This is a genomic window from Paenibacillus sp. FSL F4-0097 (genome assembly GCF_038593125.1).
GTDB lineage: Bacteria > Bacillota > Bacilli > Paenibacillales > Paenibacillaceae > Paenibacillus_AQ > Paenibacillus_AQ odorifer.
In genome coordinates, this window is the sequence record NZ_CP151965.1 from 807398 (window position 1) to 865068 (window position 57671).

Annotated in this window: 48 protein-coding genes and 1 pseudogene (2 of these 49 running past the window's edge); 38 read left to right on the forward strand and 11 right to left on the reverse strand. The window is 42.5% G+C overall.

Annotated elements, in window-relative coordinates; genetic code table 11:
* The 5 genes from MHH86_RS03545 to MHH86_RS03565 form a co-directional block, all read left to right on the forward strand.
* Nucleotides 1-386: the 3' portion of a helix-turn-helix domain-containing protein gene (locus MHH86_RS03545; protein ID WP_340888491.1), read on the forward strand. The gene continues 727 nt to the left of window position 1, outside the view; 386 of the gene's 1113 nt are visible here — the last part of the coding sequence; its start codon lies beyond the left edge, outside the window; it ends in the stop codon at nt 384-386.
* 112 nt (nt 387-498) lie between these two features.
* Nucleotides 499-1515, forward strand: coding sequence for an ABC transporter substrate-binding protein (locus MHH86_RS03550; protein ID WP_340888493.1), 1017 nt, complete (start codon nt 499-501; stop codon nt 1513-1515).
* Nucleotides 1512-2333: an alpha/beta hydrolase-fold protein gene (locus MHH86_RS03555; protein ID WP_340888495.1), complete on the forward strand. Its 822-nt coding sequence runs from the start codon at nt 1512-1514 to the stop codon at nt 2331-2333. The genes MHH86_RS03550 and MHH86_RS03555 overlap by 4 nt, the downstream gene beginning before the upstream one ends.
* A gap of 65 nt (nt 2334-2398) precedes the next feature.
* On the forward strand, nt 2399-3439 hold the full coding sequence (locus MHH86_RS03560; protein WP_340888498.1) for an iron ABC transporter permease: 1041 nt from the start codon (nt 2399-2401) through the stop codon (nt 3437-3439).
* The gene (locus tag MHH86_RS03565) at nt 3439-4425 is read left to right on the forward strand and encodes an iron ABC transporter permease (protein ID WP_162164281.1); all 987 of its coding nucleotides are present in this window, start codon (nt 3439-3441) and stop codon (nt 4423-4425) included. Before MHH86_RS03560 ends, MHH86_RS03565 begins: the two co-directional genes overlap by 1 nt.
* Nucleotides 4426-4501: 76 nt before the next feature.
* On the opposite strand, the gene MHH86_RS03570 is transcribed toward MHH86_RS03565, so the two are convergent.
* Nucleotides 4502-5041: a helix-turn-helix transcriptional regulator gene (locus MHH86_RS03570; protein ID WP_076104116.1), complete on the reverse strand. Its 540-nt coding sequence runs from the start codon at nt 5039-5041 to the stop codon at nt 4502-4504.
* A 46-nt stretch (nt 5042-5087) separates the two neighbouring features.
* Nucleotides 5088-6275 (reverse strand): ABC transporter permease, encoded by a 1188-nt coding sequence (locus MHH86_RS03575; protein ID WP_340888502.1) that lies wholly within the window; start codon nt 6273-6275, stop codon nt 5088-5090.
* A 169-nt stretch (nt 6276-6444) separates the two neighbouring features.
* On the opposite strand from MHH86_RS03575, the gene MHH86_RS03580 reads away from it, so the two are divergent.
* A complete protein-coding gene (locus tag MHH86_RS03580; RefSeq protein ID WP_342479642.1) occupies nt 6445-7566 on the forward strand; it encodes an FAD-binding oxidoreductase in 1122 nt (373 codons plus the stop codon).
* Between the two features lie 158 nt (nt 7567-7724).
* The gene (locus MHH86_RS03585) at nt 7725-8891 is read left to right on the forward strand and encodes a DUF4317 domain-containing protein (protein WP_076104113.1); all 1167 of its coding nucleotides are present in this window, start codon (nt 7725-7727) and stop codon (nt 8889-8891) included.
* Nucleotides 8892-8964: 73 nt separating this feature from the next.
* Here the strand turns inward: MHH86_RS03585 and MHH86_RS03590 are convergent, their stop codons facing one another.
* A complete protein-coding gene (locus MHH86_RS03590) occupies nt 8965-9498 on the reverse strand; it encodes an NAD(P)H-dependent oxidoreductase (protein ID WP_076098717.1) in 534 nt (177 codons plus the stop codon).
* 185 nt (nt 9499-9683) lie between these two features.
* Here MHH86_RS03590 and MHH86_RS03595 point away from each other — a divergent pair.
* The 5 genes and pseudogenes from MHH86_RS03595 to MHH86_RS03615 all read left to right on the forward strand — a co-directional run.
* Nucleotides 9684-9932: pseudogene (locus tag MHH86_RS03595) on the forward strand (winged helix-turn-helix transcriptional regulator); the annotation flags it as partial.
* Nucleotides 9914-10483, forward strand: coding sequence for a hypothetical protein (locus MHH86_RS03600; RefSeq protein WP_036684825.1), 570 nt, complete (start codon nt 9914-9916; stop codon nt 10481-10483). The pseudogene MHH86_RS03595 and the gene MHH86_RS03600, both read left to right, overlap by 19 nt.
* Nucleotides 10484-10505: 22 nt before the next feature.
* Nucleotides 10506-10712 (forward strand): hypothetical protein, encoded by a 207-nt coding sequence (locus MHH86_RS03605; protein ID WP_036684827.1) that lies wholly within the window; start codon nt 10506-10508, stop codon nt 10710-10712.
* Between the two features lie 325 nt (nt 10713-11037).
* Nucleotides 11038-12201, forward strand: a complete 1164-nt coding sequence (locus MHH86_RS03610; RefSeq protein WP_051491357.1) for an Abi family protein — start codon at nt 11038-11040, stop codon at nt 12199-12201.
* Between the two features lie 662 nt (nt 12202-12863).
* Nucleotides 12864-13622 (forward strand): hypothetical protein, encoded by a 759-nt coding sequence (locus MHH86_RS03615; protein WP_051491358.1) that lies wholly within the window; start codon nt 12864-12866, stop codon nt 13620-13622.
* A 22-nt stretch (nt 13623-13644) separates the two neighbouring features.
* On the opposite strand, the gene MHH86_RS03620 is transcribed toward MHH86_RS03615, so the two are convergent.
* Nucleotides 13645-14586: an AraC family transcriptional regulator gene (locus MHH86_RS03620; protein WP_036684829.1), complete on the reverse strand. Its 942-nt coding sequence runs from the start codon at nt 14584-14586 to the stop codon at nt 13645-13647.
* Nucleotides 14587-15010: 424 nt separating this feature from the next.
* On the opposite strand from MHH86_RS03620, the gene MHH86_RS03625 reads away from it, so the two are divergent.
* Both MHH86_RS03625 and gnpA read left to right on the forward strand, forming a co-directional pair.
* The gene (locus tag MHH86_RS03625; protein WP_036684830.1) at nt 15011-16030 is read left to right on the forward strand and encodes a glycoside hydrolase family 88 protein; all 1020 of its coding nucleotides are present in this window, start codon (nt 15011-15013) and stop codon (nt 16028-16030) included.
* Between the two features lie 12 nt (nt 16031-16042).
* A complete protein-coding gene (gene gnpA / locus MHH86_RS03630) occupies nt 16043-18205 on the forward strand; it encodes a 1,3-beta-galactosyl-N-acetylhexosamine phosphorylase (RefSeq protein WP_036684832.1) in 2163 nt (720 codons plus the stop codon).
* Between the two features lie 83 nt (nt 18206-18288).
* Here gnpA and MHH86_RS03635 read toward each other — a convergent pair whose 3' ends face one another.
* Nucleotides 18289-19812, reverse strand: a complete 1524-nt coding sequence (locus MHH86_RS03635; RefSeq protein ID WP_036684833.1) for a flavocytochrome c — start codon at nt 19810-19812, stop codon at nt 18289-18291.
* Between the two features lie 484 nt (nt 19813-20296).
* On the opposite strand from MHH86_RS03635, the gene MHH86_RS03640 reads away from it, so the two are divergent.
* From MHH86_RS03640 to MHH86_RS03665, 6 genes are all read left to right on the forward strand, one after another.
* Nucleotides 20297-21184, forward strand: coding sequence for a hypothetical protein (locus MHH86_RS03640; protein WP_256719488.1), 888 nt, complete (start codon nt 20297-20299; stop codon nt 21182-21184).
* Between the two features lie 144 nt (nt 21185-21328).
* Complete coding sequence (locus MHH86_RS03645; RefSeq protein WP_081390303.1) at nt 21329-22105, forward strand: aminoglycoside phosphotransferase family protein; 777 nt, start codon at nt 21329-21331, stop codon at nt 22103-22105.
* A gap of 293 nt (nt 22106-22398) precedes the next feature.
* Entirely contained in the window at nt 22399-23955 is a 1557-nt protein-coding gene (locus MHH86_RS03650) for a glycosyltransferase family 39 protein (RefSeq protein WP_076146239.1), read from the forward strand.
* 31 nt (nt 23956-23986) lie between these two features.
* Entirely contained in the window at nt 23987-24235 is a 249-nt protein-coding gene (locus tag MHH86_RS03655; RefSeq protein ID WP_036684840.1) for a hypothetical protein, read from the forward strand.
* 96 nt (nt 24236-24331) lie between these two features.
* Nucleotides 24332-25084, forward strand: coding sequence for a peroxide stress protein YaaA (gene yaaA / locus MHH86_RS03660; RefSeq protein WP_036684841.1), 753 nt, complete (start codon nt 24332-24334; stop codon nt 25082-25084).
* A gap of 174 nt (nt 25085-25258) precedes the next feature.
* Nucleotides 25259-28624, forward strand: coding sequence for a hypothetical protein (locus tag MHH86_RS03665; protein ID WP_076146242.1), 3366 nt, complete (start codon nt 25259-25261; stop codon nt 28622-28624).
* A gap of 82 nt (nt 28625-28706) precedes the next feature.
* Here MHH86_RS03665 and MHH86_RS03670 read toward each other — a convergent pair whose 3' ends face one another.
* Both MHH86_RS03670 and MHH86_RS03675 read right to left on the reverse strand, forming a co-directional pair.
* A complete protein-coding gene (locus MHH86_RS03670) occupies nt 28707-30482 on the reverse strand; it encodes an ABC transporter ATP-binding protein (protein WP_076142576.1) in 1776 nt (591 codons plus the stop codon).
* Entirely contained in the window at nt 30469-32280 is a 1812-nt protein-coding gene (locus tag MHH86_RS03675) for an ABC transporter ATP-binding protein (protein ID WP_256717556.1), read from the reverse strand. The genes MHH86_RS03670 and MHH86_RS03675 overlap by 14 nt, the downstream gene beginning before the upstream one ends.
* 238 nt (nt 32281-32518) lie before the next feature.
* On the opposite strand from MHH86_RS03675, the gene MHH86_RS03680 reads away from it, so the two are divergent.
* The 3 genes from MHH86_RS03680 (at nt 32519) to MHH86_RS03690 (ending at nt 36814) form a co-directional block, all read left to right on the forward strand.
* Nucleotides 32519-33220, forward strand: a complete 702-nt coding sequence (locus MHH86_RS03680) for an ABC transporter ATP-binding protein (protein WP_036684849.1) — start codon at nt 32519-32521, stop codon at nt 33218-33220.
* A gap of 13 nt (nt 33221-33233) precedes the next feature.
* Entirely contained in the window at nt 33234-35879 is a 2646-nt protein-coding gene (locus tag MHH86_RS03685) for an ABC transporter permease (protein ID WP_076146245.1), read from the forward strand.
* Nucleotides 35880-36580: 701 nt separating this feature from the next.
* On the forward strand, nt 36581-36814 hold the full coding sequence (locus MHH86_RS03690; protein WP_342479643.1) for a hypothetical protein: 234 nt from the start codon (nt 36581-36583) through the stop codon (nt 36812-36814).
* Nucleotides 36815-37004: 190 nt separating this feature from the next.
* On the opposite strand, the gene MHH86_RS03695 is transcribed toward MHH86_RS03690, so the two are convergent.
* Together MHH86_RS03695 and MHH86_RS03700 are read right to left on the reverse strand one after the other, a co-directional pair.
* Nucleotides 37005-37451, reverse strand: a complete 447-nt coding sequence (locus tag MHH86_RS03695; RefSeq protein ID WP_076098704.1) for a GNAT family N-acetyltransferase — start codon at nt 37449-37451, stop codon at nt 37005-37007.
* Between the two features lie 21 nt (nt 37452-37472).
* Nucleotides 37473-38462 carry a DUF4003 family protein gene (locus MHH86_RS03700; RefSeq protein ID WP_076146248.1) on the reverse strand — a complete coding sequence of 330 codons (990 nt, stop codon included), beginning with the start codon at nt 38460-38462 and terminating at the stop codon, nt 37473-37475.
* A 223-nt stretch (nt 38463-38685) separates the two neighbouring features.
* Between MHH86_RS03700 and MHH86_RS03705 the strand changes: the two genes are divergently transcribed.
* Nucleotides 38686-39528: an aldo/keto reductase gene (locus MHH86_RS03705; RefSeq protein ID WP_076146250.1), complete on the forward strand. Its 843-nt coding sequence runs from the start codon at nt 38686-38688 to the stop codon at nt 39526-39528.
* A 96-nt stretch (nt 39529-39624) separates the two neighbouring features.
* Here the strand turns inward: MHH86_RS03705 and MHH86_RS03710 are convergent, their stop codons facing one another.
* Complete coding sequence (locus MHH86_RS03710; protein ID WP_076098702.1) at nt 39625-40248, reverse strand: NAD(P)H-dependent oxidoreductase; 624 nt, start codon at nt 40246-40248, stop codon at nt 39625-39627.
* A gap of 168 nt (nt 40249-40416) precedes the next feature.
* Here MHH86_RS03710 and MHH86_RS03715 point away from each other — a divergent pair, with 168 nt between their 5' ends.
* Complete coding sequence (locus tag MHH86_RS03715) at nt 40417-41091, forward strand: MarR family transcriptional regulator (RefSeq protein ID WP_081382381.1); 675 nt, start codon at nt 40417-40419, stop codon at nt 41089-41091.
* Between the two features lie 2 nt (nt 41092-41093).
* Here MHH86_RS03715 and MHH86_RS03720 read toward each other — a convergent pair whose 3' ends face one another.
* A complete protein-coding gene (locus MHH86_RS03720; RefSeq protein WP_076146252.1) occupies nt 41094-42032 on the reverse strand; it encodes a YafY family protein in 939 nt (312 codons plus the stop codon).
* A 96-nt stretch (nt 42033-42128) separates the two neighbouring features.
* On the opposite strand from MHH86_RS03720, the gene MHH86_RS03725 reads away from it, so the two are divergent.
* From MHH86_RS03725 to MHH86_RS03785, 13 genes are all read left to right on the forward strand, one after another.
* Nucleotides 42129-42578: a VOC family protein gene (locus MHH86_RS03725; protein ID WP_038568752.1), complete on the forward strand. Its 450-nt coding sequence runs from the start codon at nt 42129-42131 to the stop codon at nt 42576-42578.
* A 193-nt stretch (nt 42579-42771) separates the two neighbouring features.
* Nucleotides 42772-43353, forward strand: coding sequence for a TetR/AcrR family transcriptional regulator (locus tag MHH86_RS03730; RefSeq protein WP_076146254.1), 582 nt, complete (start codon nt 42772-42774; stop codon nt 43351-43353).
* A 37-nt stretch (nt 43354-43390) separates the two neighbouring features.
* Entirely contained in the window at nt 43391-44701 is a 1311-nt protein-coding gene (locus MHH86_RS03735) for a cytosine permease (RefSeq protein WP_076146256.1), read from the forward strand.
* 4 nt (nt 44702-44705) lie between these two features.
* Entirely contained in the window at nt 44706-45818 is a 1113-nt protein-coding gene (locus MHH86_RS03740) for a DUF917 domain-containing protein (RefSeq protein WP_038568756.1), read from the forward strand.
* Nucleotides 45818-47398 carry a hydantoinase/oxoprolinase family protein gene (locus MHH86_RS03745; RefSeq protein WP_076105335.1) on the forward strand — a complete coding sequence of 527 codons (1581 nt, stop codon included), beginning with the start codon at nt 45818-45820 and terminating at the stop codon, nt 47396-47398. The genes MHH86_RS03740 and MHH86_RS03745 overlap by 1 nt, the downstream gene beginning before the upstream one ends.
* A gap of 143 nt (nt 47399-47541) precedes the next feature.
* Nucleotides 47542-48393, forward strand: a complete 852-nt coding sequence (locus MHH86_RS03750) for a transporter (RefSeq protein ID WP_256719489.1) — start codon at nt 47542-47544, stop codon at nt 48391-48393.
* Nucleotides 48394-48447: 54 nt separating this feature from the next.
* The gene (locus tag MHH86_RS03755) at nt 48448-50145 is read left to right on the forward strand and encodes a hypothetical protein (protein WP_076146258.1); all 1698 of its coding nucleotides are present in this window, start codon (nt 48448-48450) and stop codon (nt 50143-50145) included.
* A gap of 112 nt (nt 50146-50257) precedes the next feature.
* Nucleotides 50258-52138, forward strand: coding sequence for a PAS domain S-box protein (locus MHH86_RS03760; protein WP_076098697.1), 1881 nt, complete (start codon nt 50258-50260; stop codon nt 52136-52138).
* A gap of 233 nt (nt 52139-52371) precedes the next feature.
* A complete protein-coding gene (locus MHH86_RS03765; protein ID WP_036684865.1) occupies nt 52372-52716 on the forward strand; it encodes a YojF family protein in 345 nt (114 codons plus the stop codon).
* A 23-nt stretch (nt 52717-52739) separates the two neighbouring features.
* Nucleotides 52740-53393, forward strand: a complete 654-nt coding sequence (gene bshB2, locus MHH86_RS03770; protein WP_076146280.1) for a bacillithiol biosynthesis deacetylase BshB2 — start codon at nt 52740-52742, stop codon at nt 53391-53393.
* A gap of 203 nt (nt 53394-53596) precedes the next feature.
* Nucleotides 53597-55504 (forward strand): flagellin, encoded by a 1908-nt coding sequence (locus MHH86_RS03775; RefSeq protein WP_076146260.1) that lies wholly within the window; start codon nt 53597-53599, stop codon nt 55502-55504.
* A gap of 165 nt (nt 55505-55669) precedes the next feature.
* A complete protein-coding gene (locus tag MHH86_RS03780; protein ID WP_076105340.1) occupies nt 55670-57043 on the forward strand; it encodes a hypothetical protein in 1374 nt (457 codons plus the stop codon).
* An 80-nt stretch (nt 57044-57123) separates the two neighbouring features.
* On the forward strand, nt 57124-57671 hold the 5' portion of the coding sequence (locus tag MHH86_RS03785; protein WP_038574107.1) for a SprT family zinc-dependent metalloprotease. The gene runs 109 nt beyond the window's last position; the window shows 548 of its 657 coding nt (coding positions 1-548); the start codon lies at nt 57124-57126; its stop codon lies beyond the right edge, outside the window.

Genomic DNA, 57671 nt, shown 5'->3' on the forward strand with positions numbered 1-57671 from the left:
TAGGGTGGATCACAAATCCACCTAAAATTCTAGTTATACGTATCTATCAGCAACAAGTTTTTGCTTATTGTAATACAGGCATTCAGCATCTTTTGTTTCAGGATTTGGGAGCGGAATCTGGTTATGAGCAGCCTGTTCTATATAATGCCGAGATTACTTTTGATGAGTTAAGTGAATTGAAGGTAGATAAGCTGTTTACGATTATATGCCCCGATGATGAATCACGCGCAACATGGCATCATCTGCAGAGAGACGCTGGGTTTAGACAGTTAGAGGCTATTAAACAGCAACAAATCTATGTCATTCACTCCGATCCTTGGTTTGAATACTCTCCTGTGGCTTTAAAACGAATGCTAGAGGAAGTTGCAGTAATGATGATACCTTGAAAATGTACATGTCTAATCATAAGATGTTACATGGTCAATGCTTCCTATCTCTTATACACTCAATACTGAGAATGATTATTATTGAGAATATAGGAAAGAGGGAAGCTCTATCATGAAGGGGTTTAATACAAAAACAATAAGTTATGTTGTAATGGTTGGTTTATTATCCATTCTACTAACAGCTTGCGGCGGCAATAATACAGCTAATCAGCAAGCAACAGATACTCCAGTAACAACCAGTGAAGCGAGCGCAACTGCAACGGATGAACCAACTGTACAAGAAACGGAAGCAGCGGCTAGAGAGGCGTTTGTAGTAACTGACCAAGTAGGCAATACAGTAAACATTCCTGGCACTGTGCAAAAGGTGTACGCACCAGGTTTAGAGGATTACTTAGTTACCCTTGGTGTAACCCCAGTAGCCCAATGGTCCACGGGTGAAAGACCGCAGCAGTATCTACAAGATACGTTAAGTGGTGTAAAAGAAATCAGCTTCGCTAATGGTGTTCCCTCTCCAGAATCTGTAGTAGATTTGGAGCCGGAATTAATTATATTCCCCACTGCTTTTTATGCACAAAATGGTGTTTATGAAAACTACTCGCAAATTGCTCCAACTTACGTGTTTAAGAATGCACTCGGCAATGTAGTGGAAGCCACAAAAACGATTGCGAAATTGCTAGGTTTAGAGGATAAAGCAACAGAAGCTATTGCTGCTTACAATACAAAGCTGGAAGCAACTAAAGCACAGTTAGCCAGCGTTTCTGCCGGTAAAAAAGCAATTTATATTAATGCGAATGCCCGTGCAATCTTTTTAGTGGGTAACTTCCATTACGGGGGTTATGTGCTGAGTGAGCTAGGCTTTGCTCAAAGTGCTCTTGTAGAAGGTGAAATGTCCGCTGATATTTCGCTGGAGATGCTGTCTGATTTAGACGCGGATTATATTTTCATTAACGATAATGATGGTCTGGGAGATGCCTTCCTGGCAGACATTAAAGCTAGTCCTTTATGGAAGGCGCTGCCGGCAGTTCAAGCAGGTAAAGTGTTCGAGGTGGATGGCGATCACTGGAGATCCAGTGGATTAATTGCTTATCAAAAGACGATGGACGATATTGTAGCGTTCCTGCTGCCATGATTATCAAACCGTACGTAAAACCAAACTATGAAACGATGCTGATCACGAGTAAAGCTAATCATAAGGACTATGAAATTTTTATTGCCAAACCTTTGGATGAGCCTGCAAAAGATGGCTACGGTGTCATTTATGTTCTTGACGGCAATGGACTTTTTGAAACCGCTGCTGAAATTACCCGATTGCTAACACGTAAGCCTAAAGGCTATCCACCTGCGATGGTTGTTGGCATTGGTTATCCTGGAGGTGAGGCATTTGATACCGTGCGTCGAACCTATGATTTAACCATGCCAGCCGAGCTCGCGAATTTACCGAAACGTCCCAACGGGGAGCTTTGGCCTGAATTTGGCGGGGCAGATGAGCTGCTAGCCTTTTTTGAAAAAGAGTTAATGCCAGCCATTGCCCAGCGGTTCGTTATCAATAAGCAGAAGCAAGCATTGTTTGGTCATTCCTTTGGCGGATTATTTGTGCTGCATGCTTTGTTTACACAACCCACCTTGTTCTCACATTATATTGCAAGCAGTGCTTCCATCTGGTGGAATGATTACGCACTTTTAAAGGAGTATGAGAGTTTTAAAGCTGATTTACACAGCAATACGCTAAGTCAGTTACCTAAAACGCTTATGATTGCCGGTGGAGAAGAGCTGGATTATATGGTCAAGGATAGCTTGGATTTATGTAACAGTATGATGGCCTTACACCTTCCAAGCTTTGAAGTAAGCTGGGCATTGCTTGAGCAAGAGGAGCATGTAAGTGTAATCTCGGGTGCGATTAGTCGGGCCGTCAAATTTTTGCTTACCACATCCTCTGACTTAAGTTAGAAATCATATCGTTTGCATCTGAGCTGGCCCTTGGCTGGCTCTTTTTGTAAAGTGAAGGGAAAGGGTTGGAAACATTGGCCGCAAATGTTCAGAAATCATCACTAGCAGGAGAAAAAAAGTTCTCCTTTTTAATATTGCTAATCTTCATGCTCCTCCTATTAATAGGCGTATTAGTGCTTGCTATGGCCCTTGGCGCAAAAAAAATACCCTTCGCAGATGTATTCATGTCGATCATCGCTTTTGATGATAAGGCTTCTACTCATCAGGTGATCCAATCCATTCGTTTACCCCGGGTACTTGCCGCTATGGCAACGGGCGCTGGATTTGCAGTAAGTGGAGCGATTATTCAAGGGATTAGTCGCAATCCTTTAGCCGATTCGGGGATTCTTGGGTTAAATGCTGGGGCAGGGGTCACATTAGTTATTGCTATGGTTTTCCTGCCGACGCTTACATTTACAGGTACACTTTGGCTCTGTATTCTAGGTGCGGGATTGGGAGCGGGTTTAGTTTTTAGTGTTGGTTTATTAAGTAAACGAGGCATGACGCCTATTCGGCTTGTATTGGCGGGTGCTGCCATCTCTGCAATGCTAACTGCCCTAAGTGAAGGAATAAGTATCTTTTTTTCAGTGGCACAGCAGGTGGCTTTTTGGTATGGAGGAGGTTTAAGTGGCATTAGTATGGCTCATTTACAGCAAATGTTGCCGTGGATGCTTCTTGCGCTATTACTTGCCATCGTAATTTCAAAGTCGATTACTATACTATCTGTAGGGGATGAGACAGCGGAAGGGTTAGGCGTTAATATTAAGCTTATCAAAAATCTCTCGCTTTTATCCGCATTTATGTTGGCTGGGATTTCATGTGCTTTAGCTGGATCTGTAAGCTTTGTGGGCTTAATTGCTCCGCATTTGGTACGTTACATAGTGGGTGTGGATTATCGTTATATTATTCCATTATCCGCGATTCTGGGAGCCACCCTTGTTGTGCTTGCTGATTTAGTGGCACGTATCGTAAATGCCCCTTATGAAATCCCTGTAGGTGCTGTAATTGCGGTTATTGGTGTTCCGTTCTTTCTATATTTGGCACGTAAAGAAAGGCGGGAACTATAGTGAAGCTAAGATGGAAATTTATAATTATAGCAATCATTTTACTGCTAGGCTTTATATATAGTGTATCTACTGGTCAAAGCAGCTTAAGCTTACAAGAGTTATGGCAAACCGTATTGGGAAATGGAACACCGAGGCAGGAGCTTGTACTTTTTCAGTTCCGTATTCCACGTATGATCTTGGGTTTTCTAGTGGGTGGCGCGTTGGCAATAGCAGGAATGCTGCTGCAAGCCATAAGCCGAAATGCTTTAGCAGACCCGGGCATATTGGGGATAAATGCTGGTGCTGGATTATCCATGATGTTATTTTTGCTGTTACAAAATAGCTCAACCGGCTTACATACTTATGTTCAGCCACTGTACGCTTTATTGGGTGGATTTATCGTTGTCGCTCTATTATTTATGCTTTCCTATGATCGCAATCAAGGCATTATTCCCATTCGATTAATTTATACAGGTATTGCTGTTGCGGCTGCGATTAGTGCATTTATGATTGTGTTAACCTTCGTACTAGATCCTTCGCAATATCAGATGATTAAGGTGTGGCTGGCAGGGAACATAGGGAATAGTAATTGGAGTCACGTGTATGCTATGCTGCCTTGGTTACTTCTTATTGTGCCTTTATTAATTCGGAATCATCTTATATTGGATGTACTAAGGCTTAACGATCCTGTAGTCATTAGTTTAGGGGTATCTCTAAATAAATATCGTGTTTGGTTTTTAGTGTGTAGTGTCTTATTGGCGGCACCAGCGGTTGCTGTTAGTGGGAGTATTGGATTTGTAGGACTAGTAGTTCCACATTTAGTTAGACGACTCTTTCGTGGCCATAAAATAATGATTCCCGCATGTTTATTAATCGGTGGCGGATTAGTTGTTATTGCAGATGCGCTTGGTAAAATGGTGGTAGCCAATACTGAAATACCAGCAGGAGTGATCGTGGCTTTAATCGGTGCTCCATACTTTTTATATTTATTGATTAAAAGTGAATAATTGAAAAAAACTTTGCGATTGGTGCTGGATATAAAAAAGAATGCCTTGATTATGCTATAATCCAAGGCATTCTTTTTTATATAGTTTTCGTTTTCAGCTTTTCTAAAAGATCTTTCCACCAGTAAATAGATTGCTCTAGTTGAGAAGCGTAGTAGCTTTCCATGAAATCTACGACGTCACGGGTGGAGCTATCTACATCTATTTGCTGGTAAATTTGATTTAATTGATCTTTTTTTATAAGTGACTGTTCAATTTTCTTCTCGATAATCGGGATCACTTTATCAGTCTCTACAAAACGAAGATTCACAAGAGCAACAATCATATCTGAAATAGATTCTGCATCTTCTATTACCTTATAAATTTTGAGCGGGAGCTGCCTGCGCCCTTTATCGGTAATGGAAAACACCTGTTTGTCTGGGCGATGTTCTTCTTTGATAATCTCTACCTGTTCAACTAAGCCCTGTTTCGTAAGGGATTCAAAATGATAATATAGTTTGCTTTCAGATAGATTTAGCAATGTATCAAATGGAATAGGGGTGGATAGTTCTTTTTTTAATTTATAAGGATAATTATTTTCATCCATTAACTTACTTAAGATATAAATTTGAATTGACATCACAGAACCCACTCCTAATTGTTGGCTAAACTCTATCTTACCAAACCTAGGCGGTTATTTCAGCTGTATTTTTAACTTCAACGGGCAGTATAGTTTCTTTAGTCACAGGTACAGATTTATGAACAAACCGGACGATAACAATGTTAATCATCATAGCCCCGGCAAATACGCCTGCTAATCCCCATAAGAAGGGTGCTGGACTAATAGAACCAAACATTTGTGCCAAATAAGCTTGCACAGAATAATACATCGGGGTGATGCGGCCGAACCAATCGTATGGTGTATACATCATATCACGAGGCATGGTAGCACCATTGGCGATGGTTTGCATGAGCAGGATTGGAATATTTAAGACCATACCGCCTTCGCCAACTAGGAAGACCATAATCGCACACACGTTAAATGCAGCCATATACATTAGAATTTGCTGAGCAGCAACTGGTAACAGTAAGGATAGGTCTACATCTGCAACAGAGAAGGCAATGGTTAAAGCAACGACAGTTGATAATACAGCGATTAATAAAGCTGTGAGTTGAACGAACATAAATAGTTTTGTCTTGCTTGCTTTCCCGCGGTTCGCTTTAAAAGAAGCAACTAATTGCATGGAGGCAATCATTGCCCCAACATAACCAGCCATAGTTAAGAACATAGGTAGCATGTTGTTGTGCATGCCGTCCGGAACATCATTGATGACAACATAATTCCCGACATAACTATTTTCAATTTGTGTAGCCATTGCGGTGGCTTGTTCTTCTGGTACGTTAAAGTTCATTAACACACCTTTTGCGGTTTGCTCTGAGAAGTTCGCGCTTAATTGTTTGTTAATTTCTCCTACAACGGAAGACATGGCTGAAGATACCATGGTGGCAGAAGCTTCGTTGACTGTGAAATCAATACTTGCGGATACCTTACCGCTTTGAACGTTGGCGGAAAATTCTTCTGGAATATGGACAACTAGAGCTAACTTATTATGTTCTAATTCATCCATCGCCTTTTTATTCGATACATCGGTTTTTATCGTTTTGAATGGTAAGCTCTCCGTGAACTGACTCGAAATCTGAGCCCCATATTGACCGGCATCATCATTGACGATAGCAATTTTTAAATCATCCATGTTCCCTGGAAGTGCTGTATACCCTGGTAAGAAAATACCAAGCATCGCAATGGCATAGAACACACCCATAAAAATAGAACCAATGGCCCCTTTGGACTTCAAAAACTGTGAAAACTTCAACTGTATACCTTCTTTCTTCTGAATAACACTTTTATTTTAGTACTCCAATTAAAGTACTTTTAACTGAGTGAGATTTATAGTACGATAATTCATTATAAATGTCAAATTTAAGATACAATGGGTAAGTAGTGAATGATTAAAAAAATGAATAACTGAAGGGACTTCGAACATGAACAAGGTCATTGTAATTGGTGCAGGCATATTAGGGGCTTCAGCAGCTTATCAGCTAAGTAAGTTAGGTGCTGAGGTCATCATTATAGATCGTAAGGATGTTGGACAAGCAACGGATGCAGCAGCAGGGATTATTTGTCCATGGTTGTCTCAACGCAGAAACAAAGCATGGTATCGTCTTGCTAAAGCGGGTGCAAGCTTTTATCCGGCACTTATTCAAGAGTTGGAAGAGGCTGGAGAAACCGAGACTGGATACGCAAAAGTAGGAGCGATATGTATTCATGAGGATTTGAAAAAGTTACTCGCGATGAAAGAAAGAGCGGAGCTGCGCAGAGAGGACGCCCCTGAAATAGGGGAACTTACGATGCTGACGGATCTTGAAGCGCAAGAGAAGTTTCCATTATTGTCGGAAGGTTATCATGCGCTGCATGTATCTGGTGCAGCAAGAGTGAACGGACGTGAATTACGTGATGCTTTGCTAAGAGCGGCACAGCGTAACGGTGCGCAAATGATTGAGGGCGATGCTATTTTAGAGCATGCTGATCATGCAATTAAAGGGGTTAGCGTAGGAGAACAGACATTCACAGCGGATGAAGTGATTGTGTGCGCAGGGGCTTGGTCTAACGCTTTGCTTCATCCGCTTGGGATCATGCTCCAGGTGCGTTATCAAAAAGCTCAAATTATGCATTTGAAGCTTGCTCAACAAGCGAGTACAGAGCAATGGCCTGTGGTAATGCCGCCTACAGATCAATATATACTTGCGTTTGCGGATCGAAATATCGTGGTAGGTGCTACTCACGAAAATGATGTCGTAGGTTATGATACTGCTGTAACCGCAGGAGGAATGCAAGAAATATTAAATAAAGGTCTGCAAACGGCTTCCGGTCTTGCGGATTGTAGCCTAAATGAGATAAGAGTAGGGTTCCGTCCTTTTACTGCAGATTTTCTTCCCGTGTTAGGCAGGGTTCAAGGATGGAATAAACTAATTGTTGCTAATGGACTAGGGTCATCCGGATTAACGATGGGACCCTTTCTTGGTGAGCAGCTAGCCAAGCTGGCCATGAATCAACAGGTAGATATTCCGCTTGAAGACTATGCATTAGAGCATGCGATAAATTGATGAGTACGAGCACGAATGGAGGGGAAGTCCAAACATTCACCTCAGTCACGCACTTACCTTAATAGAAAAATCTTAACTTCAACTAATATAGCGAAGGTTTTTTTTATCCTTTATACTGAAAAGACCAATTAATCTTCCTAGGAGTTGTCTAACGAATCATGATAAAGAAAGAAGTCGCGCATATACGCAAGCAATTTAAGCTGGATCACGATTTAATGAGTATTTACGATATTCTCAACGTGTATATTATGAAGGAAAGCAACGAGATCTATCATTGGGAGCGCCAGCCGTTTGGAATGGTGGACAGAGAGAAGCAGGAGCTGTATATGGGCAATTTCAAAAAACTCCTGACCGGTGAATTGGATCAGAAATTGTTCGAGTTGAAGTTTCAAGCGGAAGCGGAGGAGCCAGCGCAGGTGATGCTTCATCAAGCTTTGGTGACAGGGGATCCGGATGAATGGCAGGACCTGATGCTGCTGTTGGTGGACAGAATGATGGCGGATACTCATTATGAACGGGATACGGTGATCACTTTCGTTCGCGGACAGTATTTCCGCCCGACTAAAGATAGAAACGATGAAGCCGAGGAAAGTGAGAAAAACGAACTATTCGCGCATCCTTTTATCCTATGCAGCGTGAATTCCACGGAGAAACAACGGAAAGCTCTCTTGTTTGATTACGTGGAGCGGGAGTTCAAGTACAATATCATTGTAGATCCGATCGTCAAGTTAAGTACGCCGGAGCAAGGTTTCTTTTACCCAAGCGTGACGGACAATTATTCCGATGTGAACCGCATTCTGTATTGTACGGGGAAATCGAACTTCCCGGATCCGCATTTTGTCGGAGAGGTCTTGAATGCCGAAAGATCCAATACGGCTCTGGAAGAGAGAGCTATATTCGAAGACATCGTGAAGGAAGTGGCGGGCGAACAGCTTGATGCAACCACTCTCGCACAGGTGTACGAGGAGATCCATCAGGTCATCGAAACCAACGACGATAAGGAAGAACCTCCAATGCTCGATTATAGAGATCTGGAACGTGTACTGACGGTAAGTGGCGTAGAGAACGTGACAATGGAAAAAGTGGAACGGGCGTTTGAAACGATCGTTGACGATAAGCATTATGAGATGAAGGCGAGCAGCGTAATGCCGAAATTCACTACCAAATCGATAAAGATCGATACAAAGGTAGCTACGATTTCGGTCAGCCCGCAGGATTTAAAATATGTGAAGCAAGTGAATTATCATGGGAGACGCTGCATTTTGATTGAGGTTGACGAAGATGCCGTGATCGAAGGATTCACACTTACTACAGAGAATCTTTAGACCGCTTCAACAATGTTATGGGCTATCCTTAAAGTCTTTGAACAAGACTAAGGATAGCCCAATTTGTTTTGTGTCAAATACGGTGATTAAAGATATATTCGATATATTCTTTTGCGCTAGTATTAATTTCTTCATCGCTGGCTTGGAATGAAGCTCCAAAAACAGCAAAGTACGGTAGGGCTTCTGCGCCTACATGTTTGGCACTGGCTTTAAAGGGTGCGATCACTTCGTCTACGGTAAAAGAAACAGAGCCCTCTGGCTGATAATTTTCCTTTTTATCACCGATAGATAGGGCCAGCCCTAGCTTTTTCCCGTTAAGCTTGTCACCGTTTGATCCATAAGCCCATCCGTAAGCCAACACATCGTCAAACCATTTTTTTAATAGCGGCGGATAACTGTACCAATACAACGGGAATTGAAAGATCACATGGTCATATGCTTCCATTAGATTTTGCTCTCTAGGAACATTAATATTCCAGTCAGGGTACTCCTTATAAATCTCATGAAGGGTAATATCGTTGGGATATAATAGCAGTTCTTCTTTCCAGCGCTGGTTGACCCTCGAATTCTCAAGGCCCGGATGCGCCAAAATCACTAGTGTTTTCATGATGAATCTCCATTCTCAGGCCTATATTATTTATGAATATTATTATTATCTTGCAGGTTGTAAAAAAAGAAAATACACACAATAAAGTAAGATGGTTACTTCGAGGTGTGTACTGGACTCCGAAAAAAATATATGCAACAATGAAGTTTTGAGTAAGCTTAATTTGATCATTTGAATTACAGCGTAATATTCAGGGCATCTCACAAAAGGTTCTGATCCAGCAGCTTCGTGAACTTGAGAGGGATGGGCTTGTCAAAAGATTCGTGTACCAGCAGATGCCGCCAAAAGTTGAATACAGCCTCACGGAATATGGCGTTACAGCCAATAAGATCGTGGATGTTATGTGTTCTTGGGGAAAAGAAAATATAAAAATAAGACAAAGACGAGGAGAAGAGATCGTCTTGTTGGAGGATACATGTCCTGGAGCAAATTAAAGCAACAACTGGAGAGTTTTCTCTGTCCTGCGTTATCCGGCAAGGTTGAATATCGTGCAAGCAGTTACCGTTATTTACCTGATAAATCAGGGAGCTGTTATATTTCGGTAGATAAAAAGAACGTACTCAATATGAATGATAGAACTAGCTCAATCAGATGGTATCAGACGGAGCAGGAGATTAAGAATGATTCAGAACTCCAAATTCCTGTCCACCCTGAAGACATCGAAGCGGTTAGAAAAGATAGTAAAGGGAACATCCCGGAGGATCGTCTAATAGTCATTGCAAGAAGCAGAAAGATATCAGAAGTTGCAAAGGAGCTTTTGTCAGCACAGACCTCATTAAGTAAATCGAATTTTATCGTTATAGCTAATAAGTTTTTATCTACTTCTATAGAAGAAAGCTTAGAGAGCGATGATATCCTATTGAATATTCTGGCTTTAGTGGACAGACGGGTTGGGAAAAAGCGGATTTTAAACATGAGCGAGAAGATCCAGTTAAAGCATCCGATTGTGCAATATTTTTATGAACTACGTCGTAGTACATTGTGAATACAGGAGAGGAACCCATAGGATGAAACTGAAACAAATAAATGACTCTATTTATTATTTAGAAAATGTGAGAGAAACAGACAGACCTGTTTTGGGATATGTTTTAGGTGACAGCTTTTCAATAATGATTGATTGTGGCAATTCAAAATCGCATTTAGATGCCTTTATAAAGTGTTTAGATGATAACAATCTGCCACGTCCCAAATATGCTTTGATCACGCACGTTTGATAAGATGCACATAGCGGGGATTATTATCATGGAGAAGGTAAAATTGATCCAATAAAAATGAAAGAATATATTGAGCTTTTATCGACTCTTTCATTTACTACGTATATCCCAGGGCACGACGCCCCTATGAGCAAGGAACAAATCATTCCCTTGTTAAATAGATTTTGTGAGGTAAAGTAAAGGGGAACCGTATCATTAGGGCGAAATTTTGTGAACTGTTAATTAAGCAGGTTTAGCAACAGGGAGTATTTTTAACTCATCGATAGAATTAGGTAATACATGATATAATTGTCATAATGTTATCTAATAGGTGGTGAATATACTTTTGAAAAGAGCATCAACAGAAGAGTTATTGAAGTTTAAACAATCTTTAAGTCCACTTAAAAGAATAGAGGCTAAAGATGAAGTTGCAGCTACGGTAGAAGATTTACTGATTTTGAGCAAAGAACCTGTTTTGAATTTGGTAGAAAAGACGAAATTAAAAGAGAAGTTATCAGTAGAAGAGCAAATCGAGTATTTAAAATTTAAAGGCATTACTTTCAATTCCTATAATGAGTCATTAGCTAAAGAAATATTAACGGATCGAACTTACTATTATAAAGTTACTGCTTTCAGAAAGAATTTTAATAAAGATAGAGATAACAAATACACAAATGTTGATTTTTCAATTTTAAATGATTTAGCTACAATAGATATGCATTTTAGGTATTTATTTTTAAAGTTGTCTTTAGATATCGAACATAATATAAAATCTTTAATTATTCGCTTGATAACTGAGAGTGATGAAGATGGTTTTGAAATTATTGATGAGTATAAATTATTTGAGTTAGAAAGTTATAGACGAAAACTTATAACAAAAGAACTAACGCTTGAAGTAATCGAAAATAAAATGAAAAAATATGAAACTATAGATAAAAAGTTATTGGAGGCATTTAAGTCTCAAAGAGATTATAGCTATGATTTGATTGTTAAAAGGAAAAACAAACCTTCCATATGGGTACTCATTGAATTAATGTCTTATGGTCAATTATGTTTCTTTATTAATTTTTATGTTCAAAAAAAGAAATATAAATATAAAGAATTAAAACTGGCGAATAGCCTATTATTTGATTCGAAAAATATTAGAGATTCCTCTGCACATAGTAGACCTATTATTTTTAATATTGTAGGGCCTAATCAATTTTTAATATCTAATGAAAAGCATATAAAATTGCAAGTTCGAAATTATATAACTCAAAATTGTAATATGAGTGATTCAAGTACTAATATTCTACTTAGAAATCTTAAAACACATGATATTACTGCCCTACTGTATTTACATGATTATTATGTTAAAGGAAGAATTTCAAGAGTTGAACGTAAAAAAGAATTAGTAAGTCTCATTAAAAGATGTAGATTGAAGAAATCCTTTTATGAAGAACATTCTGAGTTTGGAGAGATAATGTACATTTTATTCAAACTGGTCAGAAATTATAAAGTGAAACCTTAAGATGTTATTGACTTGACTATTTTACAGTGGTAAAATTCAGTTTAGATGAAAGACCCTTCCGCAAGGTCGTCTGGAAAATAGGGTAACAGCTATTTCTAGATTAAAGGAATCAAAATCCTTGAAACAATTATTACTTGTGTAATTGTTTCAGGGATTTTTTAGTATCTAAATTATTTATAGAACTTAGCTTATCACTATCACGGAGAACCTTATCATAAGTAAGTGAGGTTTTGATTTGAAGGTAAAGAAGCTTACTCAAAATAATTAAATCTTGGGTAGGCTTTCTTTTGAGCTATCAGTAATTCAACTTAGTCCTACTGTGCTTGTAAAGTCTGAGCTCGCCATGTGGACATACTTGCTGAAGTAAGGGACTATCTTGGTACCTTTTAAACTTCGCCCTCGGATGATATGGGGAGCCTTATCACATAACAGCTTATTTTATTAGGCGACTTGTTAGGTATGAATTCGGTAGTGTACCGGACGCATGCCTTTTTGTTGTGCCTGATGGGGCAGTTCATAGGGGTTGGCTTATTTGCGTTTATTGGGAAGCAGCGTTACGATTAATCATAAGCAGCCTTGCTTCAAACCCCTCCTGAGCTATTAGAAATCTTAGACGAATTATACATCGATGGCTGGGGACATGTACAGAAAGGGAAACAGAAATGGATAAGAAAATAAGCGTAGAGAATCTAAAACTGACACCACAAAATGATACTTATTATATTGCTTGGAGTATCGGAGTCGATAAGAAGTATAAAAAGCATATGAAAAAAGAAATAAAGAGCCAACTCACAGACGTTCTAGGATCCATGACTCAAAATAATGCTGTGGAGGATATTTCAGTTTACAGTCATAACAAAACAGCCGAAAAACATGGAGAATTCATTATATGGGATTATCTTATCCTAATGCAGATCAAGGAAAAAGAAGATGCCGAAATCATTTTACCTACCTTGAAAAATGTGAATATACCTTTCGTGCTTGAAACAATCCGTATGGAGTTACTTGTAACTACACCAAACAGTACGTACCCTACACCAGGGGAAGGCGCGCGAAAACGGCATGTAAAGCCATTTTATGCAATTGAATATGTCGATGTTCAGCCTAATCATTTAGATGAATTCCGGGACATAATGATTAACAATAACGGACCGGCAATGAAGTACATAATGGAGGAAGCGAGATGGTGTCATAATTTTTATGCATTAGAAACGCTGACTGTCTTCTATCATAATTCAAGTTATCCTACTTGGAATCAGATTCATGTCATAGGTTTGTATTTGGAATCAATTTTTCTATATAAAAAAGATTTCTCAAAAGGGCTGGCACTGACCCACAGCATTTCATTTGAAGAAAACTTTGCGCAGTTAAAGAAGATAAGAACCATGTTATATAAAACGATCGGGAGAAAGATGATCTAGAATAGACCAATGGATAAATGGATCAAACCCACCCCGTAAACTCCAAAATAGACGCTTTAGCGGATTGTGCTTCGGATTGTGCGCCTTTACGCCATTGTTTAGGTGACTCACCCATAAGCTTGGAGAAACATCGGTTGAAGCTGGATATGGACTGAAAACCGACTTGCTCAGAGATGGAGAGAATGGAATCGTCCGTACTTTTTAACTGCTTGCAGGCCTCTTCAATACGGGTACTGTTTAGGAAGTCGAGAGGTGCGGACCCCATAATCTCATGGAATTTCCTGCGGAAATGAGTGGTACTTAGGTGGCACAGATCAGCTAAAAAATCGATGGTAATCGGCATCATGTAGTTTTTAGTGATGTATTCCAGAACGGGTGAGATGACAAAATCGCCCTTCAGGCTATGCTCTGTGTCTTGATTAATCAAGGGTTCATTCCGGGAATGAATTCTAAGAAGCTCTATATAAAGCGATAACAATAAGCCGTAGGCACTTTCTTGATAGTAAGGATTTTTTTGCTTCAATTCCTCTAAGACCGATGTCGCAAGGGTATAAACCTTGGGATGTTCCTCTTTGTTCAAAATACAGTTTGTTCCCTTAATTGCCCACAGATTCGGCTCAAAGTTGCTGTAAGCGCTCTTGAAGGATTGCTGAAAAAGATCCTCAGGCGAAAAAAAGATATAAGACCACAGACTGGCTTCATTCGGCGAACTATAAGTTGTATGAGGGAGATACCTAGGGATGAAGGTCACATCTCCGGCTTTAAAAGGCACAGATTCTCCTTTGATCTCCATGATGCCGCTATCCGAATGGCAAATGCCAATCTCCAAATGATTATGGAAATGCAGATGTTCACTTTTAATATCAGAAATCTTCCAACGTTCACCGCTTAACAGCAGGATAGGAAAGTTTATCGGTAAGCTGTAGTGGCGGTATTCAATGATGGGCTTCTTTTTTCTGGGCATATTCTCAATACTCCCATTCTTATTACGTAGGTTGAGTAGATTATAGGTTAACGTTATATCAAATTCAACTATATAAAGAGAACTTGATATTATACAATTTGGGAAAAAAGTGGCGGAGGAGAAGTTTGGAACTGTAGGAGCGTTAGCGTCCGCCTTTGTCAGCAGATTTCCACCGCGAAGAGCGGTATAAAATCAAGAAATCTGCAGACAACAGCGGCCGGAAGTCCAAACATTCTCTGTAGTCACGGCCAATCCCGAAATATAAGAACTACTAGTTAATGGTTGAAATTGCACAGTTTAGTTATGAATATGCTTAGAATCAGACCATTTTACTACTTACAATAGAGTTAGTAAAGCGTTTACAATATGGACGGACAGCTCTCAAGCGCCTTTGGGGGCGTGTGCGAAAGAGAGGAGAAACAAGATGCTTCAATTAAATTATGACAGAGAAGAGATTTTAAGGGTCATCGATAAAGTGGTCAGAAAAACAATGGCGATGGATCTAACATGGGACTGGCCTTGTGGTGTGGCTTATTATGGGGTAACCAGAGCTTATGAAACTACAGGAAATAAAGAGTATTTGGATATGCTTGTCCAGTGGGCAGATGAATATATCGAGCTGGGTCTGCCGGATTGGACAGTTAACACCTGTGCTATGGGCCATATGCTGATCACCTTGTATGAAGAAACAGGTAACCAGAAGTATTGGGATATTGTGATGAGCAAGGTGGATTATCTGCAGAACAATGCGCTTAGATTCGGAGATCATGTGTTGCAGCATACCGTCTCTATTTCTAATGATTTTCCAGAACAGGCATGGGCGGATACCTTGTTTATGGCGGCATTTTTTCTGCTTCGTGTAGGAAGCAAATTAAAGGATCAGGAAATGATCCAAGATGCCTTGAATCAATATTATTGGCATATCAAATACCTGCAAGATCCTAGCAGCGGGTTTTGGTACCACGGCTACAATAATGTGAAGCAGGATCACATGTCTGGACTATTCTGGGGCAGAGCGAATGCTTGGGGCGCATACACTATGTCGCAAGTTAAAAAGCTTTTGAAAGAATGGTATCTGTATCCGCAGTGTATGGACGTGGAGTGTTCGCTGCGCGATCAGCTGGCCGCACTCAAGCTGGTGCAAACGGAGAACGGCCTGTGGCGGACTGTACTAGATGACGAGGAGTCTTATGAAGAAGTATCCGCGTCTTGCGGCATTGCGGCTGCTATGATCAATAACGGCAATCCGCTGCATACCAAATATGTGCAAAAGGCCCTGAAAGGTATTTTGAACAATATCAGTGAAGATGGACGGGTACTAGGTGTTTCTGGCGGAACAGCGGTTATGAAGGATCGGGAAGGATACCGCAATATTCCAAAAGACTGGAATCAAGGCTGGGGGCAAGGCTTAGCATTAGCTTTTCTATCCGATATGCTTAAATAGGAGGGATCCAAGTTGTCCAAAAAAACAACGGGGGCCTTTACACTGCCGGGAGAATCCGGTTATGAGGCATTGACCCTGGAATTAGCTGAACGTTGGGGTGCCGATGTCATCCGTGACAGTGACGGCACACAGTTGTCCGATGAGATTATCAACGCAGGATACGGCATTTATTCTACAATCTGCATCATCAGAGATCATAACGAATGGGCGTCCCAGAATTCAGACAAGCTGCAGCAGAGCTTTTTAATAACAAATCCTAAGGTAGCGGTACAAGATTATTTATCCATCTATCTGATGGAGGATTTTTTTGCTGAACAATTCCGAGTGAATGATTCCAAAGAGGCGTTTAAGTACTGGCAGGTTTTTGACCGAACGACGGGCGAAGAGGTTCCAAGAGAACTGTGGAATTATGAGCGGGAATCGGGAAATGTAGTCATTACTGGAATTGCACCTTGGCATAAATACACAGTCAGCTTCATGGTCTATCGGATTTGGGAAGAGATCTCCATGTACAATCACACCACGAATCACTGGGAAAAAGAGCATCTGATGCAGATTGATCCCATCTATGTAGAAACGCAAAAATATTTACTCCATTGGATAGAAGATTGGTGTCATAAGCATAAGGAAACAACAGTGGTTCGATTTACCTCCCTCTTTTATAATTTCGCCTGGATCTGGGGCAGTGATGAGCGCAATCGCCATTTGTTCTCGGACTGGGGTTCATATGATTTTACGGTAAGCTCAAGAGCGCTTGATCTGTTTGCCAAAAAATATGGGTATTCGCTCACGGCCGAGGATTTTGTGAATGGTGGGAAATATCGGGTCAGTCATATCCCGGCGCAGCAACGGAAGCTGGACTATATGGCATTTATCAATGATTTTGTCATCGAATTTGGTAAGCAATTAATTGATATTGTGCATAAGCACGATAAGCTGGCGTATGTCTTCTATGATGATAGTTGGGTTGGCATGGAGCCTTACAATGACCGTTTTGAAGAATTTGGTTTTGACGGGATGATTAAATGTGTGTTCTCAGGATATGAGGCAAGGCTTTGTTCTGGTGTAAAAGTAGATACCCATGAGATTCGGCTGCATCCCTATTTATTTCCGGTTGGATTGGGAGGGCTTCCTACGTTTATGGAGGGAGGTAACCCTACGCTCGATGCCAAAAAGTATTGGATTAATATCCGGCGCGCCTTGCTCAGAGAGCCTATAGATCGGATTGGACTGGGCGGATATTTGCATCTTGTAGAGCCTTATCCGGATTTTTGTGATTATATCGAAAAGATCGCGGATGAATTCAGAGAAATTAAAGAGCTGCATCATAAAGGCAAACCGTATCACATTAAGACGAAGGTAGCCATTTTACACGCTTGGGGTAAATTGAGATCGTGGACTTTGTCCGGGCATTTCCATGAAACGTATATCCATGATCTGATTCATATCAATGAGGCTTTGTCCGGATTGCCGATTGAAGTCCAGTTCATTGATTTTGAAGATATCCGTAAGGGAGTATTACAAGAGTGTGATGTAGTGATTAATGCCGGCTCGGCAGGTTCAGCATGGAGTGGCGGAGAATACTGGAGTGACCATAAGTGCGTGGACTTACTGACAGCGTGGGTTTATGAGGGCGGTACTTTTATAGGTGTCAATCAGCCTTCGGCGCTTGAAGGTTATGACAGCTTTTTCAGAATGGCCCATGTGCTTGGTCTCGATGAGGATACAGGCTCCAAGGTAGCTCATGGAAGATGGACATTTGAGGCTAGAGATGAGCAAGGTTTAGTGCCTGAAGGAGCCAGTATAACACCTAAAAATAACATTTATCTTACGGATGGCTCGGCAGCGGTATTGTGTGAAAAGAGTGGGATGATAACATTGTCTGCCCATACCTTTGGTAAAGGAAAGGGGATCTACCTGCCTTCTTTCACCTTAAGCTTTGAAAATACAAGATTGCTGTTAAATGTGATTCGTTATGCCGGGAATGAGTTAAAGGACACAAAGTATATTACGGATAATTTATATACAGAGTGTGCGTATTATCCAGAAAGTAAAATACTCGTCGTGATTAACAATAGCGACCAGCTTCAAAAAACTACGATTGATACAGAATATGGACAACAAACGTTGGAATTAGATCCGTTTGATACTATTATCCGGACTATTGGCGATTAATTACATTAAAAAAGCTCAAGCCAGCGGCTAACTTGCCGATGCTTGAGCTTTTTGCTGTGAGGCTTATAGTATCTATTATCTACTTATTTTGCTTTTATGAATTCAGCAGATTTGATCCCAGCTTGACGGCCGAAAATAATGATTTCTGCAACAGAGTTGCCGCCGATCCGGTTTTGTCCGTGTAAGCCGCCTGTAACTTCACCAGCCGCAAACAGACCAGGAATAGCTTCACCATCTTTATTTAGAACTTCTGTGTTCGTATTGATCTTCACGCCACCCATGGTGTAGTGAATCCCAGGAGCAATTTTAATAGCGTAGAAAGGACCAGTGGACAGGTCATTGTCCATTCCTGTAGTTCTGCCAAATTCGGCATCCTTTTTATTCTTAACGGCGCTGTTCCAAGTATCAAGCGTTGTTGCCAGCTTATCCTCTGGAACACCGATTTCTTTGGCCAAAGCTTCGATGGAATCCGCCTGAATCACGAAACCCATTTTGTCATATTGTTCAATAGCCTTCACACGGGATTTAACACCGGAATCAAAGACCAGCGTAGCTGCTTTTTCAGGCAGTGTATTAATGGAAGCCGTTACTTTATCACGGGTATCCAATTCGTTGGTGAAGCGTGTACCTTCACTGGAAACAAGGATAGCGCCTTCCCCACGAACAGCTTCGCCAATGAGGTAGGATTTTTCTTGCTGCACAGTCGGGTGAACTTGGATTTGATCCATATCGACGGTTGTGCCTCCGAGTTTCTCAATCATCTTGATGCCGTCTCCGGTACTGCCGATTTGGTTAGTAGTAACGTAGCCTTCCAAGTCAGGTCTTACTTCGGAGATCAAATCCATATTGGCACCGAACCCGCCAGTGGTTACAACGACAGCATCTGCCGTAATTGTTTTTTCCTCTGTTTGGTTAAAGAGGACTTTAACGCCATTAACCTTGCCGTCTTTTTCGGTAATTTCTTTGACATCAGCATTCACGAAAAGTGGAATTTCTTTCTCTTGTACGTTTTTCACTAAACCTTTGACAAGGTATTGACCCACAGCAGAGCCATCTTCAGGACGGTGTGTACGTTTTTCGTTCATGCCGCCTGTAATGGTGATATTGTTCAAGCGGATTCCGATGGAATCCAGCCAATCGATCGCACTCGCGGAATTATCAACGAAGAAACGAAGCATTTCTTTGTCGTTAGTGTCATGGCCACCTTTTAATGACTCTTCATAAAATAAATCATTGCTGTCTTCAATGTTTTGTTCTTTTTGGAATTTTGTTTCAGAAGCGTTCATTCCCGAAGAGGATTTGGTTGTGTTCCCGCCGGCAACCGGCATTTTTTCCAAAATAACAGGGTTCATGCCTTTCTCTTTGGCCTCAAGCGCCGCGGACATTCCCGCACCACCCGCACCGACAATGATGATATCATATTTATCTTTTAATTGATCGAATGGTGTGTAGCTTGCTTCAGATGCCCCGGAGACGGCTTCAACTTCTTTTTTCTCGTTGTTATTACTCTTGCTCTCGTTCACCTTGTCGTTTCCATTACCGCAACCTGCGGTAACGAGCATGACAGAGAGGACGAGACTCAGAGCACCAGCTGCTTTCTTTTTCATTGTTAACCCTCCACTTTTATATTTCTCTATTAAGATGTACCAAAAGAACCCGACAAAAAAGAAAGGAAGTATCAGAGGGAGTTGGAAGTGGAGAAGCGCGCGCGTCGCTGTTATTCTCCTAACTTCAAATCTTCTACGGTTACGTCCACAGTTTCCATCGTTATTCTCTTTAGTTCATCTTCTTATTAAGTATACCATCAATCATGACTATTAGTGAAAGTTTTCACAAATTATACAAGTCGTCTATTCTAACATAGGGTAACGAAATATTGAGCAGATTAGCTGAAAAATGGATCATAGACCTTGCAATTAGAAGGTTTTGACGTAAGATTTTCTCACTGTAGAAGTGGTAACTGTCACGGATTAGTAAAGCGGTTTTTGTTCTTCTGGATTTTTAAATGGTAAAATGAGAGTATTGCCTACTAGTCAATCCGGAAAGACTAACATGAGACATAGAAACAAATTCTAATTAATAGGTGAGAATATGGAATTTAATAATGTAATAAAAGAAAAGGTAAAAGAAGATAACTATAAAGTGTTTGCTTTACTAAGCCGCTATTTGAATAATACCCCCGACTTTATTAACAAAGAAGAAATTGAAGAAATCGTAAACTGTGGTGTATCTTATGAATACGCTTTTGGTTTAATGCTGGCTGCTGCTTTTGGGATGGATACGGTTGATAATGTTGATGATAAGGAATTGTTCAACCAATATTTTAGCAATATGCTTCATAAGCTTGATGCAAATGAATATTATGACAATCCATATTATAAAAATATCAAGATACCAACTATAAAGATTAATAATAGTGAATTAAAATATGAAAAATATAAACCTTTTGAAGGTTTTGTTTGCAATGATATCATCCGGACAGAAGAGGGAAGACAAATTCCTCAGGTTGGCTTTTTTCAAACTGAATTCATGTTCCCGGCCGTATTGGAGAATGATAGAATCTGGATGACGATCACGCCTAATGAAATAGAAACAATGAAAGAAGCTGTAGATAAAGCGTTTGGGAATGTTCTTACGTTTGGGCTTGGGCTTGGCTATTATGCTTATATGGTTTCTGAAAAAGATAATGTTGAAAGCATAACGGTTGTTGAAAAAAATCAAGATGTCATTGATCTATTTAATAAATACGTACTGCCACAATTCAGTAATGCTCACAAGATCAGGCTTATCCAAGCAGATGCTTTCGAATATGCAGAACAACATATGTCTAAGGAAAAATATGATTTTGTATTTACGGATTTATGGCATGATGTTTCTGATGGAATGGACATGTATTTAAAAATGAAAAAGTTTGAAAAGAAAAGCCCGGATACTGTATTTATGTACTGGATAGAACAATCTATTTTATGTTATTTGTAGTTTTGGGTTGCGTAAATCTGTTGTAGCTGACTCCGAAAGGAAGAACCATTTTTGAAAACTCCTATATCTCTCATAAATTGGCTAGAGCACAACAAAATCATAAACGACTTATTAAATCAGGAAGACAGCTTAACTGCGCATACAATGGATCAAGGATTTGAAGCTGAGGTCATAAGGATTAATTCTGATCAAGAGAGCTATGTACTGAAAACATGGAATAAGGAATCCAGACCGGATGTCCAGTTTCAATATCGTTTATTGGATGTTCTATCCGAACGAGGAGTAGCCGTCTCTAAACCAGTGGGCTGGGGAATCAATTTGGATGGAGATAAGGTGTTGTTAACAAGTTTTGACGGAACCCCTATTCATAAAATGAATACCAGGAAAATGAAGGAACTCGCAAGCCTATTAGCAAAAATACATAAAATTCGCGTTGAAGAGATTGGAAATATACAACTGCCAAAATACAATTTCATCGGCTACTTTTTCCCTGAAGCCAAAGAACAATCTGATATTTCTAATGTGTTGACTATTCTTGTTGAGCAAACTCCAATGAAGCAAGACTGTATCATTCATGGGGATTTTCATATCGGAAATATAGTGGAGGATAAAGAGCGATATACCATAATTGATTGGACGAACGGCCAGTTGGGAGACTCTAGATATGATTTTGCCTGGTCACTTATTCTGCTGAAAATATATATCTCCGAGCGTTATGCTGATGTGTTCCGATCTGCTTATCTATTGGAAAATGATATAGATCAGGAAGAACTTGAAATCTTTGAAGCCTGGGCATGTCTACGGTGGATTTTGCTGAATAGAAGAGGTAGCACACCGAAAGGGCCTAATACAACGAAGAGAGTGAAAAGTTTAATCGCTGATAATCGGTTTTTAAAAAAGATGGATAGTAAATTCTTCTGATGTACGCAAGGATGGATGGATTTTCTGGGAGATTGGGTATATAATGTAACCCGATTCCCAAGGCAATAGCCGCTTTTAAGGGCGGTAGGCTTCAGCAAATAGGACACGACAGATAGACCGCATGCCTTTGTGAGTGGGCGGTCTATTTGCGTACCCCTCTTTCTAAATCTCTTCTTTGCGAATTCCCACATATCCGATTTTCATTGGATTTTCAGTTTGGGTGTTTATAATGCTTTTTATGAATCGGGGCAGCGGATTGTAAAGGGCTTTCGATTGCGCAAAGGAGGTTTTCCATGATAAGAGGAATTCAAAAAACATTGTATCTCATACTTGCATTCTTTATCGGTCTTTTTATCGCATCCTCCTTTTTTATTAGGGCGAAATATAATTATTTCGTATATGGGGACACGCCAATTTTGGAGAGACAACAGCTGGGTCTTTTTATTCTAGTGATCGCAGTGGTGCTGGCATTAAGCGTTATTTTGTATAAAATGTGCCTGAAGCTTAATAAGTACAGTTGGAAAATAGTCATTCCAGCCACACTGCTATTTTCTTTTGCAATCCAGATGGTGATTATCTTTCTGTTTCCACGCTTGCCGACGGATGATTCGCAGACAGTGCTTTCATTGGCACTCGACATGCTGTACAGGAATGATTATTCGTCGTTTGACACGAACGGCTATCTGCATATGTTTCCGTTTAATTTTTCGATCGTTTTATATTTAAAGACGTTGTTGTTGATCTTTCCGGATAATTATCTGGTAATCAAAATATTTAATATTCTGTTTACACTCTTAACCTCATTAATGATTTATATGCTGTATAAAGAGCTCAATTATAAGTCCAAGGATAAGGATTATGGCATCCTCGTGTTTGCCGCAACCTATATCCCTTCATTGTTTATGAGTAATTTTATCTATAACGATGTGATCGCTACCGCTTTTCTGACAAGTGCTTTATATTTTGCCATAAGATTTATCAAAAGAAGGTCCATTAAGGATATTTTCTTCGCAGCTCTCTTACTGGCAATAGGCAACTATTTCCGCAGTATCGGTGTTATTTTTCTGATTACCGTGGTGGCGGGTCTTTTATTTAACATACGTTCTATCGGAGTGAAAAAGGTTCTTAGCGCTTTGTTTATCACGGCCATATTGTTTAATGTTCCCGGCTGGACGCAAAATGCTGTGCTGCAGGCGACGAATGTTGCAGATGAACCGATGAACGAAAATTCCGCACCTGTCTACATGTGGCTGAATATGGGGATCAATCTGGAGACGTTTGGGTTCTGGGACAACCGGGAGAGCTACGCAATCTATCAGCAGGATGCAAATTATAATAAGGCAGAAAGTACGGAGTTATTTAAAGAAGAAATCCGTAATAAACTCTCCGAGGCGGGCCTAAGTGACTTAGTGAAGATGTATTATAAAAAAATCGTTTGGACCTGGACGGAAGGAACCTACCAGATGGAACGATATGGGCTCGGAAACGACGGATCATCCAGTAACGGGGGAAGAATGGGCTTTGTCATGGACCGTTATAGCTACACTAATGCTGCTACGGATTTGTTTAAGGCAGACTCCAATTATAGAAGTGGAATGTTGTGGCTGCTGTATGTTCTGAATTTTCTGATGTATGTGTTTATACTCGTTCGCTTAATCGGTGGAATAAGAGCCAAAAGATTTGAAGAGACCTCTTTGATTCTTGTGGTGCTGGGCTTTATCGGATTCTATCTTTTATGGGAGATCAAGTCCCGGTATATTTACCCGGTGTATCCGCTGCTGATCGTATTATCCTACATGGGTTTTAAGGACGTATACGATTATATGTTAAAAAGATATTTTCCACGTTAACTATGTTCGCTCGGAAAGAGGGGATTCAAAGATGCGGATCAAGCGATATTTCGCTTTGCTCATAGCAGTGCTAAGTTGTTCCATGGTGCTCGTCTCCTGCGATGCTATTACCGCACAGAAGATAACGAGTACTGACTCCGGGTCAAGAGCGAACGGGGGACAGGGCTTCACCGGCGGGCGGGGGAAAGATGGGGGCGGATCTCCCGGCATGAATGGTGGGACAAGGAGAAACGGCAACCCAGGTACAGATGGCGGTGGCGCACAAGGTGGGCGGCAGTGAACAAATTTCATGAACTTGCCCCAAGCCTACGAAGATTAAGTGTGATAGGATAAGGTTACATTTAAATTCCCCGCGGGGGTAAGAAAAGGGAGCACCATGAGAATCATTATATCGCCTGCCAAGAAGATGAAGATGGATACAGATTTCTTGGATTGCCGCCAGATGCCGCAATTCATAAGCGAGTCGCAGACTCTTCTGGCCTTATTACAAAAGTTGAATTATGAAGAAGCCAAATCGTTATGGAAATGCAATGATGCCATCGCCACGCTGAATGTGGAACGGATTCGGGATATGGATGTAACACGGAATCTTACACCGGCTATCTTTTCTTATGAGGGAATCCAGTACCAGTACATGGCACCCGGGGTACTTCAAATGGAGGAGCTGGAATATCTTCAGCAGCATTTACGGATATTGTCCGGATTCTATGGAATCGTCCGGCCATTTGACGGCGTTGTTCCGTACAGGCTGGAGATGCAGGCTAAGCTTAGCGGACCTGGTTTCAAGTCTATCTACGAGTTCTGGAACAGGAAGCTGGCAGATCAGCTATTTTCGGAGACTGACATCATTCTGAATCTGGCCTCTAAGGAATACAGCAAGTGCATCTCCCCTTATATTGGCGGGAACGTTCGCATGGTTAGTTGTATATTCGGGCAGGAGATCGGCGGTAAGGTAGTGGAGAGAGCGACCCTGGTCAAGATGGCCAGAGGTGAAATGGTACGCTTCATGGCTGAGCGGCAAATCAGCTGTGTGGAGGATATCAAAGGCTTCGACGGATTTGATTTCAGCTTTGCTGATGAGCTGTCGGATGAGAGTACGTATGTGTTTATTCAGAAAAAGAATGACTAGAGCAAGCAGTACATGAAGGTAATCCTGAAGGAGGTTGAATAACCGGCTTCAGGGTTACCTTTATTTTTTGGTCAACGAAACCAGATGCTGAATTCTAGTTTTTATAAAGGGGATAGATTAGGGTATAGAGAATAAAGTTCGGGTGGAATAAGAACAGGTTAACGAGGAGGACTTATGATTTTCAAAAGAGATCCATTGGATAAACAGAGCTTACTTAAAGAATTGGATTCGCTAGGCTATTCCGACAGAATCAAAAAAGTAGCAATCTTAGGCCGTGATCATCTCGGATCTGTCCAGTACTCCCAATTACTAGCCTCTTTGCTGGAGGATGGCGTTTATGAAGCGCGACTTGCCTTAATCGGCGCCATTGCAACACAAGATGCTGCTATTATTCTATCAGCACTGCGGCATCCCAAGGCAAGTATCAGAAATACGGCTGCGGGTCTTTTGGCAAAGGTGGCTTCGGATGCTGATATTGAACGTGAGCTCCCCCATTTATCCCATGATTGCCGCCGCAAGCTGCTGCATAGTATTTCACAGATTAACCGTCAGGAATTAGCGGAACGCTTATTGCCTTTAGTGTATGCCCGATGGGGAGCGGAGGAAGCCGCGATTATATTGCAGGCCTGTTATTCGGCAACGGTAAGTAAATGGCTTGCTGATATCGGGTATGCCATAAAAGACTGGAAGAAATTATCCAGCCGGCATCTTAACGTAGTAGCAGAATACTTTGCAACAACACTGGAAAGCACACCACTCAGGGAAAAAGGCTATGTCTGGTGGAGATTCTCATCAGCTCTGGAGATCCTATGCAATCTGAAGGCAGACTTGGTGCTGGAGTGTGCGCTGAATCATGGACCGATGGGCATCATACATCCTGCGTTAAAAGAGCAGCTTGGCACGCTTGTACGCCAAAATCCTAATAAGGTGTATCAGCTGTTAACACGAACGGAGTCGCGGAGCGATCTGATTTCTTATGGCGTTCCTGAAGCTGTTCTTAAAAGGAAAAAATATTTATCCATTGATCAATGGATTGAGATAGCGAAACTACTCGCAGATCACCCTATGCACATAGCAAAGCTGCTTCATAATATTGCACCCTCTAAGCGCAAGGTCATTTTCGATGCTGTGTATGAAGAAGATAAACGCAATGAACGCATTTTTCCGGAAAGATTACTGTATGTATTACCACATGCATTGCGTGACAAGGAAGCCACCCGGATGCTTGGCCTTCGTGAAATCAATGATGACCGGGAGAGAACAGTCAGATTTACGGCTTGCCGTTCTATTCTTCATTCAAGAGCGGGACTTGAACAAGCAACAAAGGTATCCAGTGCAGACGAACGTGCCACGGCGCTTATGCAGCTGATCAGAAGTACCGTTCTGTCGAGACAGGGCATGAATGAAACTTTGGTGTACCTGGGCCGGATTAAAAATGATCAGGATCCTGTCCGGGGCGCTGTGTTTAAAGAGCTATCGGAAAGTCCTGCGTCTGTGTTCACGGATACCCATGTACAAGAGCTTACTTTGCTTGTTGATAGTGTTATAGAGGCCAGAGATACTTCATATGGTACAAAATTTTCCGTTCAACAACTGGCATTTGCTATTCTCCGGCATAACGCATTACTTCCTCACGGTGAGCTGTTTAAGTTTTCCTTAAAGACGATTCAGAAATTGGCCAAGCAGAATGGGCAGCTTTCTCTTCCATCATTGGAGAAGAATTTACCCCGGGGAGTAGAAGAGATTATCTTCGACGAAATTTATACATTAGCTGTACAGGCCAACAAAAGAGAAGATTACAATCTGGTGTTAAGCCTAGCTAGCTCATTCGGTAAAAGAGGTTACGGCATCATAAAACTTCAGAATCTGTTAAAGGAAGCAACGAGGGCAAAGGCAGATTCTACAGCCATACAAGCGGCCAGATACTGGCTTGCGCCTCATACAACGCGTGATGCCAGAGTTAAGGAATTATTAGCTTTAGATAAATCGTATATTACGATCCATGAAGTGTTCCAGCATATGCATCTGAAGCGACAGGAATGCCTCGATCCTTTTATTTCAGGGGCTGTCATTAAGGGCAAGTTCCTATCAGGCAAAACTATCTATCTTGTGCCGGCCGCGGATGGATTCCACAGATGGCTGCCACGTCAGCAACAAGCTTTAAGTGCCTTATTAGAAAAAGTTGCATACGATGCCAAACGTAATCTTTGGGAGCGTGCAAGCGTTATTAAGATCATGGCAAGCATGCCTGATCTCGGTTCGGATAGGTTACTGGGGCTTATGCAGGATAAGGAAGTAACTGTAGTAGAAGCTGCACTTCATGCCTTTTCACTTATGGAAGAACCGGAGAAGGCACTTCCCGTTCTGCTGGAGAATCTGGATGGGGACCGGGCCCGTGTAGCCATGTACTCGATACCCAGATGCATCCGCAGGGTGAATCCGGTGTTACTGGTTACCATGCTGAAAGAGCTGCTGAATCGGGATAAGCTGAAGATGACTGTCAGAAAAGAAGCCATCCGCTTACTGGGCGCTTATAGAAGCGATGACAGTCTTCCGCTATTGATGAACGAGTTCGAGAAACCCAATGCACACAAGGATGTAATCATAGCCATAGGGCATGCTGCGAAACAGCTTTTAGATGATGAACGCGCTTGGGACATGTTAAGTACAATGGCTTCTTCATCAGAAAGTGACATCGCAGGAAGTTTATTATCTCAACAGCCTAATGCTCTTCCGCTAGACTTTAGACCACGTTATCTAGGATTAATCCTTGAAATTGCAAGGCACCAGGATGCGTATATTGGCAGATATGCTTTCATTTCTATGATGCGGTGGACAAATGGAAATGAAGGGATTGTTGCAGCTGCCACCGCTCAGTCTATTACGGATTTGGAAGACAGCACCAGATGGGAAACTGCTATGAACACGCTGGTAGAAACCTGTCGCGATGGTAAGATCAATGAGGTAGTAGTTGGTGTATGTCAGAGACTGGTTAGTGCAGCGATAAGTGATGAATGGAACGCTACTGCCAAAAGAGATTTGCCTCATCGGCAACGTCTACTGAAATTAGTCAACCAGCTGATAGCTTTGCCAAAAATCACCCGGATGCACCTTATCCCTTTGTATACGGATCTGATTGACTGTCTGGCATCTGATGAGACCTTACAGCAAGCTGTGATGAAATTGTATATAGCAGCAATAGACTGGAATAACGTGGAGGAATCCGCCAATTATCTGAATCGGATCGTTACCACTATTTCAAATCAGCCCCAGCTATTAAGCGATGTTTATAAGCAGGTCGCGTATAATTTAGAAGAGAGCACGGGATACTGGAGTCCGGAAACTTTATTGGAAATTGTAGATGTTCTAGAGTCTGAGAGCCGTTACGAATCTCAGTATATTGGACTTTCGCTGCTTGAAGTTGCCGGAAGTGCTCTATTGTGGAGTCCAGAGCCTGGAGAGCGTCTGCGGTTGTACAGAAATCACACGAACCTTGCGGTTCGCTCACTTGCGCTAAATATTTGGACGGCGATAGATTAGTTTTTGATATTTTTTTGAAAATATAAAATACCAAAAGAGCTCAGGCTGCAAATCGGCCTGAGCTCTTTTGGTATTTCTTCAATTAAGCTTCCATCTTCTGTGCTGTGTAGAGGCGGTAATAAAGGCCCCGCTGTGCGATAAGCTCATCATGTGAGCCGCTTTCCGCGATGCCTTTGTTAGATACGTACATAATACGATCGCAGTTTTTTACGGTGGAGAGGCGATGCGCGATAATGAACGAGGTGCGTCCCTTAAGCAGTTCATTCAGCCCTTTTTGCAATAAGCGCTCAGTCTTCGCATCAATGGAAGAAGTGGCTTCATCCAAGATGAGAATGCGCGGATCTGCTAAAAGTGTTCTTGCGAACGAAATGAGCTGCCGCTGTCCTTGAGACAGCTTGGAGCCACGTTCATTGACCTCTGTCATGTAGCCTTGATCGAATTCACGGATGAATTCGTCGGCGCAAACGGCCTTTGCAGCGGCGATTACTTCTTCTTCGGTCGCATCCAGTCGGCCGTACCGAATATTGTCCAGAATGGTACCGGAGAAGATGAAGCTATCCTGTAACATAATCCCCATCTGGCTGCGAAGAGATTTTAACGTCACCTGCGAGATATCCTGGCCGTCGATCAGAATCTGACCACTGGAAATGTTATAAAAGCGTGAGATCAGATTGACGACGGTTGTTTTGCCCGCACCTGTGGGTCCTACCAGCGCGATGCTTTCTCCCGCTTTGACCTTGAAGGAGATATTCTCCAGAATATTAAGCCCCGGGTCATAGGCGAAAGTTACATCGTCGAAGGTGACATGGCCCTGTACAGATGGCAGTATTTTTGCATCCGGAATATCACTGACGGTAACCGGTTCATCCAGCGTTTCGAAGATACGCTCAAGATAGGCAACGGCGTTGATGAAGTTATTGTACAGGTTCGAAAGACTCAGAATCGGCTGCCAGAAGCGGGCAGCGTAGCTGCTCATCGCCAGAATGACACCGAGGGTCATGTCTTGAGGACTCAGAGTTAGTAGGCCTACAAGGAAAATCAATGATGTAACAATCGTAGACAAGTTGTCTACAGAGAACGGAATAAGTAAGTTGTAACGTTGAGCCTTCATCCATTCTTTACGGAAATTACCTGCGAGACGTGTGAAGATTCCTTCGTTACGTTGTTCCCGGGAGAACATTTGTGTCACACCAATACCGCTGATGCTCTCTTGCAGATAGGCGTTCAGGTTAGAGCTTTTGTTGGACACTGCTTGCCATGCCCGGCGTTGTCGGGTTTTGATCAGCAGCATGATGCCAAGGAAGACTGGCAGTCCGGCAAGGATGACAAATGAGAGTCGTACATCGACAGCGAACATGAAGGCTGCGATAAAGAGCAAATTCACGATTTCTAGAATAAAGTTGATAATCCCGTTGGACAGCACATCTGAAACGGCGTTGACGTAGTTTACGACCCGGATAAGGATCTTGCCCTGCGGACGGTCGTCATAATATTTGAAAGGCAACTCTTGCAGATGCTTAAACAAATCCGTTCGGATGTCAAAAATAATATCCTGCCCAACACTCGTCATGATGCGCGAGCGTATCGTAGCCAGATAAACACTGACCACGATGGTCACAAGCATCAGTGCAGCCCAACCCAGCAGTGCAAGCTTCTCTTTTGCCGGAATGGTCACGTCGATGACATGTTGCATGATCAGCGGAGCCGACAGTGAAATGGCTGCTGAAAGTGCACTGAGCACGAACGCAACAATCATTGGCGTTTTCTTTCGTTTGATATATACCATCGCACGCCGGAAGTGTTTTATATTAAACGGCGATTCAAGATTTTCATCGACGTCAAATTTATTCCTTGCCACTTGCGGTCACCTGCCTTCCAATACCCTCGTTCTGCAGTTTAAACACTTCGTAATAGTAACCACGTTTCGCCAGCAGTTCAGTGTGAGTCCCTTCCTCAACTAGCTTCCCGCCATCCAGAATGAGAATACGGTCCGCTTGCGAGGTAGTAGATACACGCTGCGCAATAATAATTTTCGTACAAGGATAGTCCAGTTCACGCAGACTTTTTTGGATATGCTCCTCCGTCTCAAGGTCGACCGCAGAGGTCGTATCATCGAGAATCAGGATAGGACGGTGTACCGCCAAAGCACGCGCTAAGGCAATACGCTGCTTTTGCCCCCCCGATAGTCCGACTCCGCGTTCCCCGACAACGGTATCATAACCTTCAGGCATTTTGGTAATGAAGTCGTGTGCGGCTGCGAGCTCTGCATAACCCATTGCATCTTCTTCCGGAAGATCAGGATCGCCATAGGCGATGTTTCCATCAATGGTATCAGAGAACAAAAGTACATCTTGGGTCGCCATGCCGATATTTCCACGAAGTTCATCAAGCTCCAGCTGCCGAACATCAACACCGTCTACGAGTACGCGCCCTTCAGCTACATCGTAGAAGCGAGGGATGAGGTTGATGATTGTTGTTTTGCCTGATCCTGTCGCGCCCATGATTGCTACAGTTTCACCGGGTTCAACGGTAAAGCTAATATCGTCCAGTACGATAGCGCTATCATATTTGAAGCGGACATGATCGAATTCAATACGGCCTTCATAACGGCGTTTGTCAGTGACAGTATGCTCGTTAACAATATTTGGCCGGGCATAATAGATATCTACGATTTTGGACAAGCTCGCAAAAAAGCGCTGAATGTCGTTGATAATGATACCAATGTTGCGCATAGGGTTGGATATAGCCCAAATAAGCGAAGAGAAGGCCATAAATTCACCGAAGGTGATCCGGCCGTTCATAAGGAACAAACCACCAACCAACATAAGAATTACGTTGAAGCCCTGAGCGAAGGATTCCAGATAAGGAAAATAATCAAGCCATACAAGGGCGGCCTTTTTGTTCGCCGTAGAATAGTTGACATTCTTCTCTGTGAATTTTTCGACCTCGAATTCCTCGCGGGCAAAAGCCTTGACCACACGGTTGCCTGAGATATTCTCCTGTGTAGTCGTGTTAAGCTGGGACAGCCGTTCACGCAGGTCAATATACATAGGACGGACGCGTTTAGCGAATATGTAAGCCACGATAAAAATGGGCGGTGACAGGATAAGCATCCACAGCGTCAGTTCCGCATCTATGGTGAAAAAATAGATAACGGCGGCAAGGAAGATCGTTAGCGATTCAATGATCGTCTTAAAAATCCAGGCCATAGAGTGACGGACCATGTCCAGATCGCCTGTCATCTTGGTCATGAGATCGCCGGTACGATTATGATCGTAGTATTTTCTGTCCTGTCCCTGAATTTTGTTGTACAAATAAATGCGGACATTGTACATCATATTTTGCGAGGATATCTCGTACTGCATGGTCGTGAAATATGCGAGACCTGTGCGCAGTAGAGAAAATCCAATCATGCCTAGACAGAGCATAATCAATAATTGCCGTTCTTGTGTAAGATTCTGCAGGGCGTTGTCACCGGCTATAAACGTATCGACAATGCGCTGACTGATGTACGGATTCACGATTGTAAGACTTGAGCCCACCACCGAAAGGCAGAGTGCCAGAATGTATCGCGTCCGGTTTCCCTCTAGGTTCTGCCATAGCCATTTCAGTTCGAACATCTGATCACCTGTTTCTGATTGTTCTTGTTCTTTCACTCTTGCCTGAAAAGAGTAAATAAAACAAAGTGATTATAACATTATCAAATGACTAAGTATCGTTTACGGTAAAATTTCCTTGTTACATTATTGTTACAAAAAAATGAACTTATTAATGATGTGAATTTCACCTTGTGTAATGAGGGTTTGCCATTCGGGCTTGGGCGTTCTAATTATGATAAACTGAGACAATGTAGAGTAATTAGACTTAGTTCGGATAGGGACAGGAGGAAGAGGAATGAGTTTTGTTGCTGTAAAAGGGGAGTACAAGCGTTACAAGATGGGCGAGAATGTAATTGTCGCGAATGACGGGATTGATTTTGAGATAAAAAAAGGTGAATTTGCCGTGATCGTCGGCCCAAGTGGTGCGGGTAAATCTACGGTGCTTAATATTCTGGGTGGAATGGATTCCGCCGATGAAGGTCAGGTCATTGTGGATGGCATTGATATCGCCAAGTTTAGTGCCAAGGAGCTGACAGGCTACCGCCGAAATGACGTAGGTTTTGTATTTCAGTTCTATAATCTAGTGCCTAATCTGACCACACTGGAAAATGTTGAGCTTGCTTCGCAGATTTCCCCGCGTGCACTAGATGCACGTAAGGTACTGGAGGATGTGGGTCTGGGCGCGCGGTTAGATAATTTCCCGGCTCAGCTGTCCGGTGGTGAGCAACAACGTGTCGCTATCGCCAGAGCGTTAGCTAAACAACCGAAGCTGCTGCTCTGCGACGAGCCGACAGGAGCGCTTGATTATAACACCGGCAAGCAGGTGCTGAAGCTGCTGCAGGATACTTGTCGTAACACCGGGACAACGGTTATCGTAATTACACATAATCTGGCGATCGCCCCGATGGCTGACAGGGTTATAGAGATTAACAACGCTAAGGTACGGAAGATGGTGATCAATCCTTCGCCGGTATCCGTTGACGATATTGAATGGTAAGGAGAAGGCATCTATGAAAAAGCGAGCATTGTGGAAAGATATTTTTCGTGAAATTGGGCATACCAAAGCCCGGTTTATTTCGATTTTTGCAATTATTATGTTAGGCGTCAGCTTTTTTGCCGGAATCAAGGCCACTGGGCCAGATATGCTGAATACAGCTGGAACCTTTTACAAAGAGCAGCGCTTGATGGATCTGAAGGTGCAGACTAACTACGGACTGACTGAAGACAACATCGGGTTACTCAGAAATGTACAGGGGATCGATGAGATTCAGCCGAGCTATAGCGCAGATGTATTCATGGGTGATAATGCCTTAATACTTAAAGTCAATTCTTACAACACGGATAAACCACTTAATCAATACCGTATAATTGAAGGCCATCTACCGGAGCATTCCGGTGAAATCGTGCTGGACGATAAGCTAGCGGAAGAATATGCGTTGGGTGACAAGGTATCTTTCAGTGGAAACGGTACGGATGCGGAGCTGTCGAACAGCTTCGAGACACTGGAGTATACCGTAGTTGGCTTTGTTAGAAGTCCACAGTTTATTGAGCAAAGTACCCGTGGCACCAGTGGGATCGGCAAAGGTACGGCGGATGCGTTCGCCGCGATCCCGGAGTCAGATTTCAAGCTTCCGGTGTATACGGAAGCCTATCTGTCCTTTAAGGATACAACTGGGGTGAAGGCTTATTCGCCGGAGTATGAAGATCTGATCGAACAGCATACCCATGCTGTAGAGCAGGCGATGTCCGGCGTGCCGGAAGCACGGCTTGCTGAGCTGCGGGCGGAAGGCGAGAAAGAGCTTTCTGGTGGCCGCGCAAAGGTGGCCGCCGCCGAGCAGCAGCTTGCGGATTTGCAGCGCCAGCCGGAGGAAGTGCAGCAGGAACAGGCTGCAAGCATGAAGGCAATTGCTGCCGGACTTGCTTCTGCCAAGGAGGAATTGGCGGCAGGGGAGCAAAAGCTTGCAGAGCTGGAGCAGCTTAAGGTCTACGTTACTGACCGAAGCGCTAATCCGGGATATGCCGAATATAAAGATAACGCTGATCGCTTGTCGGCGATTGCGAGTGCGTTTCCTGTGTTCTTTTTCCTGATTGCTGCGCTGGTCAGCTTGACGACCATGACACGGATGGTTGAGGAGCATCGCCTGCAGATCGGGACCCTGAAAGCACTTGGTTATGCTAACCGCGACATCATGGCCAAATTCCTGGTCTATGGTACGCTTGCCAGTCTGGCGGCTTCAATTGCGGGTCTTGCGGTTGGTTTTACCCTGTTTCCGGGTATTATCTACGATGCGTATAGTGCAATCTATAACTTGCCGGATATCACGAAGAATTTCTATCTTTCGTATTCGATCATATCCGTTATCGTAGCGTTAATATGTACTACGTTGACGGCGTGGATTGCTTCACGGGTAGAATTACGCAGCAATGCTTCCGTATTGATGCGTCCGAAGGCACCAAAGAGTGGCCAGCGTATTTTACTGGAGCGGATCACTTTTATATGGAAGAGATTGAGCTTTGTCCAAAAGGTTACCGCACGGAATCTATTCCGCTATAAGCAGCGGATGTTCATGACTGTTTTCGGCGTGGCTGGCTGTACAGCGCTGATCCTGACGGGATTTGGTCTCAAGGATTCAATTGGCAGCATCGCCGGGTCGCAATTCGGCACGATTATGAAATATGATGCACTTGTGGCACTGCATGAAGATGTATCTACCGATGTGCTAAAAGCCTACGACCAACTAATCACTGGTGAATCTGCAGTAACTGGGACGCTGAGTGTGGCGCAAGAACGGATGACCGCACATGCTAGTGGTGTAAATGATCAAGAGGTTCATCTGTTCGTTCCTACCTCCGTTGACTCTCTATCCGATTTCGTGGAGTTGCATGATCGAAAGAGTGGAGAAGGGCGGATGCTTACGGATGATGGGGCTATTATCTCAGAAAAACTGGCTAAGCTGTATGGGCTGGAGTCTGGTGATAAATTGACCGTGGTGGACAAAGATAATGAGACGTTCGAGATTGAGGTCGCAGCGATTACAGAGAATTATGTAATGCACTATGTTTATATGACACCGGCGTATTATGCTTCTGTGTTCGGAGAAAAACCGCTATTCAACACAGAACTGCTGAACTACACCGCACATGATAAGACATGGGAAGATAAATTTGGTGAAAAGCTGACGGCTAATGAGGGCGTCGCTGCCATCAGCTTTTCCAGCAATGTAGGCTCCGCCTTCGATGAGACTATGAAGAGTATGGACGTTGTAACCTTGGTGCTCATTGTTTCAGCGGCGGCGTTGGCTTTTGTCGTCCTCTACAATTTGACCAATATCAATGTGTCCGAGCGGATCCGGGAGCTGTCAACCATTAAGGTACTGGGCTTCTACGACAAGGAAGTAACCATGTATATTTACCGCGAGAATATGCTGCTTAGCCTACTCGGTATTGTGGCTGGATCGGGTCTCGGCATAGTGCTGCATAGCTTCGTCCTGAAGACGGCCGAGCTGGATGCGACGATGTTCGCTCCGATCATCAAGTGGCCAAGTTATATTTATGCGGCGCTCCTAACACTGTTGTTCTCCGGTATTGTCATGGCGTTCATGCATATTAAGCTCAAACGAATCCATATGATAGAGGCTTTGAAGTCGGTGGAATAGCATCTAAAAACGCCAGAAATGCGGCTCTTTTTATGGAATAGCTTCACTGGAGTCCGAAACTATGGATCAAAGGCGATAAATGAGCAAATAGTGTCCTCGGGGTCCGTAAGGAACAGGGGATGGTTAGGACCCGACGCTATCGTTCGCTATCGGATGCCATCCGACGATTTCTGACGATATAGTTTGCTATCTGAATCTATGCCCGACGCTATCGGACCTAGATGACCTTAAACGCCGGATTATCCGCCATTTGGGATGTTATCGGACTCCATAGCAGCTATTGGCATAAAAAATGTCAGAAATGCGGCTCTTTCTATGTAATAGCGACACTGGAGTCCGAAACTATGCTTCAAAGGCGATAAATGAGCAAATAGTGTCATCTGGGTCCGTAAGTAACTGGGGATGGTTAGGAATCGCCGCTATCGTTCGCTATCGATGCCATCCGATGATTTCTGACGATATTGTTTGCTATCTGAATCTATGCCCGACGCTATCGGACCCTATCGGACCCAGGTGACCTTAAACGACGGATTATCCGTCATTTGGAATGATATCGGACTCCATAGCAGCTATTGGCATAAAAAACGCCAGAAATGATGCTCTTTCTATAGAATAGCGACACTGGAGTCCGAAACTGTGCTTCAAGGGCGATAAATGAGCAAATAGCGTCATCTGAGTCCGCAAGCAACAGAGAGCTTTGATTGGGTGATGTGCATGAGGGGATATGCGTAGATTTAGAAGTAGTTGCAGAAGTAGATGTAAAGGTAGAAGTAGAAGCAGAAGTAGAAGTAGAAGTAGAAGTAGAAGTAGAAGTAGAAGTAGAAGTAGAAGTAGAAGTAGAAGTAGAAGTAGAAGTAGAAGTAGAAGTAGAAGTAGAAGTAGAAGTAGAAGTAGAAGTAGTTGCAGATGCAGATGCAGATATTAGTTATAGGTGAACCGAATACTCGAAGCCGCTTCGCCTAGCTCCGCTTATCTACTCCTAGCCGCTCCTAGCTTAGCTAACCTAAACTCTATTGAAGCAGACAAATAAAACACAGAGCAGCGATTCTCTCGTTTGAGAATCGCTGCTCTGTTGTTTTTTTACGATACTAAAATGCATCGAACTGTCTCCTGCATAGGAAAAAGCTACTTAAGCGACATGTGCAGGATAGGAAAAGGATTACCTTGTTCGTCGAGTGCTGAACGCTCAAAAACCTGAAATCCCATATGCTCATAGAAACCTAAAGCTTGGGGATTTTGCTCATTCACATCTACGAGGTGTACGTCGAGTTCCTGCATGACATAAGCTACAAGTGCTTTTCCAACGCCTTTTCCCATTACAGCAGGTTCTACGAACAGCATTTCAATCTTATTATTCTGAACCCCTATGAAGCCAATCAACTGTTCCTCATCATCTGTAAAAGCAAACAAATCGCTTATGCCCTCAAGCGCCTGCGTGACCAGTGGCCGCAAAGCATCAATATCCTGCTCGGTTAGAAAAAGATGAGTATGCCGCACGGATGATTCCCAAATGTTCAGTAAACGGTTTAACAATTCTTCATTTCTAGTTGTGAAGCTTTTTATGGAGTCCATATCTTTCCCTCACGATTCAATCTAATTCGAAGAAGAAGCTGCAGCCGCAGCTGACGCAGCCGCTGCCCCGGCAAGAGCAGCCTGCTGAGCAATTATAATATTGGTAATGTTGGTGGAAAGCATCGTAGTTAATACGCCGGTTTGCACATCCTCCACAGATCTGAAGGCTACCAGTGCAGAAGACAAGAGCAGTAATTCCTGCTTGCCAATAGACCAGTTACCGAAGCCCTTTTTTGTACGCAAAAATTCGTAAGTCTCTGAGACATCAGTAACGATGTCCTCCTTGTTGCAAGGGAGCAGGGATAACACGCCTAGCGAGGAGAGGGTATATTCCTTGTCTAGCCGGATACCCTGTGCACGAAATGCATCTCTTAATGCCAATACACGGTCCGCTGCTTGAGGGGCTTCTTCCCCAAGAACCAATACCTGGGTCAGGGCTTGCACACTGTTGCCTGACATAAATTCGGGCTTAAGTGTTACATAGAGCTGCTCCATGCGGTCCACGCCACTCTCAACATCGATATCGGAAAGACCAAGCATAGCGGAGAAGATATAATCGTCTTGTCCGGTAAGGAAACGATGTTTTGCTTTCATACTATCGTAAAATAGCTTTGCTCGTTCTACCGTACGCTGATATCGATCCGATGTTGCATTAGCAGCGATTTGATAGGCAGCAACGACGAGATAATCAGAGGCTCTGAATTTGGCTTCCTTCATTAAATCATACACGGCAAATGTGTTTGCAAGCAGAGTTTCCTTTTCGTCAGAAAGTGAAAGCAGGGCAGCAATGCTGATCACCGAAGCCCCTCTAAATTGAGAGAAAATCCCGGTACTCTCCTTAATTAGCTCGTAGCTAGCACGAATGGCTTCGTCATCTGCAACTTTGTCCTCTACAGCATACAATAGTGCCGCTAACCGATTAACCATTGCATTTTGCCATGGAAAAGCTTTTTTGATCCTCTGAGCGTTGTCTGCGAACAATTCAAGCCTAGCTGGATATTGCTCCTTCATTGGGTACACCTCTTATCTCTACTTTTAATTCATAACATTACGAAAATCCAGTGCTGTAGATTCATTTTACTATAAAAAATAAATCGGATGCCCACGAAAGCGGCTTACCAATAAGCTAGAGGTTGTTCAGGTAACCCAATGATTGAGTTTACTATGAAGATGTTATAATAATTATAAGATGGATCGGCAGGGGCTTAAATGACAACAAAGGAGAAGTGCGACGATGACTGAGAGAATACCTGAAATCATATTGAACGATGGAGTGAAGGTGCCTGCTATTGGTTTTGGTACTTACGCGTTAAATGGTACTGAGGGAGCACAAAACATCACTAAGGCGATTGATGTTGGCTATCGTCTGATCGACACTGCGTTTAATTATGAGAACGAAGGTGCTGTAGGCCAGGCTGTTCGGCAAACTTCTGTGTCTAGGGAAGAACTGCTCATTACTTCCAAGCTGCCAGGTCGCCATCACTCTTATAAAGAAGCATTAGCCACCATACAGGAGTCTTTATTCAGAGCCGGATTGGATTATTATGATTTCTATCTCATCCACTGGCCTAACCCTAGAGTGAATTTATATGTTGAAGCCTGGCAGGCGATGATTGAGGCACGGAAGCAAGGTTTGATCCGCTCCATCGGTGTATGTAACTTTTTGCCGGAGCATATCGAGCGTTTGATACAAGAAACTGGCGTAGCGCCGAGCATGAATCAGATTGAGCTGCATCCTCATTTTAATCAGGAAGAGCAGCGTGCATGGAACAAAGAGCATGGGGTAGTGATTGAATCGTGGAGTCCATTGGGACGAGCTAGCAGCGTACTGGAAAATGAGAAAATAGCGGAAATAGGTAAGGTCCATAATAAATCGATATCGCAAGTTATCTTACGTTGGCATATACAGCTTGGGGCTATTCCAATTCCAAAGGCTTCTTCTCTAGAGCATCAGCGCGATAATCTGAATATTTTTGATTTTCAATTATCGGAAGCTGAGATGACCGTTATTTCCGCATTAACCTCGCCAACAGGTCGAATAGCTGATCAAGATCCCGCATCGTATGAAGAATTTTAATAAATTTAACTACAACACGCCAGTTATTGGCGTGTTTTTTTATATTAGGCTAGCCTCAGAATCAGTCAGCGCTTGAGTAATTTAATCTAGTCTAGTTTAGTACAGTCGTGCAAACCGTTGTTCTGTTTTATCGAGATGCTTCACCCGCTCTTCTAAGCTGCGATCTGACATCCCGGCATAATTATACCAACGGAGGTTTTTCCGTATTCCCATTTTGCGGAAGGTGCCTCTGAATAGAATTTTGGTGATGGGGTTGCCAAAAATCCAGCGATAAAAGAAGTCGGGTGTGTTCATTACGGTCAGCAGGGACACTCCTTTAATATTCGGGAGCAAGCATTTGAAGGGCCGCCCAGGTTTAGTTTCTTCGTAGACAATGCCTTTTGCGAATACCTTATCAAGAAAACCTTTGGTAAGAGCGGGCATGGCTTCCCACCATATAGGAAAAATGAAGACGATATGATCCGCTGCTATAAGACGCTGCTGATAATTGGCGATTAGCGGATCGGTGGTTTTCAATTGCCGCCAAGCAGTGAGTTCTTCGTGCGACATGACTGGATCAAATCCATCGGCATGCAGGTCGATAAGATCAATCGTATGACCTTTGGTGGTAAGACCTCGCATAACGGAGGCTAATAAGGCTGCGGAATAGCTTCGCTGATGGGGGATATTCTCGGACGCTGATGCGCCGTAGGGATGATCAAAAATAATTAAGACATTCATATAAACACCTTCTTTATGATTTATTGTTTCCTAGAAATTAAATATTAACTACGGAAACAATAATACGTTTTAAGTTTCCTTGTTGTCAATATTATTTCTAGGAAACTTTATTTATGAGCTGTATCTTGTTAAAATGAGCATAAGATGAATTTACGAGGAGACGTAACAGTGACGCATTCTTTCGAGAACTTACCTAATAAGGATATTTTGATAAAAAAATTAATAGAGAAGATTCCCCAATTACAAAAGCGATTTCAATCGGAGGATGACGAAGAGAAGGAATGGTTGATTCAGAACTGCAGTAATCCCCTTATCATTGATTTCCTCCAAGACTCCACAGTCATGATGCTGCATGTAATAGATGCAATTGGACAGCTTGAGCCGGTGAATGGCACTACCATTTCGAAGCAATTCGGAATTCCTAAAGGCAGCGTGTCCAAAATCACAAGAAGATTAGTGCAACAGGAAATTATTCGCACGGAGTTTCTCCCCGATAATAAAAAAGAAGTGCTTTTTCTTACAACACCTCTAGGGAAAGAAATATTCGATTTGCATTTAGCCCTACATAAGCAGATGAATAAAGGGATAAACCGGTTTCTACAGAGATATAACACGGATGAATTGTTATTTATAATCCAAGCCTTCGAGGATACTTTGGAAGCGTCATGGGTTCATTCGGAATCGGTTGCTGAAAAAGAACTATTAACTACCGGAGCATCTCTTGAGCCAGTGGAAAACGATGAAATGAGTCAAATCGTAGACATGCTTAACCAACTGGATACGCGCAACCTCAAAAAGGCTAAGGCAGTTCTCCAAGCTATGTTTTTTACCCCTTTTGATTAGCTTTATATTTTTTGATAGTGATTTACCAGTTGCTCTAACTTATCTTTGATTATTTGTTTTAAGGCTTCAGGTTTCACGGATGTAACAGCATGACCATATCGGATAAAATAATTAGCCAAGAAATCCTCTTCACCTGGATTATAGAATCCCTTAATGACTGTTTTCGGACCAACCTCTATTTCCATAGAAGGATAATGTTCTTTATAAAAAATATCCTTTGCTTGTTCCGCAATCTCAACTTCAAAGTCAATACTTTTCGCAGACTGATAGATTTCTAATGAACGACTAAGAAGTTCTTCTATAGAATAACGAGCCTTGCTTTCCTCTTCTTCAATGAAGGTTATTCGATCACATCTAAAAACTCTATATGTATTCGTCGCAAGCTCTATTCCAGTGGCATACCATTGACCAAACTTAGCGGAAATCCTAAAGAATTGAACAGGGTATCTTTTTGTTTGGTTTTCTTTTGTATATTCAATGTTACAGGCACTCTCATTTAGAATACTTGCTAGGATTTTATCTAAAAAACGGCTGACATGCTTATGCTGATACATTTCGAATTGCAGGACCTTTTTCATTTTGTGAATCTGGTTGATTTGTGTACTCGATAGACAGTGCTCGAACTTTTCGTTTAGCTTGTTAACACTTAGATGAAAGGGTGTGGATTGATAAGATTCTAACGTCAGCATGGCAAAATACAGCGCATAGACTTCATCTATCGTGAAAATAATAGGGGATAACAATCTGTTTTTTAGAATACCATAACGTCCGTGTCTTCCATGTTCCGCGAAAATAGGCATACCCAATTGTTCTAATGAAGTAACATCACGTAGCGCTGTGCTTTTTGAAATATTGTATTTCTCCATAAGGTTACTTAGATTAAAAAACTCTCGCCCGTTTAAGTATCTCATCATGTCATTTAATCGTTCTGATTTTTTCATATATAAAACTCCTTATAAAGGTGTCATGTTTTGATACCTTTATATATGATAATAAGTTTAAGGCCAGATATCAAATATACGAAGGAGACTTACACTATGAGTACAACACTAGAAGTAGCTATTTTCTTATCGATGAAGGGAAGAGCCAAGGAAGCTATAGAATTTTACAAAAAACATTTTAACGCAGAGGAATTGTTACGTGTCACCTATCAACAACTTGCAGAGCGTGACAGCTCCCTACAGCTTACGGATGAAAATAAGGATTATATTACTCACTCTGTCCTGTTAATCGGAAAAACAAAAATAATGATAGCAGAAGATACAATGAATACGAATGAGAAATATACAGTGGGCAATAACACTTCATTATGTATTCAAAGTGCTGATTTAGAGGGGATTGAAGGTTTTTATAAAAGCTTAATCACAGACGAGCGCGTGAAAATTATTTCTCCGTTATCCAGCAATGTGTTTAGTAAAGCCTACGGTATCATTGAGGATCCCTTTGGTATTCAAATTCAACTCATGTTTGATGAAAGATTACATTAACAACTTTGCTTCTAAAGTAAACCCAGCTCACCGTTCAGCTGATCATAATTCAGGGATTATCCTGATGTTGGTCGGCTTTTTTTGTATGTATTGAGGGCTATTTTTTTTATGAAAAACATTGAATTATTATGCATAAAGATGTATAGTGTTTTTTAATTAACGTTAATTAAGTAAGTAAGGGATGTGGAATGTCTTGACCAAAAACAAGTTGAAAGAAGTAGCGATGCGACTATTCGGAGAGAAGGGTTACGAGGGTACGGCTCTCTCTGAAATTGCGAAGGAAGTTGGCGTGAAGACTCCGGCGATCTATGCCTTTTTTGAGAATAAAGAGGATTTGTTTATGACGGTCTTTCGTGAGGCTATGCAGTCCTATAACACTTATATTCAAGAACTATCGGAAGAGCAGAAAGTATGGAGTGCGCAGGAAAGTCTACGAGGCATATTGTCTAGACAGTATGAGTTCTATCAGAAGAGCCCTGAAGCAAGCAAAATTGTACTGAGGTATGTGGTATTCCCACCGGCATTCTTAAAGGAAACGATTGAGCAAGCATTTCTAGAGTCCGACGCGATGCTGACGAAGATCATTGAACAATTCATCTCGAAAGGAATGGAAGAGGGCGTAATTCGCGATCAATCCGTGCAGCTTCTCGCAGATGCTTTTCTCAACTTGATGGATGGATTAAGCATGCAGTATTTCTATTACACTTCTAAGGGAATTTATGAGCGTAAGCTAAACCATGCGTTTGAAATGTATTGGAAAGGTGCGTCCTCATAGCGCTACAGAAGAAGATAACAACAAGGGGATGGGGAGAATGGCAGAAGTAAGTGAAGTAAAGGGGAACGAGCTTAGCTCGGGGGATTTTGAGAGAGAGCCGGTTCCAGCGCATTTGCGTAAAAAATGGCTATCTATGTCGCTCGTCTGGATCGCCATCGGGATTGACCTATCAGCGATGTTCTTGGGTGCTCAGCTTGGCAATGGAATGAATCTGACGGATTCACTCACAGCAACAATAATCGGTTCGTTAATCCTAGGGGTGATCGGAGCGTTATGTGCGTATGTAGGGGCTAAAACAGGGTTATCGACATCGATGATCTCTCGGTTTCTATTCGGAAATGTGGGTGCACGTGTCGTAGCAGTTATCCTCGGTATTTTCTCACTCGGTTGGTTTGGGGTGCAGGTCGGCTTCTTCGCTTCGAATATGCAGACTGCTTTTAGTCAATTATGGGATATTCATCTGTCCTTAGGGGTGCTTTCATTCATAGGTGGGCTTTTGATGATGTCGACAGCTATTTGGGGATATCAATCTATTGAACGACTAAGCACCTGGTCCGTACCATTGCTTATTTTGTTTATCGGAGTGGCTATTTATTCCGCGTTCCATACCAAAGGAGCTTCAGCCGTGTGGGAACCGATTAGCGGAGCAGCGATCCCGATGGGGACAGCGATCTCGCTTGTTATTGGTATCTTTATTGTCGGCACGGTGCTTTCACCGGATATCGCTCGTTGGGCGCGCACACCGAAGCATGCTATAACCGCGGCCTTTATCGGCTTCTTTGTGGGTAACAGCTTCATGACGATTGTAGCTATTTTCCTATCTCGAATTATGGACACAGATGATCTGACGAATATTTTCATTGCGCTAGGACTTGGGCTTCCAGCCATTATCGTCTTAACCCTTGCCCAATGGACGACAAACACGAACAATTTATATTCTGCTTCGTTAGGGTTCTCTGTCGTGTTCCAAAAGGTTCCGAAAAAGCTAATTACTATTGTGGCGGGTATCTTTGCTACGTTGCTTGCCGTATTTGGCATCTATGATAAGTTTTTATCTTTCCTAAATATTATTACGGTGTTTGTCTCTCCAATCGGGGGGATCTACACGTCCGAATTTTTGTTTGTAGATCGAAAGAAATTCACTTTTGAAGGTCTGGATCGCAATAAGAACTGGGTGATTCGCTCCTTAGCGGTGTGGGTTGCAGCTACGTTGTTCGCTTTTATGACAACCGCAGCGCCAGATGGATTTGGATGGTTCCAAATCACGAGCGTACCGGCATTAGATGCGTTTATGTTCGCCTTTATCGTGCAGTGGATAGTCGGCAAAATCATGACAAAGAAGGGATAACAACATGAGAAATCACAAACTAACAGAATTAAATGAACAAGCGGTGCAATACATTGCTGTTGGTGCAGCCGTTCTTGGAACAGGCGGGGGCGGTGACCCGCATATTGGTAAATTGATGGCGATGGAAGCCATTCGCAAATATGGTCCTGTTCGTTTAGTAAGTCCTGAGGATCTGGAGGACGATGCATTGGTTGTTCCTATATCCATGATTGGCGCACCTACGGTTATGAATGAGAAGATTCCTTCGATTCAGCAAATGATCAAGCCTTTGGATATGATTGAGAAAGAGCTGGGCCGCAAGGTGAGCGCCATTATGCCGATTGAGGTCGGTGGCGGTAACTCTCTGGTTCCCGTAATTACGGCTGCGGAACGCAATATTCCTATCGTAGATGCGGATGCCATGGGACGGGCTTTTCCAGAATCGCAAATGGTGACATTCTACTTGGACGGTATTGACTGCAGTCCGATTACGATGGCAGATGAACGCGGCAATGGTGTGCTTATGCATGCGATCGACGGTGTTTGGGAAGAGCGGATGGCGCGTGCGGTTACGATTCAAATGGGCGGATCAGCTTCGATTTGTGATTATCCGGTAACTGGAGCGCAGGTAAAGCAAAGTGCAATTCCACATACCTTGACGCTTGCGTATGAAATTGGAAAAACATTGTTTGAGTCCAAGGAATTGAAGCAGAATCCAATTGAAATGCTGCTGAAGCAGCTGAATGGATATGCGTTGTTCCAGGGTAAGGCAGTAGACATTCGCCGTCGTACAGAAGGTGGATTTACACGCGGTGAAGCGATCTTCGAAGGTACAGATGCTAAAAAGGGACGTACGATGACTTTGTTCTTCCAGAATGAGTTCCTTCTTGCCACAGAAGATGGACATTCAATTGCTATTACTCCTGACCTGATCTCTGTGCTTGACCAGGATACCGGTATGCCAATCACGACTGAGAATTTGAAATACGGTGCTCGGGTTAGTGTGGTTGGTTTCCCTTGTGATCCGAAATGGCGTTCACCAAAGGGCCTCGAGACGGTAGGTCCACAATATTTTGGCTATGATGCACCTTATGTTCCAATTGAACAATTGGCAGCAGAGAAAGGGGGAGCAGAGTAATGTCTCATACGAATGTAGACAACATGGAAGAAATATACCGCATTGGGATTGATGTCGGCGGGACAAATACAGATGCAGCCTTGCTCGACTCCAAGCTAAACACCATTCATACGATAAAAGTGCATACCACAAGTGATGTGAATGAAGGCATTACTGAATCCATCCGTCGTTTGTTAGCAGAGAGTAGTGTGAATCCGGTGCAGATTCGTTATGCAATGCTCGGAACTACGCACTGTACGAATGCTATTGTAGAGCGCAAGCACTTGGGGAAAGTCGGCTTGATTCGAATCGGGGCACCGGCAACAACTGCGGTTCCTCCACTTGCGGATTGGGACGATACACTTAAGGCAACGGTTTGCCCACATGCTTATGTTGTTCATGGTGGATATGAATATGATGGCCGCACGATTGTTGAAATGGATGAAGAAGAGATTCTAGACTGCTTTTTGAAAATGAAGGGTGAAGTCGAAGCGGTTGCGATCTGTGGTGTGTTCTCCCCAGTGAATACCTCGCAGGAGAAACGTGTCGAAGAACTAGCGAAGCAAGTACTTGGCGCAGATATGCCTGTGACGTTGTCTCATGAGATTGGAAGTATTGGATTGCTCGAGCGTGAGAACGCGTCGTTGCTGAACGGCGCATTACTTAACGTCATTGCTGGAGTCGTAAAGGGCTTCGAAGAGGCGCTTCACACTTATGGAATTGACGCGAGCCTATACATCTGTCAGAACGATGGAACACTGATGTACAGTGAATATGCGCTTCGTTACCCGATTCTGACGATTGCTTGCGGTCCGACGAATTCCATTCGGGGCGCGGCACACTTGTCAGGTCTGAATGATGCACTTGTTGTTGATATCGGTGGCACCACGACAGATATCGGCGTCCTGATGCAAGGCTTCCCGCGTCAATCCTCCGCTGCGGTTGAGATTGGCGGGATTCGCACGAACTTCCGCATGCCGGATATCTTATCGATCGGGATCGGCGGCGGTACAATCGTTCGCTTAGATGAAACGCAGGATCAGGTAACAGTGGGTCCGGATAGCGTGGGGTACGAGCTATTGAAGCGCGGCCTCATCTTTGGTGGTGATACGCTCACAGCAACCGATGTGGCGGTGAAGCTTAATCGATACGAGTGGAAAGATGCGCAGACTGAGGCACTTGATGAATCGATCTGCAAGAGAGCAGATGAGATCATTACGCGGGATATCGAGGAAGCGATTGATCGGATGAAGACAAGCTCAGATCCTGTTGACGTCATTTTGGTCGGTGGCGGAAGTATTCTTGTGGCAGACAAGCTTGAAGGTGTATCACGGATTGTAAGACCGGATCACTATGATGCTGCGAATGCAATTGGCGCTGCGTTAGGTGAGGTGAGCGGGGAGACAGAGCGGATTTATTCCCTGGACGAAATGTCTTATGATGAAGCTAAGGAAGATGCCCGCAGCCATGCAATAGAGCAAGCTGTTCTAGCCGGTGCAGATCGCGATACCGTTCAGATCGTATTGTCTGAGGATATTCCGATTGCATACTTGCCGGGTAATGCCTTGCTGGTAAAAGTAAAAGCGGCTGGACGTTTATAAGATGATTATGGATCTGCCTTGAGGAGTGAACTCTTCGAGGCGGATCTTTTTGTCTTTATAATTGTATTACCAAGAAAGAAAGGGGATTTAGAATAGCTGTCGAAGTGGGTTATGTACATATTTTAACGATGGGAGAGAGGACAATGAAAGTGATTAGCACATTAGAAATCGTAGATGTACAGACTAGGGAGCGTACTGCCCTCCGCTCATTTGAATATTTAATCGAGGCACCCAATTGGACTAGCGATGGTAAGCGTCTTATTTATAATAGTCGAGGTTGTCTCTATTCGTTCGACATCGCAACCTGTGAGCTTGTTCAAATTGACTCGGGGTTTGCTGCGGAATGTAATAACGATCATGTTCTGTCTTTTGACAACACTAAGATCGCAATTAGTCACCATACGAAAGAAGATGGTAAATCTCGTATATATATTCTTCCCATGGAGGGTGGCGAACCGGTTCTAGTTACACCGAATGCTCCAAGTTATTTACATGGTTGGTCTCCAAACGGTGCTGAGTTAGCTTACTGTGCAGAGCGCAATGGTCAATATGATATTTATACCATTCCAGTAGACGGGGGAGTAGAGGTACAACTGACGGATTCGCCTGGGCTGGATGATGGGCCTGAATATTCACCAGATGGGGGAAATATATGGTTCAACTCGGTGCGTACAGGGCTGATGCAGATATGGCGAATGAATGCCGATGGCACTGAGCAAACACAGATGACTTTTGATGAGAGTAATAACTGGTTCCCGCATGTATCGCCAGATGGGCAGACGATTGCCTACTTGAGTTACCGCAAAGGAGATGTAGATCCTGGCGATCACCCTGCGAATAAGGATGTTGAGATTCGATTGATGGCAAGCACGGGAGGAGATTATCGCACACTAGTACAATTGTTTGGAGGACAAGGTACGATTAACGTGAATTCGTGGTCTCCGGATAGTAAGCGCTTGGCGTTTGTAAGTTATGTGGTGGAGGAATACGAATAAAATACCGATAAAAATTATAGTATTGTTATTTATATATAAATGGAGGAAAGACGGATGAAGAGGATTTTTAGTATATTGCTGATGTTATTACTGGTTATACCAGCGCTCGGCACTACAACCTTTGCGAGCAATACGGTGAAGGCTAAGGTAACAGAGAGCAGTACATATTTTGATGGAGAACAGCGGAACCTGAATGGGTTCAACATATCGAATAACAATTATTTCAGACTACGCGATTTGGCAGAGTATTTCTCGGGAACGAGCAGCCAGTTTGATATCACTTGGAATAAAGCGAACAATGCGATTGAGATCATAACTGGACAAGCTTATACGCCCGAAAAGAAAACTACGAGCAACTATTATAGCCGCAATAAAAATTATGCAGCTACGCTTTCCAACTCTAAGGTGCTGGTCAATGGACAGTTGCAGTCTATTACGGCGTACAATATTGATGATAACAATTATTTTCAGTTGAGAGATTTGGCGGGCAAAATCCCGTTTGATATCGAATTTGACGTTCAGTCTGATCGCATATCGTTATTCTCCAAAATCCCAGATCATGCTTACCGGGTAAAGACGGCGGCTGTAGTTGAGAGTAACGGGGAATCTTCTTATTTTCCTAGATGGAAAAGTACGGCCTCTTCTTATCTTGTGAATAATAAGGATGGGACTGTAAGTGTCATTGAGGCGAACAAAGAGTTTACGATTGAAACGTATAATGAGAAGTACGAACTAACAGGCAATAAGAGCATTCCTTTTGAGCTTCCGGTGTTTGGTGGTTTCTATAGTGGGGAGAAGTATAACTATATTGCTTTTGGCCAAGAGAACCGCGAAGAGAATGATAGCAAAGAAGTCATTCGTATTGTCCGTTATGATAAAAGCTTCAATAGAGTAGACAGTGTCTCCATAAAGGGTGGGGAGAGCTATACCGTTAGCCCGTTTGATTCAGGCTCCGGTAGTATGGCTGAGGCTGGAGATACGCTTGTATTTCACACCTCACGTACAAGATACACGACAGAAGATAAATTAAATCATCAATCCCAGCTTACTATTATCGTAAATACTAAATCCATGACTGTGACCAATGATCTGGGAAGATTCCAGAAGAATCATGTCAGTCACTCTTTTGACCAATATGTATTGTTTGATGGTGCAGCGCATGTTCTAGTCGATCATGGTGATGCTTATCCTCGTTCGATTGTTCTGAATAAAGGAGACGGAGCCAGTTATAACGAAGTAGACTTATTTAATATTCCCGGCAAAATCGGAGCGAACGCGACGGGTGTTTCTATAGGCGGATTTGAGCTGTCCTCGGCGAACTATATAGTCGCTATGAATTCGGTAGATCATTCACTAGTCAAAGAGTATACATCTTATGAGATGGTGGGTTTAGAAACGGACCAAAGGGATGTCATGCTTAGTGTGTTGCCCAAGTCCAACCTGAGCAGTACTTCGGTGAATCACATCACCTTGGCTAAATATGTAGGCACGAACCTGATCGCGTCCATCCCTAAACTAGTAAAAATTACAGACGACAAAATGATGGTGCTGTGGCAGGAGTTTGATAAAGAGAATCATCCGGTTGACCTGAAATATGTTCTTATAGATGGAGCGGGAGAAGCTACTAGCGACATCCAAACGATCAAGTATTTTGCCTTATCAGAGTGCAGTCCTATTATTAGTGGGGACAAAATCATTTGGTATACGAACAATAAGGGGTCCAGAGTGTTCTATTCGATCCCGTTAAATTAACGGATTCAATTAACAACAAAGTGGGTAAATTAGACTATAAGCTATAAATAGGACCTTCTAATTAGAAGGTCTATTTTTTCACGCAAAAATCACATCATCCATGGAGGTCGCTATGCATCGCGTAAATCTAAACCAGGAACAGTTCAACCAACAGGTGATTAATCACGCCTCCTTTGGGATCGCCCTTTTAGCGCCAAATGGTTTGATTCTGACCGTAAACCCAGCCTTTGAACAGACTTTTGGTTATTCCACTGAAGAGTTTGAGGGTATGCGGTTAGAAGACCTTTCTCACCCCGAAGATTTCGGCAACCTTCATGATTTAAAAGCACTCTTGGGTGAGAAAACAAGATTGCAGATGGAAAAGCAGTTTATCACAAAAAATGGAGATTATATTTGGGGACAGCTTACTCTCCACTTATTCAGCGACGAGTCGAACCAGCCAGCATATTTCATTTGCCAAATCGTTAACATTACAAAGCAAAAGGAATCCGAGCAACGCCTTCAGGAGTCTGTTGAACGGTATACGTCGCTTAAAAAATACAACCATGACGCCGTCATTTCCTTTGACCTTGATGGTCGAATCATTAACACCAATAGTATGGCTGAAAAGATAACGGGCTACGCCATCGAGTCCGAGTTGATCGGGATGAAGCTTGCAAGTCTGATTGGAGAAGAGAATGTCCAGCGCATTCTGGAAAGAGCCCTTTACGATAATACGGTTGAGCAGTATATCAATAAGCTTGTCACTAAGGAAAGCGAAGTAGTTGAAGTGCTCACCAGTATTGCACCCATTTATGTGAACAATCATAATATCGGATTTTACCTTATATGCAAGGACATTTCCGAGCAAAGGCAATTGTCGCTAGCTAAGGAAGCCGCAGAGTCCACGAATAGAGCTAAAAGTGAGTTCCTGGCTATGATGAGTCATGAAATTCGCACTCCCATGAACGGGGTGATCGGCATGACTGATATTCTGCTTGAAACAGAGCTTAATGAAGAACAACGTGAATATGTAGAAATCATTCGTAAAAGCGGAGGAATCCTGCTCAATATAATCAATGATATCCTTGATCTTTCAAAAATTGAGGCAGGCCGTAGCGAGCTGCAAGAGGATACATTCGATCTGCGAACTTGCCTCAAGGACAGCTTTTCTGTTATCGCAATAAAAGCTGAACAAAAAAATCTGGAGCTCACCAGCATCATAAATCATGACGTTCCGGAATTTATTTACGGTGACGAGGAACGCTTGAAGCAGGTGTTCTTGAACCTGCTAGGCAATGCTGTGAAATTCACACCGGCGGGCAGCATATCGGTAAAAGTTAGGCTTGTAAAGGAAGATCCCTCCCTGCTTGCCTTTACGGTAACCGATACTGGCATTGGAATTGATCCTGATCGACTTACTGATATTTTTGAACCGTTTGAGCAGGTGGATAGCTTTATGATGCGGAGACATGAAGGTACGGGGCTTGGCCTTGCCATCAGCCGCAGAATTGTCGAAATGATGGGTGGTGAGATCTATGCGGAGAGTGACGGCAAGAGCGGTACGTCGGTTACCTTCACAATCAAGCCCAAGAAATCAGTGGTAATCCCTCGCCAAGAGGCTAACATTAACAAGCTTCATACCGCACGTGAAGCAAGAATTTTACTTGCTGAAGACAACACTATCAATGCGCTAGTACTGACCAAAATACTCGAAAAAATGGGTCACAGCGTTATCGCCGTAACAAACGGCATAGATGCGGTTGAAGCAGCACGGAAAGAACCCTTTGATCTTATTTTATTGGATCTTCACATGCCCATTATGAACGGCATAGAGGCTATGAAGATGTTAAGAGATGAGCATCAAGAGAAATGTCCGCCCATCATCGCGGTCACGGCTAATGCTTTGAAGGGTGACCGCGAAAATTGTCTAGCTGCCGGGATGGACGAGTATATCAGCAAGCCTGTAAAGCGTGAAGTCATCGTAAAGATGTTAGATCAGTTTGTGATCTAATATAAACTGCATAACCTCTTAGTGATATTATCCCCTTCAGGTGAACAGTAAAAAGCCAGTCCATTACTGTTACACTTGGAGGGGATCGCTCTATCCATTGAATTACATAGCATTGCACGTTATACTTTGAAAAGAAATACGGACCCGCTTATCATATAACAGATCCGTCCTTCTATAAGGTATGGATTTTATTTTTTGTATGTATATATTCAGTCAGAGACGGAGGCGCAACATTGCAGCTAATCAATCAATCGGAAGTACAAGATAGGATCGACCTGCTTAAAGATCAGGATCTATATATCCATCTTGAGATGACAACGGGAGCCTACGCTGCCCATTTAGATAGTTCGAAGCATCCAGCCGCTACTTTTATTACCAATGCTATTATTCGATATTCCCATGGTTCGATTTCCGGCAACGGTCCTTATCGGGTCGGCTTAAAAATGTCGCAGGGCTGGGTTTATTCGGAAGGGCTAACTCACTATGAAGAGAGTGAGACAGGCAGATTGATTATGGCTGGACATGATGCTCAAGGCAAACTGATCGTATCGTTACAATTAAGCCGAGAGCCGTTCTAATGGAAGAGGAGATGAAGAGTTCTGTGGAAAAACATATTCTTGTTATTTTGCCACATCCGGATGATGAGGCCTTCGGTATATCAGGAACCCTTGCCAAACATATACAAAATGGGACCCAAGTTACCTACGCATGCCTAACGCTTGGAGAAATGGGCCGAAATATGGGCATCCCGCCCTTTGCGAATCGGGTAACCCTCCCGGAAATACGTAAGAAGGAGCTGGAGGAATCCTGCGAGGCTATTGGCATACAGGATTTAAGAATGCTTGGTTTTCACGACAAGACGATAGAATTCGAAGATCAAGTCTTGCTCGATGGGCAGATTGATGCGCTCTTGAAAGAGCTTAAACCTTCGCTGATCATCACGTTCTATCCAGGGTACAGCGTTCATCCTGATCACGATGCTACTGGAGCTGCAGTGATCCGAACCGTTGCAAGATTGCCGAAGGAAGAAAGACCTCCTGTTCACTGTATAGCTTTTGCTAATAATATTGTAGAGATTGGGGAGCCAAAGGTTATCAATGATGTAAGAAATTTCCTCAAGCACAAGATGGCGTCCATTCAGGCGCATCGTTCCCAATTCCAGGCTGCTGAGCTGTTGGGCAGCAAACCTTTAAATGATAAAGAGATCCAAGCTCGTTTTGGAACAGAACATTTCTGGATTTATCCGTTTGAATGATAATGATCTAATCAGAATTTTAGCGGTGATCTGTTGTCGGTGCTTAACCGGTGATAGATCGCCGTTTTAGTATGTGAATATTCAACTTTTCAGCGGGGGACGGTAGGAATTTAAGGCGAGGCCTTAAGACACGGGTAATTTGACCTAAAAAATTACTAAGGACTATCCGATATAGAAGATACTAACAATTGAAAGGTGATTAAATGCGAATCGGTCACAACATCACGTCTTTAAATAGTTTGAACAGATTAAATAAAAATAATAAATCTATTACAAGTTCACAAGAGAGGTTATCTTCTGGACTTCGGATAAATATAGCGGCAGATGATGCTGCAGGATTGGCAATTTCTGAGAAAATGAGAGCACAGATTCGTGGATTGTCTCAGGCAGCAAGGAATACACAGGATGGTATTTCACTAATTCAGACTGCTGAGAGTGGACTTGGAACTATACAAGATCCTAATCTGCTAAGACTACGGGAGCTTGCAATACAGGCTTCAAGTGATACCTTAACAAATTTTGATCGAACATTGATTCAAAAAGAAGTTGAGCAGATAAAGCTTGGGATAAATGATATTGCTAATAACACTCAATTTAATGGAATTCATTTATTGAATAATGACCTCGAAGTAAACACGAATATTACGCCAGTACAGGGCAATATAAGTACGAATTGGACAGCTAACATACCTGCCAGAGATTTATCTAAGACTTCGGATGGAGGTTATGTCGGAATAAGAATTCCCGGTAATAATCCTTTCAAATTAGATAGTATGGGTAATCTGGTTTGGTCACAAGCAATTCCTAATATGGATGTGTATAGTATTAAGGAATCTAGTGATGGTGGTTATATTTTATTAGGAAATGATTTCTCAGCAGGGGCAATTTCCGATCAAAGGATAAATATAATTAAATGGGATGGGAATTTGAATGAGCAGTGGAGTACAGGGGTATCTGGCGTCTACTCCATTATGGGGAATGAAGTAATTGAGACTAGTGACGGTTCCTTTATTGTGGCAGGGACGGGTTCCGGTATTCAAAATTGGGATGGCCTTATGGCTAAATTTAATAGTAGTGGTGTGCAACAATCCACCTCGATAGCGGGTTCTTCACAATCCAATCCTGTTGGCTATGGAAGCGAAGAATTTAATTCTATTATTGAAACTGCTGACGGCGGTTATTTGGCTATTGGTTCATCAAGTCTCAAACTAAACAGTTCTTATACCGATAAGTCAAGCTGGGTTGTGAAATATGATAGTAACTTAAATCCGTTATGGGACACACGAGTCGGTGCTGCTGGGGATGATGAAGGTTACCGCGCCGTCGCAACCAGTGATGGAGGGGCCATAATTGTTGGTTCTTATAACGACTCTACTAAAACTAGTGGATTAATCTATAAACTAGACAGTAGTGGAAACGTATTGTGGGAGAAGAATATATCAAATGAAACTTCCAACTCCAGTCAACTTACTAGCATTACAGAAATGAAAGATGGGAATTACATCGTTGGAGGAATAGTAGATAATAATTATCGTCTTTCCATTTTTGATCCACAGGGAAATGAATTGGCTAATGTTAATCTAAATGGTGGGGGCTCTACGGATAGATTAAATAACATTATTAGTAATGATGACGGAAGTTACACTTTTTCAACTACAACTGGAATAACCAATTTCAATGTATCTTACGGATCAAACCCTGGTACCACATATGATTACAAAACAGTAAATCTTCAGGTGGGAGCAAACTCTGGGGATAACTTCGCTGTTAAATTAACAGATGCTAGAACTACTGCTCTGGGAATTGCGGATATAGATCTTTCAACTAGACAAGGTGCCGAATTAGCGATTTCGAAAATAGACAAAGCTATAAATACCGTTTCATCCAAGCGTTCAATGTACGGCGCGTATCAAAATGCATTAGAACATATCCATAATAACCTAACCAATTACGAAGTGAACTTAACAGCAGCTGAATCACGAATAAGAGATGCAGATATGGCAAAGGAAATGATGAAGCTTACCAAATACAATGTCTTATCTCAAGCATCACAAGCCATGTTGGCTCAAGCTAATCAACAGCCTCAAGGCGTGTTAGAGTTGTTAAAATAGGGCTATACATACAGTCTATGCATTTCAGTGCATAGGCTTTTTTTAGAATCTATGATGATCTAAGAAATGATTTACAAAAAAATTTCCAGAGACTATTATATTTCTATGCGTAATATTTTCCTTTTTTAACTAGATTATTGTAAGAATTTATCTCTGGAGGTTCAAATGAAAAAGCACGACAAAATCATTTCCTTCATCTTCATGTTCATTATGATGGTGACGGCTATTTTCTGGGTAAACTCAACCACTAGTTGGACTATGATGGGTACCCTTGCTTCCGTGGCCTGTTTCGTACTTTTTATATTATTGGGACTCCGCACTATACCTGTTTTGACAGATTTTGTTCTGACAAATCCAGCGCCTGAAGTAACTCTGGAAAATAAAACACGGGACAGAAAGCAGGCTTGGCTATATATTATCGGCTGGGTAGTGGCTAGTCGGGTCTTGCTTATGTTTATCGGTTATATATTTTTGATCATACAGAATGGCTATTCCGGTGGTTTGTTTAACAAAATAGCTGAGACCTGGCATATATCGGGGATCGACGCTTCACATTATTTGGGCATCGCGGAGAATTGGTATGTGACGGAGGGAGATCCGAAATACCATATTGTGTTTTTTCCTTTTTTTCCAAATCTAATTAAAGTAGTTCAGGTATTCGTAGGGAATTATCTCGTCGCTGGATTTATCGTTTCTAATATTTGCTCGCTTGTTGCTGCCTTGGTCGCCTATGAGCTTGCCTCACTAGACATGCATCGAAAGAGTGCTATGCGAGTAGTGAAGTATATTTTTATATTTCCGGCTGCGTTCTTTTTCTTCATCCCTATGACCGAATCTCTATTTCTGGCCTTATCGCTGTTGTGTTTATATTTTGTGAGAAAAAAAGAATGGCTCATCGGATGTTTATGCGGTGCACTCGCAGCGTATACGCGTTCTCCAGGGGTGCTGTTGATTGTACCGGTTGCGATTGAATTAGCACGGGATCTTATAGGGAATTATAAATTACTAGATAAAAAAGCGTTTATACATAAGCTGACCACCGCCATTGGTTGTCTTGCTATCATATCGATGGGTTTGCTGGCTTATCTTTACATCAACTACTATGTTACGGGAAATGCTTTTCAGTTCAGTATTTACCAGAGGGAGCATTGGTCACAGAAGTTCTATCTCTTTTTCGATACCGTAAGATATCAGATGGAATATGCGGTGGGCACCTTTAAAAGTGGAGATAGCCGTTCTTTTCTCGGCATGTGGCTGCCCAATTTAATCGCTATATTCTCAGCACTAATTATCATGTTTATGGGAGCAAGAAAACTACGGCCATCCTATACTGCTTATTTTATCGTGTATTTTGCTTTCGTAGTGGGAGCTACCTGGCTGCTGTCAGCCCCGCGTTATTTGCTTGTTGCCTTTCCGCTAGCTTTTGCAGCCGTTGCGCTTACTAATGAAAAGCCGAAGGATGTTGCACTTACTGTTATATCTGTTGTGGGTAGTATACTTTACTTGGCAATGTTTGTAGCGGGATATCCGGTGTATTGAGGAATCGTGTTAAAATAGGAGAACGCCTAGGTGCGTTCTTCTTTTTTATTGCGAATAATCTTATAGAAACGATGGTGGGTATGAAGATTGATTACGACAATCAGGTGATCGAGTTTAATGTTCAATATGGAAACGGGAAAAAAATCTCCATTCATATAGATTCGTCAGGGCGCATAACACTCAAGGTACCTAAGAAAACATCTGAAGAGACGATTAAAAGTGTGGTTGAGCGTAATGGCAAAATGATTGTGGAGAAGCTGCAAAGTCTCGAAGCGGCTCGTGAAACGCCAAAGATGATCAGAGCGTACGAAGATGAAGGAAAGTTCCTGTATCTAGGCAAATATTATTCTCTGCATGAGCTTATAGAGACAGCGGAGCTAAGTGAAGAACAACTTCAGTTAAAGCTGAAAAAGTTCTATTTCTCTAGCTGCAAGAAGCTTATAGGAGAGCGGATCACTAGGTACCAGACGCAGCTTAGAGTAAAACCTAAGAGTATCGAGATTGTAGAGTCCAGGACCAAATGGGGAAGCTGCAGCTCCGATAAAAAACTAACCTTTAACTATCGTCTGGCCATGGCTCCCGTGGAGGTTATCGATTATGTGATCATCCATGAGTTATGTCATTTGCT

Coding starts and splice junctions, on each gene's coding strand:
- MHH86_RS03550 (WP_340888493.1), top strand. CDS start 499: ATGAAGGGGTTTAATACAAAAACAATAAGTTATGTTGTAATGGTTGGT.
- MHH86_RS03555 (WP_340888495.1), top strand. CDS start 1,512: ATGATTATCAAACCGTACGTAAAACCAAACTATGAAACGATGCTGATC.
- MHH86_RS03570 (WP_076104116.1), bottom strand. CDS start 5,041: ATGTCAATTCAAATTTATATCTTAAGTAAGTTAATGGATGAAAATAAT.
- MHH86_RS03580 (WP_342479642.1), top strand. CDS start 6,445: ATGAACAAGGTCATTGTAATTGGTGCAGGCATATTAGGGGCTTCAGCA.
- MHH86_RS03585 (WP_076104113.1), top strand. CDS start 7,725: ATGATAAAGAAAGAAGTCGCGCATATACGCAAGCAATTTAAGCTGGAT.
- MHH86_RS03590 (WP_076098717.1), bottom strand. CDS start 9,498: ATGAAAACACTAGTGATTTTGGCGCATCCGGGCCTTGAGAATTCGAGG.
- MHH86_RS03600 (WP_036684825.1), top strand. CDS start 9,914: ATGTCCTGGAGCAAATTAAAGCAACAACTGGAGAGTTTTCTCTGTCCT.
- MHH86_RS03605 (WP_036684827.1), top strand. CDS start 10,506: ATGAAACTGAAACAAATAAATGACTCTATTTATTATTTAGAAAATGTG.
- MHH86_RS03615 (WP_051491358.1), top strand. CDS start 12,864: ATGGATAAGAAAATAAGCGTAGAGAATCTAAAACTGACACCACAAAAT.
- MHH86_RS03620 (WP_036684829.1), bottom strand. CDS start 14,586: ATGCCCAGAAAAAAGAAGCCCATCATTGAATACCGCCACTACAGCTTA.
- MHH86_RS03625 (WP_036684830.1), top strand. CDS start 15,011: ATGCTTCAATTAAATTATGACAGAGAAGAGATTTTAAGGGTCATCGAT.
- MHH86_RS03635 (WP_036684833.1), bottom strand. CDS start 19,812: ATGAAAAAGAAAGCAGCTGGTGCTCTGAGTCTCGTCCTCTCTGTCATG.
- MHH86_RS03640 (WP_256719488.1), top strand. CDS start 20,297: ATGGAATTTAATAATGTAATAAAAGAAAAGGTAAAAGAAGATAACTAT.
- MHH86_RS03645 (WP_081390303.1), top strand. CDS start 21,329: ATGGATCAAGGATTTGAAGCTGAGGTCATAAGGATTAATTCTGATCAA.
- MHH86_RS03650 (WP_076146239.1), top strand. CDS start 22,399: ATGATAAGAGGAATTCAAAAAACATTGTATCTCATACTTGCATTCTTT.
- MHH86_RS03655 (WP_036684840.1), top strand. CDS start 23,987: ATGCGGATCAAGCGATATTTCGCTTTGCTCATAGCAGTGCTAAGTTGT.
- yaaA (WP_036684841.1), top strand. CDS start 24,332: ATGAGAATCATTATATCGCCTGCCAAGAAGATGAAGATGGATACAGAT.
- MHH86_RS03665 (WP_076146242.1), top strand. CDS start 25,259: ATGATTTTCAAAAGAGATCCATTGGATAAACAGAGCTTACTTAAAGAA.
- MHH86_RS03680 (WP_036684849.1), top strand. CDS start 32,519: ATGAGTTTTGTTGCTGTAAAAGGGGAGTACAAGCGTTACAAGATGGGC.
- MHH86_RS03685 (WP_076146245.1), top strand. CDS start 33,234: ATGAAAAAGCGAGCATTGTGGAAAGATATTTTTCGTGAAATTGGGCAT.
- MHH86_RS03695 (WP_076098704.1), bottom strand. CDS start 37,451: ATGGACTCCATAAAAAGCTTCACAACTAGAAATGAAGAATTGTTAAAC.
- MHH86_RS03700 (WP_076146248.1), bottom strand. CDS start 38,462: ATGAAGGAGCAATATCCAGCTAGGCTTGAATTGTTCGCAGACAACGCT.
- MHH86_RS03705 (WP_076146250.1), top strand. CDS start 38,686: ATGACTGAGAGAATACCTGAAATCATATTGAACGATGGAGTGAAGGTG.
- MHH86_RS03710 (WP_076098702.1), bottom strand. CDS start 40,248: ATGAATGTCTTAATTATTTTTGATCATCCCTACGGCGCATCAGCGTCC.
- MHH86_RS03720 (WP_076146252.1), bottom strand. CDS start 42,032: ATGAAAAAATCAGAACGATTAAATGACATGATGAGATACTTAAACGGG.
- MHH86_RS03725 (WP_038568752.1), top strand. CDS start 42,129: ATGAGTACAACACTAGAAGTAGCTATTTTCTTATCGATGAAGGGAAGA.
- MHH86_RS03735 (WP_076146256.1), top strand. CDS start 43,391: ATGGCAGAAGTAAGTGAAGTAAAGGGGAACGAGCTTAGCTCGGGGGAT.
- MHH86_RS03740 (WP_038568756.1), top strand. CDS start 44,706: ATGAGAAATCACAAACTAACAGAATTAAATGAACAAGCGGTGCAATAC.
- MHH86_RS03745 (WP_076105335.1), top strand. CDS start 45,818: ATGTCTCATACGAATGTAGACAACATGGAAGAAATATACCGCATTGGG.
- MHH86_RS03750 (WP_256719489.1), top strand. CDS start 47,542: ATGAAAGTGATTAGCACATTAGAAATCGTAGATGTACAGACTAGGGAG.
- MHH86_RS03755 (WP_076146258.1), top strand. CDS start 48,448: ATGAAGAGGATTTTTAGTATATTGCTGATGTTATTACTGGTTATACCA.
- MHH86_RS03760 (WP_076098697.1), top strand. CDS start 50,258: ATGCATCGCGTAAATCTAAACCAGGAACAGTTCAACCAACAGGTGATT.
- MHH86_RS03775 (WP_076146260.1), top strand. CDS start 53,597: ATGCGAATCGGTCACAACATCACGTCTTTAAATAGTTTGAACAGATTA.
- MHH86_RS03780 (WP_076105340.1), top strand. CDS start 55,670: ATGAAAAAGCACGACAAAATCATTTCCTTCATCTTCATGTTCATTATG.